The organism is Candidatus Eremiobacteraceae bacterium (assembly GCA_035314825.1).
Taxonomy (GTDB): Bacteria; Vulcanimicrobiota; Vulcanimicrobiia; order Eremiobacterales; family Eremiobacteraceae; genus JAFAHD01.
Genome location: DATFYX010000043.1, coordinates 1 through 42,113, shown reverse-complemented (window position 1 = coordinate 42,113; position 42,113 = coordinate 1). Strand labels below are relative to the sequence as shown.

The following is a 42,113-nucleotide window of genomic DNA, read 5'->3' as shown; positions in this document are numbered from 1 at the left end:
GCGACCATCGCCTGCGCACACGGACACGCGGTGATCCCCTCGGCCTCGACGCCGAGCAAGCTGCGCGAAAAATCTACGGCCGCAACGGCCTTGGCGAGCACCGTGTAATACTCGTTGGTCGGTATGCCGCTCGCCGGCGTGTGCCGCGGCAGCGCGAACTCCGCGCGCAGATCCACGTGTGCGATCTCCGCGCGCTGGCTTGCGACCACCCGTTGCGCGACGGCGAGCGCGAGCGACTCCACCCGCGCGCCGGGCTGGCCGGCGAGATCAGAGAGCGCGTCCTCGAGATCCTGGGAAAAGCGCGACATGTGCACGCCGCTGTGCGCAGCGTCGAGGTCCGCGAAGATGTCCAGCGTCGCGATCGCACTCTGACGCCCGGCGGGCAGCGCCAACGAGATCGTGGTTTTCACGCCGGTGATGCCTGCGCGGTTGAGCGACAGTGGCACCTGCGGACGCATCTCTTGCACGTCGCGCCGGATGCGCGCGACGAGGTCTCCATCCAAGCGGCGCACGCCCGACATGTCCGCAGCGGCGGCAAGTGCGCGCACGGTCCGCCCCGACACCGGCTCAGTCGCATCGGGCGCGACATCGCGCAACGGCGCGAGGACGAAGGCGCGCTCGGCCATGCGCGCATGGGGTATGGTCAACTCCTCATCGCGCATGACGAGATCGTCATAGAGCAGGATGTCGAGGTCGATGGCGCGCGGACCCATCGGGAACGACGCGGCGCGCCCGACGCGGCGCTCGATCGACGCGAGCGCAGCCCGCAGCTCGCGTGGGGCGAGCGCGGTGTGTCCCGTGCACGCGCAGTTCAGAAAATCCGGCTGCTGCGCAAATCCGACGGGCGCAGTTTCATACACAGGCGAGATCCGCTCGATGTGGATAACTTCTCTCAGCAATGCGAGGGCGCGCGAGAGATTAGCCTGCCGGTCTCCTAGATTCGAGCCCAGACCGATCGCGACGAAGTGCGAAGATTCCGACATGCGAGAGTCTTCTTGAGAACTTCACGGATTTCCGGCGGCATTCGCCTTGACACTCTAGTGACGTCGGCGTATCATGCGCTTAAGCCTCAAGGGGCCCGCTCTATAGCGTACCGATCGGCGAGCGGACGGCGTGAGCACCGACCGCATCCGGATTGTGTAACCCGGGCGTAGCGATTGGGCATGACCTGATCAAGCGAAAGCCGATGCGACTCCCGCCTTCACCGGCGGGCTCCAGTACAGCGAAGACCGAGAGCCCTTGGGGCTTTTTCTTTTCCCCTAAACGTCTAGGTCGCAAAAGAAGCGGAATCGGCGCAAAACGTCGAACACCTGTGCACCTAGTCAAGAAGCGGCCGCTTCCGCGGCCGGTGGAGAAATTATAGATATATGTCAATGTGGGAACCGTTCACCGAGCGCGCGCGCCGCAGCATCGTGCTGGCCCAAGAAGAAGCGCAGCGGCTCGGCAACAACTATATAGGAACGGAACACATCCTGCTCGGCATCATCAGCGAAGGCGAGAGCCTTGCCGCCAAAGTGTTGGAAACTCTAGGAGTCAACCTGGCGAAGGTTCGGGCCGAAGTCGAGGCGATCGTCGGGCGCGGTGGCCAAACCGTGCAGCAGGAGATGGTGTTCACCCCGCGGGCCAAGCGCGTCATCGAACTGGCCTTCGAAGAGGCGCGTCAGCTCAACCACAATTACATCGGCACCGAGCACTTGCTGCTCGGCCTGATCCGCGAAGGCGAGGGCGTCGCCGCGCGCGTGCTTACCAACCTGGGTGTCGACCCGGCCAAGGTGCGCGTGCAGACCACCTCGCTGCTGGGCGCCGAGACGCAGACCCAGACCGCCTCGAAAGGCAAGAGCAAGACGCCGACGCTCGACGCGTACGGCCGCGACCTCACGCAGCTCGCCCGCGAGGGCAAGCTCGACCCGGTCATCGGCCGCAATACCGAGATCGAACGCGTCGTGCAGATCCTCTCGCGCCGCACCAAGAACAATCCCGCGCTCATCGGGGAGCCCGGCGTCGGCAAGACCGCGATCGCCGAGGGCTTGGCCCAGCGCGTCATCAACGGCGACGTGCCCGAGTTGCTGCGCGACAAGCGCGTCATCACGCTCGATCTGGCGGGTCTGGTCGCCGGCACGAAATACCGCGGCGAGTTCGAAGAGCGCATGAAGCGCGTCATGGACGAGATCCGCGGTGCAAGCGGCGAGATCATCCTGTTCATCGACGAGCTCCACACGCTGGTCGGAGCCGGCGCTGCCGAAGGCGCGATCGACGCGTCCAACATCATCAAACCGGCGCTGGCGCGCGGCGAACTGCAATGCATCGGCGCCACGACGCTCAACGAGTTCCGCAAGCACATCGAAAAGGACTCGGCGCTCGAACGCCGCTTCCAGTCGATCATGGTCGGCGAGCCCTCGGTCGACGAGACCGTCGAGATCCTCAAGGGCCTGCGCGACCGCTACGAAGCGCACCATCGCGTCAAGATCAGCGACGAAGCGCTCGAAGCCGCTGCTCGCCTTTCGGCGCGCTACATCTCGGATCGCTTCCTGCCCGACAAGGCGGTCGACCTGATGGACGAAGCGGCGTCGCGCGTGCGGCTGCAGTCCACCTCGCTGCCGCCGGACATCCGCGAAGTCGAGACCGAGATCCGCAAGGTCAAAGCCGAAAAAGAGGCCGCCATCAAGGCGCAAGAATTCGAGCGTGCGGCGCAGATCCGCGACCGCGAGGAGAAGATGCGCGCCAAGAAGGCGACGATGGAAGCCGAGTGGCTCGAAAAGCGCAATGCCAAGGGCGAGAAGACCAACACGGTCGGTCCCGAGGAGATCGCGCACATCGTCTCGACCTGGACGCGCATCCCGGTCAGCAAGCTCAAAGAAGAAGAGACCGCCAAGCTCCTCAACATGGACGAAGTGGTGCACAAGCGCATCGTCGGTCAAGACGAGGCGATCAAGGTCATCTCGCGCGCCATCCGGCGCGCACGAGCGGGCCTCAAAAACCCGAAGCGGCCGATCGGCTCGTTCATCTTCTTGGGCCCGACGGGCGTCGGCAAGACCGAGCTGGCACGCACGCTGGCCGAGTTCATGTTCGACGACGCCGAGTCGATGATCCGCATCGACATGTCCGAGTACATGGAGAAGTACTCCGTGTCCAGACTGGTCGGCGCGCCGCCCGGCTACGTCGGCTACGAAGAGGGCGGGCAGCTCACCGAAGCGGTGCGCCGCCGTCCGTACTCGGTCGTGCTGCTCGATGAGATCGAGAAGGCGCATCCGGACGTATTCAACTTGCTGCTGCAAGTGCTCGAAGACGGCCGGCTCACCGACTCTCAAGGCCGCGCCGTGGACTTCAAGAACACGGTCATCATCATGACGAGTAACATCGGCGCGATGGGCATCCAGAAGAGCAGCGACATCGGCTTCCGGCCGCTCAAGGAAGAGGGCTCGTCTGCGGTGCGCTACGAGCGCATGAAGAACAAGATCCTGGAAGAGATCAAGCACATCTTCCGGCCCGAGTTCCTCAACCGCGTCGACGAGGTCGTCGTCTTCCACTCGCTCGACATGGACCAGATCAAACAGATCGTGACGCTCGAGCTGGCCAAGGTCGTCAAGGAGCTGGAGAACCAGCACATGACGCTCGAAGCGAGCGAAGCGGCGCGCGAGCTCATCGCCAAAGAGGGTTGGGACCCGGCCTTCGGCGCGCGCCCGCTGCGCCGCGCGATCGGCCGGCTGGTCGAGGACCCGCTGTCCGAAGAGCTGCTGCGCGGCACGTTCAAACTGGGCGATCACATCCTGTTGGACGCCGAGGACGGCAAGACGGTATTCCACAAGATCGGCGAACCGCTCAAGCCGCCGGTGCCCGAACCCTCAGAGGCGGGCCCCGCAAGCAACTAGACATCGCGCCCGAGCGAAGGCTGTAGTAGCGCGTTCTTCGAACGCGCTACTTACGATGTCGCTAGAAGTGATCAACACCCTGGCCGTAGTCGGCACGTTTGTCGTCATCGCGGCTACCGCGATCGCCGCGCTAATCCAACTGCGCCATCTGCAGGCGAGCAATCAACTACAGGCCATGCTCAAGCTCAATGAGATGTGGGATGACGACGCCATGCGCGCGGCTTCCCATTACGTGCGGGCCGAGCTCGCCGGCCGACTGAAAGATCCCGGCTATCCACGCTCGCTGGAGGTGGCGGCAAACGATTGGTCGCTCCATCCTGAAGTGCGTGTCATCACCTGGTGGGAGCAGGTCGGCACGATGGTCAAACACGGTTTTATCCAAGCGGATTCGTTTCTCGATCTCGCCTCGTTCGCCGTGAGCAATGATTGGGATCGTCTCGCCGTGACGATCGCCCTGATGCGCCGCAATCGTGGCCCCGCGGTCTGGGAGAACTTCGAATACCTCGTCGTGCGTGGCCGGGAATTCACACGTCGCCATCCGCGCGGCGCGTTTCCCGCGAACATGGAGCGGCTGCCCCTGCCGGATGTGAGCGGCGTGAGAGAATGAGCTGGGAAGAGCTCTCGGCGGTCTCGTCGTTCTTCACGCTCATCGTCATCGCGGCCTCGGCGGTCGCCGCGGTCATCCAACTGCGTCACATGCGGGCGGGCAACCAGATCAGCGCATCGCTAGGACTGCTCGACAAATGGGCGAGCCCGGATGCACGCGCATTGGCCAACTATGTCTTCCAGGGCGAGATGGAACGCAAGCTCCAGGACCGCGCCTACCGAGATAGTCTCCAGAAGATCCCGATCGACCGGCTCGAGCATCCCGAGGTCGCGTATCTCGACTTTTGGGAGTCGATGTGCACCTTGATCAAGCTTGGATACACCGCCGAAGAGGGTTTCATGGAGTCTGGCGGATTCCAGTGCATCGCGGCCTGGCACAAGCTCAACCCGGTTCTCGCTATCATCCGACGGACGCGCGGACCGCAGGTGTACGATAACTTCGAGTACGTCGCGTCGCGCGCGATGAAGTGGGAGGCGGCCCACGCCGGCGGCACGTATCCGAAAGATGCGCCGCATCTACCGGTGGTCGACATCTATTCCGAGGACACCGCGCCGAATGTCCCTTGAGGTCTGGAGCACCGTCTTCGCCGGCGCGACGTTCGTCGTTATCGCCGCGACCGCCATTGCGGCCCTTATCCAGCTGCGCCACATGCGCACGAGTAACCAGCTCAACGCCTTGCTCACCCTCATGCAGATGTGGGATACGCCCGACATGCAGACGCACATCCAGTATTCGCGCACCGCGCTCCAGGAGAAGTTGAAAGATCCGAAGTTCCTCGCCCAGTACGCGGAAGGGGGCATCTCGCGAGCCGAACACCCTGAACTGCTGGTCGCGGACTATTGGGAGCAGATAGGGACGTTCATGAAATATTCGTTGGTGGACAAGCGTTCGTGGCTCGACATTTCGGCCCCCCAGGTGCTGCGCTCGTGGGATGACCTTTGGCCTGCGATCGCCGCGCAGCGCGCCAAGTTTGGACCGGCCGCGTTTGAGAATTTCGAATACGTCGCCGTGCTGGCCAAACTGTGGCTCGCGCGCTATCCGGACGGCGTGTATCCGGCAAATCTGCCCCGCATGGCGCAGCTCATGGCGGCGCAACCTCAACCCCCAGGGCGCACATGAGCGATTCAGGCCGCACCCTAGGCATCTTGGTCGGCGGAGGTCCCGCGCCGGGCATCAACAGCGTGATCGCGGCGGCGACGATCGAGGCGATCAATGAAGGGTGCCGCGTGATCGGGATCTACGACGGCTTTTTGTGGCTTGCAGGCGCCGACACCGCACACGTGACCCCATTGCACATCGACGACGTCAGTCGTATCCATTGGACCGGGGGTTCGATTCTGCGTACCTCGCGCACCAACCCGGCGAGAAACGACACGACGCTCGCCAGCTGCGTGGCCGCGTTGCGGACTCTTGGCATCACGGACCTGGTGTGCATCGGCGGCGACGACACCACGTTCGGCGCGGCCAAGATCGCCGAGGCTGCCGGCGGCTCGATCCGCGTCGTGGCCGTGCCCAAGACGATCGACAACGACCTGCCGCTGCCCGAGAACATGCCGAGCTTCGGTTTCGAGACCGCGCGTGCGGTCGGCTCGGGCATCGTCGAAAGTCTCATGGAAGATGCCAAGACGACCACACGCTGGTACGCGGCGGTCTGCATGGGTCGCAAGTCGGGCGCGCTGGCGCTGGCGATTTGCAAGGCCGCCGGCGGCACGCTGGCCATCATCCCCGAAGAGTTCTCCGGTTCGAGCGTGTCGCTCGAGCTCGTCGCTGACATCATCATCGGCAGCATGATCAAGCGCCGCCTCATGGGTCACGATCATGGCGTCGCGATCGTCGCTGAGGGAGTGGTCGAGCATCTGGACGAGCAGTCACTGGCGGGTCTCAAGAACGTGCCGCGCGACCAATACGGACACATCCGCATCAGCGATCTGGACGTCGGCGACGCGGTGCGCGGGTTCGTGCGTCAGCGGCTCGAAGCGCTGCGCTTCGACGCGACCGTGATCAAAAAGGAGATCGGTTACGAGCTGCGTTGCGCGAAGCCGGTGGCCTTCGACGTCGAATACACGCGCACGCTCGGCTACGGCGCGGTGCGCTACCTCATGCGCGGCGGCTCGGGGGCGATGATCGCGCTGCGCGGAGGAAAAGTCGAGCCGGTGACGCTCGACGACATGCTCGATCCTGCGACCGGGCGCATCCGCATTCGCGTGGTGGACACCGCGACCGAAGCCTACGAGGTGGGCCGCAAATACATGATCCGCCTGGAGGCGGCCGATTTGGAAGAGCCGCGATTAGGAGAACTGGCCAAGACCGCGGGCATGTCCGCGGCCGATTTCAAAACCCGCTTCTCCCCCGCCGTTCTCGCACGCTGACTCATGGAGCGGTCGACTTTATTCGACCGTCAGCTCCTGGCGCGCCGGCGCTTTGTCAGCCGGACGATCGTCCCTTTGCCTTCGCAGTTGTGCTCCACGCTATCCATCAGCGTGCGCATCAAGAAGATGCCCATCCCGCGGTCCGGCATCCGCCGGCTCGAGGTCTCGGCGACCGTTCGCACGTCGAAGCCGGCGCCGTTATCCGTCACTTCGATGACGAGATCGATGCCGTCAAAGGTGCAGCCGAGGCTGAAATGCCCGCTGGCAACGTGGCCGTGCTCGGTGGCGTTGTTGCAGGCCTCGCCGACAGCAAGCGCGATATCGCAGACGTCGGTGAAATCGAAGCCGCAGTCGATGGCGAAGTCGGCGACCGCATGGCGCGCCTCGGCAACAGAGGTGTATGCGCTCGGGTAGAGCGCGTGGAAGTCCCGGTCCCTTGACTCACGCACGATCGTTACGCCTTTACCCGCGCAACCCGGACGTCAAACCCCTGTTCCCCCGGGCTTTGCCTGCGGCGGCAAGAGGTGCGGCACGCCGGCCGGGTAGACGCTTGCGTGCTCGACCGCGAACTGGCGCGACAGCGCGGCGAGGTACTCGAAATCTTCCCAGATCGCGTCGTCGCTATGGGCAAGCCGCTCTAGGCGTACATACCCCTCCAGCCGGCGCCAGAGGCCGTCGATCGGCCCGCAGTACTGCTCGAAGAACAAGCGCTGATCAACGACGCCGTTGCGCACTAGCGTGCCCATCACCTCGATCGCATTGGCGATCATCAAGATGGCGAGGCGCAGCTCTTCGTAGCGCTCCTGGCCGTGCGTCGGTCGCAGCGCCGCATCGTCCATGACGAACTTGCGGTAGCCTTCGTCTTGCGAAAGATCGCCCTCGCGATGGATCAGCGCGATCGCGCGCTGATGAGCCTCATCGTCCAGCATGGTGCGCAGCGTCAGGAAACCTGTGATCTGGTTGCTCGCACGCAGATGCCGTAGCTGCACGAGCGCGGCGACCGCCGAGGCCCCGATGACGACCGCCGTCACGATCGTCGCGAGGGCGGTGATCAGTTCAAGCGACATGTTCCCCCTTTGATCCGACGGACGACCAAGCCGCCAGATTGACGCCGAAATAGTAGCCCAGCTCGCGAAAATCCCTGGTCTGCAGTTGCACGAGATCCGCCGGCCGGCCCGGTGCGATGCACCCAGCTACCCCGGCCGCATCCAGCGAACGCGCCGCAAGCACGGTGATGCCGGCGATGACCTCGGGCGCGCTCATGCCCAGCCGGCGCCGCGCGACGTGTGCGACCTCCTGCAGCGAGTAGCACGGACACGTTCCTGGATTGAAGTCCGTGGCCAGCGCGACCGGAACACCCGCGCCGATGAGCGCACGCGCCGGTGCGAACCGCGCTAAGCCGAGATACGCAGCGGTCGCTGGGCACAGCACGGCGATCGTGCCCGCGTCACGCAGGCCGGCGATGTCGGCATCGTCGATGAAGTTGAGATGGTCTGCGCTGATGCAGTGCAGCCGGGCTGCAAGCGCCGCGCCGCCGCTTGCGCCGAGCTCATCGGCGTGGATGCGCAGCTGCATGCCGCGCGCCGCGCACGCCTCGAGAAAACGCGCGCTCTGGCGCGGCGTGAAGTAGCCGCGTTCGCAGAACGCGTCGGCGAAGCGCGCGACGCCGGTCTCGGCCGCCGCGGGTAAAATGGCGGCGATCAGCTCGTCCACGAACGCGTCGTACGACGCGAACTCCGGCGGGAGCGCATGCGCACCGCAGAACGTCGCGATGACGTGCGGCACGGCGCTCATCCGATCGAGGGCGGCCAGCGCTCGCAGCGCGGTGCTCTCGCCGGCCGCGGTCAGGTCGTACCCCGTCTTGACCTCGGCCGTCGTCGTGCCGTGCTCGAGCATCGCGGCCAACCGGCGCCGTCCGGCATCGATCAATCCCTCGAGGTCGAGCTTGCGCGTCTGCTCGACGGTGTACGCGATGCCCAGTGCCGGCGGCTCGCCGCGCGCGAGGGCTTCGAGATCGGCGACTCGATCGCCGGCGAAGAGCGCGTGCGTGTGCGCGTCGACGAACCCCGGCATGACGACGCAGCCCTGCGCATCGATCGTCTGATCATCGCTAAATGGAGCGGTGGAGTTTACTCGACCGTGCACGACGTCAACGATCACGCCATCGCGCACGACGACGGTCGCATCCCGTATGATGCCGAGGTCATCTTCGCCGACGCGGGCGTCGCCGTCGACGCGCGCCGCCAGCGGCGCCATCGTGAGCAGCGTCGCGTTGACGACCGCATACGATGATGCCGCCGTGGGTGCTACCACGTCACCGCGCGAGGGTCGATTGATTCGAGATGAAGATAGTAGGCGGCGGACTCCGCGATCGCCGAAAGCGGCGCCAAGCCTACCAGCTCGCAGTTCGCCACCGCGACGCCGGCCGCCGCCGCCTCGCGCCGGATCAGCTCGGTCACCCGGTAGAGCGGGATCGCGTTGACGTCGACGACGTTCATCGATACTTGGACCATCGAATCGGACAGCGCGAAGCCGAGCGCCTTGATGCCGAGCAGGCCGCCGCTGCGCCGGCGCACGGCAAGCGCGATGCGTTCGGCCAGCGCCAGATCGCCGGTGGCAAGATTCACGTTGAAGGCGATGAGAAAGTTGCGCGCGCCGATGGCCACGATGCCCGCGCTTGGATGCAGCGCCGGTTCGCCCGTGTCCGGATGGCGCGCCGGATCTTTGACCGCCTCGATCAGCCCTTCGAACTGGCCTTTGCGCACATTGCCCAAGTCTCGCCGTTCAGGCCGCGTCGCCGCGAATTCGTAGAAGTAGGAAGGCAGCCGGTATCGTTCCCACACCTGCGCGGCGCACTGATGCGCGAGCCCTACGGCATCGTCCATCGTCGCGCCGCTTACGGGGATGAACGGGATGACGTCGACCGCCCCCATGCGCGGGTGCTCGCCGCTATGCGCGCGCAGGTCGATGCGCTCGATCGCAGCGCCCGCGAGGCGCACGGCGGCGCCCAGCACGCCCTCCCCGCTGCCCACGAAGGTGTAGACGGAGCGGTTATGCGCGCTGTCGCTTTGCGTGTCGAGCAGCACGACATCCGGACCGGCCGCCGCGGCGCCGATCGCGGCGATGACGTCGGCGCGTCGCCCTTCGGAGACGTTGGGAACGCACTCAAAAACGCTTGACATATGACTGACGCTCCTCGTTGGCCTCGTGCAGGCGCCGTCCCTTGCGAGACGTAAGTTGCCGACACCACGATGGCCGTCATTGAATCGCGCGTCGATCCCGCGTCGCCAGAGTTCGCCGCAAATCGCGAGCGCTTCGTGTCGTTGCTCGAAGAGCTTGCGGCGCGCCACGCGCTCGTCGCGCAGGGCGGCGGCGCTGAAGCGATGGCCAAACACGTCGCGCGCGGCAAGCTGCCTGCACGCGAACGCGTCGAACTGCTCATCGATCCGCACTCGGCGTTTCTCGAATTCTCCGCGCTGGCCGCGTGGGATATGTACAAAGGCGACGCGCCGAGCGCCGGCATCGTCACCGGCATCGGACAGGTTGAGGGCGTCGAGTGCATCATCGTCGCCAACGACGCCACCGTCAAAGGCGGCACGTACTTCCCGCTGACCGTCAAGAAGCATCTGCGCGCGCAAGAGATCGCGCAGCAGAACCATCTGCCGTGCATCTATCTGGTCGACTCGGGCGGTGCGTTCTTGCCGCTTCAAGACCAGGTCTTCCCCGACCGCGAGCACTTCGGACGCATCTTCTACAATCAAGCGCAGATGTCGAGCAAGCGTATCCCGCAGATCGCATCGGTGATGGGCTCGTGCACTGCCGGCGGCGCGTACGTCCCCGCGATGTCGGACGAGACGATCATCGTCAAAGGTGAAGGCACGATCTTCCTCGGCGGCCCGCCGCTGGTGAAAGCCGCGACCGGCGAGATCGTCAGTGCAGAAGAGCTCGGCGGGGCGGACGTGCATGCGCGCATCTCAGGCGTCAGCGATCACTATGCGCTCAACGATCGCCACGCATTGGCGATGTGCCGCGAGATCGTCGCCAACCTCAATCGGGTCAAGCGCTCGCCGTGGCCGGTGCGCGAGCCGCGTCCGCCCAAGTTCGATCCGCGCGAGCTCTACGGCATCGTGCAGCGCGATTGGCGCAAACCGTACGAAGTGCGCGAGGTGATCGCGCGCATCGTCGACGCAAGCGAGTTCCACGAGTTCAAGGCGCTCTACGGCGAGACGCTCGTGTGCGGTTTCGCCCACATCGAAGGCAATCCGGTCGGCATCCTGGCCAACAACGGCATCCTGTTCTCAGAGAGCGCGCTCAAGGCGACGCACTTCATCGAGCTGGCCTGTCAGCGCGGCGTGCCGCTGGTGTTCTTGCAGAACATCACGGGTTTCATGGTCGGCAAGAAATATGAAGAGGGCGGCATCGCCAAAGACGGCGCCAAGCTGGTGATGGCGGTCGCCAACGCGAACGTCCCCAAGTTCACGGTCATCATCGGCGGGTCGTTCGGCGCCGGCAACTATGGGATGTGCGGGCGCGCGTTTTCGCCCCGCCAACTGTGGATGTGGCCCAACGCACGCATCTCGGTGATGGGCGGCCCGCAAGCGGCCAATGTCCTGTTGACGGTCCGCCTGGAGGCGCTGGAGAAGAAGGGCGCGACGATGACCGAGCAGGGGCGCGTGGACTTCATGCGCCCGACCTTGGAGAAGTACGAAGCCGAGGGCAACCCGTATTACAGCACCGCTCGGCTGTGGGACGACGGTATCATCGATCCGGCCGACACGCGGCGCGTGCTGGCCATCGGCATCTCGGCCGCCGCCAACGCGCCGCTGGAACCCACGACCTTCGGCGTCTTTCGGATGTAGCGGTCGAATTCTCGATCGGATGGAGCGGTCGAATTTATTCGACCGTCAGAGGAGATGACTCATGCCAGACTCGGTGACGCTCGTGCGCGATGGTTCGGTGGCGCGCGTGACCCTCAACCAGCCGGATCGGCGCAATGCCTTCGACCCGGAGATGATCGCGGCGGCCCGCGCGACGTTTGAAGGCTTCGCGCGGGACAACACCCTGCGTGTGGTCGTCCTCGCGGGCGCGGGGCCGGTGTTCTGCGGCGGCGCGGACGTCAGCTACATGGCCGCGAGCCTGCAGATGACGCGCGAACAGAATCTCGATGACTCGCTCAAGCTCGCCGGCATGATGCACGCGATCAACAGCTGTCCGGTCCCCGTGATCACCAGGGTTCAAGGAGCGGCTCTCGGCGGCGGCGCCGGTGCGTGCGCCGCGTCAGACCGCGTCGTCGCGGCCGACGATGCCGCATTCGGCTTCACAGAAGTGAAGCTGGGCATCGTGCCTGCCGTCATCTCGCCCTTCGTCATCGCCAAGATCGGCGAGACGAACGCGCGCGCGCTGTTCCCCACCGGCGAGCGCTTCGATGCCGCTCGAGCGCAACGCATCGGGCTCGTCCACGACGTCGTGCCCAGCGCGAATCTCGACGCGGCGGTGCAGGCGATCGTCGAAGAGGTGCTCAGCGCCGGTCCCACGGCCGTACGCGTTGCCAAGGAGATCGCGCTCACCGTCGGGCGCCTCGCGCCCACTGACGTGCCGGCCTGGACGGCGCGCCGTCTGGCGAACCAGCGCACCAGCGACGAAGGACAAGAAGGTCTGCGCGCGTTCCTCGAAAAGCGCGACCCCTCGTGGCGCCAAAAATAAGACGCATCGAACGTCTTCTCATCGCAAACCGCGGTGAGATCGCCGTGCGCATCGCGCGCACCTGCCGCGCGATGGGCATCACGTCGATCGCCGTCTATTCGGACGCCGATGCCGAGGCGCTGCACGTGCGCGAGTGCGACGAGGCCCTGCGCATCGGGCCTGCGCCCGCGCGCGAATCGTATCTCGACATCGGCGCGGTCGTCGCCGCCGCTCGCACGGCTCGAGCGGACGCCGTCCATCCTGGCTACGGATTTCTCTCTGAGAACGCCGACTTCGCCCAGGCGTGCTTGGATGCGCAGCTGATCTTCGTCGGCCCGCCGCCCGCGGCGATGGAGGCGGTCGGCGACAAGATCGCCGCCAAGCGCACGGCGGCGACGGTCGGCGTGCCGACCGTGCCCGGTTATCTGGGCGAGGAACAAAACGTCGACGTGTTCGTCCGCGAGGCCAAGCGCATCGGAACGCCGCTCATCGTCAAAGCTGCGGCCGGCGGCGGCGGCAAGGGGATGCGCCTGGTGCGCGACCTCGCGCAATTGCATGACGCCATCGAAGGCGCACAGCGCGAAGCTCGTTCGGCGTTCGGCGACGGCACGGTCTTCCTCGAAAAATACTTGGAGTCGCCGCGCCACGTCGAAGTGCAGATTCTCGGCGATCGGCACGGCGCATACGTCCATCTCAACGAGCGCGATTGCTCCATCCAGCGCCGCCATCAAAAGATCGTGGAAGAGACTCCATCGCCGGCGGTGACCCCGCAGCTGCGCAAGGAACTGGGGAAAGCGGCGTTGCGCGTCGCGGCCGCGGTCGGCTACGAGAACGCGGGCACGGTCGAATTCATGCTGGCCCCGGATGGCGCGTTCTACTTCCTCGAAGTCAACGCACGCCTGCAAGTCGAGCATCCGGTCACCGAGATGGTCACCGGCATTGACCTGGTGCGCGAGCAGATACAGATCGCGGCGGGCGCGAAGCTCGATATCGCACAGGATGACGTCGCGCCGCACGGGCACGCGATCGAAGCGCGCATCTACGCCGAGGACCCGGCCAACGGCTTCTTGCCCTCGAGCGGCCGCGTGCTGGACGTCCGCTGGCCATCCGGTCCGGGAATCCGCGTAGATGCAGGCATCGACGCCGGGTCGATAGTGACGACCGACTACGACCCGATGCTCGCCAAAGTCATCGCGCACGGCGAGTCGCGCGCAGAAGCGCTCGGCCGGCTGCAGGCGGCCCTGCGCGAGTGCCACGTGGCGGGAATATCCACCAACGTCGGATTCTTGCGCTGGCTCGTCCACGAACCGGACTTCGCAGCAGGCAAGACCGCAACGGACTTTCTGGATGCGCATCGCTGGCCCGGCGCGGACGTGGATCCGAGCAGGGAGCAGTTGTGGGCGCTCGCGGCGGCAGGCGCGTTGCAGACGCTCGGCGCGTGGCGGCCCGCCCAACAAGGACGAACCGTGCGCTTCATCGCGCCCGCCGCGCATGCGATCGAGGTGTCGCACGACTGGCGCTCCGGCGGATGGCGTTGCCGAGAAGCACAGCGCGAAGCGCTCGTGAGGGCCGCCGGCGAGCCCACGGAGTTCGACGTGCACGAGTCGGCGCAGCACCATCGCCTGCGTGCGTGGCGCACAGAAACGGGTGTCGAGCTGGCCGCCGGCGAGCCCGCGCAAAGGCGCGCCTACGTTCTCGACGCGCTCGAGGACGTGGCCCACGCGGGCGCACACGCGGCTGCGGGCGGGGGTTCCGGTTCGGCCACCGCGCCGATGAGCGGAACCGTCGTGAAGATCGACTGCGCGCCAGGTGCGGTCGTCAGCGCGCACCAAGTGCTTGCGGTGATCGAGGCGATGAAGATGGAACATGCGATCACCGCGCCGTTCGACGGTCGCGTGCGCTCGGTGCATGTCCGGACAGGCGACCGAGTGGATGCAGGCGCAGTGCTCGTCGAGGTCGAGCCGGCGGCATGACCTATCCCGAGCGGGTCACCATCGTCGAGGTCGGCCCGCGCGACGGCCTGCAGAACGAACGCGTCGAGGTCCCGACCGGCGTCAAAGTCAGCTTCATCGACGCGCTCTCCGACGCCGGCCTGCCGGTGATCGAAGCGACCTCGTTCGTCAGCGCGAAGGCGATTCCGCAGCTCGCCGACGCGGATGAAGTGCTGCGCCGCATCAAACGGCGCCCCGGCGTTCGGTATCCCGTGCTCGTCCCCAACGAACGCGGTCTGGAGCGGGCGCTCGCGGCCGGCGCGACCGAAGTCGCCGTTTTCACGGCCGCATCGGAAGAGTTCAACCGGCGCAACATCAATGCGACGATCGACGAGTCGATCGACCGCTTTGTCCTCGTGCTCGCGCGTGCCAAGCGCGACTCGATCCGCGTGCGGGCGTACATCTCGATGTGCTTCGGATCGCCGTTCGGCGACACGATCGACCCGAAACGCGTGGTCGAGATCGCGCAGCGCTTGGACGCGCTCGGCGTCGCCGAGGTCAGCATCGGCGACACGATCGGCGTCGCGACGCCGAACCAAGTCGAAGCGATCGTCGCGATGCTGACGAAGCACATCGACATCGCTCGCCTTGCGATGCATTTCCACGATACGCGTGGTACCGCGCTGGCCAATGTGCTCGCAGCGCTCGAAGCCGGCATCTCGATCTTCGATTCGTCCGCGGCCGGCCTGGGCGGCTGTCCGTATGCGCCCGGTGCGAGCGGCAATCTCGCCACCGAAGATCTCGTCTATATGCTCGACGGCATGGGAATCGTGACCGGCGTGTCGCTCGATGGCGTGGTCGCGGCATCAACCCTGATCGCCGCCGCGCTCGACCACCCGCCCACGAGCAGATACTATCAAGCCGCGACGGCGGGAAGTTGATGCTCCCTGCGAGCGCCGTGCGCTCAATGCCGCTAGCGGTGCGAGTGGCGATGGCGCTCTATTGGGCTTGCGTCGTCCTCGTGTACATCACCGCTGCATTCGCCGTCTTGGGCGTGCACCTGTGGTCAAACACGAAATACGCTGTTTATGCGGTCTGCGCGCCGTTCGCCGCCTATGTGCTCATGAGATTGTCCATGTTCGTGTTCATGGCGGTCGCGGTGCGTAACGGTGTGACATCGGCAGTCGCGCCGGAGGTCGTCGGCTTCGATCGGAAACCGGATGAGGCGCGGGTACGCCGTGCGCTCGCCGCCGTCACGGATTTGGATGACGAATCGGTTCAATGGATGGCTCGTGACGTCGACGATTGGCTTGCCGCTGATCCAGGCGTCCCCAAAGACCGAAAGCGTAATGCTTTGCTCGAGCGCTTGTATGCGTACGCCGGCTCTTCGAAGGGATATCAGAAACTGCGCACCGCGGCCAACGAGCTTAGGCTAGCGATCAATCCTTGGATCGACGAGAAGAAAGTCTAGACCGGGACGTCGACGGTCGGCGGCACATCCCACAGCAGCACTTCGCCCGAACCGCTCAACGAGAGCGACGGCACGCCGCCGATGCGCACCGCATCGCCGGAGCCGAGCTGCGCGCCGTTGGCCGCGACGTTTCCATCGGCCACGAATAAGAATCCGAGGCGCGAATTTCCGAACGAGTGGTCAAGCACGCCGTTGTCGAGCTGCGCGACCCGGAACGACGCGTTCTGCGTCAGCGTCACTGGCGCGGTCTCACCCGGAATACCGCTGGCCACGAGCAGCCACTTGTTGTGCCGGTCGGCCGGTTTGAAATCGCACTGGCCGTATGACGGCTTCACGCCCTTGCGCCCTGGCAGCACCCACATCTGGACGAGATGCAGCGGTTCGTCGGCGGACGGATTCGTCTCCGAATGCCGCACGCCCGTGCCGGCGCTCATGTACTGCACGCCGCCCGCCTTCACGGTGCCCTCGTTGCCGATGCTGTCCTTGTGCTCGAGCTGGCCGCTGAGCACAAAGGTCAGGATCTCCATATCTTTATGCGGGTGCGTCGGGAAGCCCGACGCCGGCGCGATATTGTCGTCGTTGAGCACGCGCAGAGCACCCCAATTGAGATTGCGCGGATCGTAGTACTCAGCGAAGCTGAACGAGAAGCACGACTTGAGCCAGCCGTGATCGGCGCAGAAGCGCTCGCCGGATCGCTGAATGGCAAAGGTGCCTGTCTGGCCTGCCATAGTCTTTATACTATCCATATATTATCCATCGTCCGTTTGCTAGGCCGGGCGCGGGGTATCGTCCTTCTTTTCTCAGGTGAAACCCAGCGGAAAGCCCCCTGCGGTGGGAGAACGCGCGCGCTCGGAGGGACATCAAATCGCGCACCCGTCCGGTCGCCTCGCGGTTGCAGCCAGTGCCATCATTATGCTCGGCTTATGCTCGCGCGCGGCAGGGGCAGACCAGAGCGTGCTGGGTGACCTGCACTGGCGCTCGATCGGCCCAGGCCAATCGGGTGGCCGCGTCGCGGCGGTGGCGGGCACGAACGCCGATCCCTACCTGTATTATATCGGCGCGGCCGATGGCGGGGTCTTCCGCACATTCAACGGCGGCGTGACCTGGGATGACGTGTGGGCGCGTCAGCCGGTCGCGGCGATCGGCGCGCTGGCGATCGCGCCGTCGGACAAACGCACCGTCTGGGTAGGTACCGGCGAGTCGAAACCGCGCAATGACGCCTCGTACGGCGACGGCGTGTGGCGCACGACCGATGCCGGCGTGAGCTGGTCGCATCGCGGTCTCGAGCGCTCGTACATCATCTCGCGACTGCTCATCGATCCGAAGAATCCGGCCGTCGTCATCGCGGGCGCGCTCGGGAATCCGTTTCGCGACAGCGAGGATCGGGGGGTCTATCGCACGACCGACGGCGGCGAGACATGGCGTCACACGTTGTACGTCGGTCCGCAAAGCGGAGTATCCGACATCGCCTGCGATGCGCATTGCCATCTGATGTTCGCCGGCATCTGGCAGTTCCGCCGCCAGCCGTGGACGTTCACCAGCGGCGGAACCGACGACGGCATCTACCGCTCGACCGATGGCGGCACCCACTGGAACAAGCTGACAGGGCACGGCCTGCCGTCGGGGTTGATGGGCCGCATCGGGCTGGCCGTCGCGCCAAGCGATCCGCGCCGGGTGTACGCGCTTGTCGAATCTCGCGAAGGCGTGTTGTGGCGCTCGGACGACGCCGGGTCGCACTGGCGGCTTATGAATCGCGACGACGCGCTCAATCAACGTCCATTCTACATGACCCGGCTTGAAGTCGATCCGCGCAACGCCGACCACGTGTACTTCATGTCGGAAGACCTCTTCGAGTCCAAAGACGGCGGCAAGACGTTCTCCCAGCTCAAGTCCGCGCTGCACCAAGACCACCATGCGCTGTGGCTCGCCGCGGATGGCAAGCGGATGATCGAAGCCGATGATGGCGGCGCGCCGATCAGCGTCGACGGTGGCCAGAACTGGGAGTGGCGTTACAACATCGCCATCGGTCAGATCTACCATCTCGGCTATGATATGCAAAACCCATACCACGTCTGCGGCGGCTTCCAGGATAACGACTCGTTCTGCGGTCCGACCGACAGTCTCGATCCGCTCGGCATCCTCACCGCGAACTGGCGCGACGTCGGCAACGACAGCGACGGCATCGTGGCGATCCCCGACGTGCTGGATCCCGACGTCGTTTGGAACGTCGGCGTCAAGGATCTCAACGGCCAGCTCAACACGTTCTTGCTCAACGCGCGCCAAAGCTACGATGTGTCGCCGTATGCGCGCGACACCAACGGGATGGCGCTGGCGGGCCTGCCGTATCGCTTCAATTGGGAGGCGCCGCTGGCGATCTCGAGCCTCGATCCCAAGAGCGTGTACTTCGGCGGCAACGTGCTCTTCCAGACGACCGATTACGGCCGCACCTGGAAGACCATCAGCCCCGATCTCACGCGCGACGAACCAGCGCATCAGCAAGCCGCTGGCGGTGCGGTGACGCTGGACGTCTCAGGTGCGGAATTCTACGACACGCTGCTGAGCATCGCGCCGTCGCCGCTCGATGCGGGCGTGATCTGGGTCGGCACCGACGATGGTCTCGTGCAAGTGACGCGCGATGGCGGAGCGCACTGGAGCTTGGTCGCGCCGCCTGCGCCGCCGTACGGACGGATCGAGAACATCGAAGCTTCACCGTCTGCGCCCGGCAGCGCGTTCGCGACCGTGGACCGCCACTTCATGGGCGACCGCACGCCCTACGTCTTCACGACGGACGACTATGGCGCGACGTGGCGTTCCATCGCTAACGGCTTGCCTGCGGATCAGGACGCGCACGTCGTGCGCCAAGACCCGCGCAACCCCGACGTCTTGTACCTCGGCCTCGAGCAAGGCATCTGGATCTCGTTCGATCGTGGTGTGCACTGGCAAAGCCTGCAAGGCGACCTGCCGGTGACCGCGGTGCGCGACCTCCGCGTTCAGCCGACCGCCGACGATCTGCTCGTCGCCACGCACGGCCGCGGCTTCTACGTGCTCGACGATCTGACGGCCCTTCAGGCGTTGACCCAAGCGCGCGCGGCAGGCACCTATCTATTCGCGCCGCGCACGACCTACGCGTGGCACCGCGCGTGGTATTCGATCTACGGCGTTCAGGAAGGCGAGGGCAGTGCGCCCGCGGGCCAGTTCGCCGGCGAGAACCCGCCCGACGGCGCGATCATCACCTACGAGTTGGCAGCGACGCCGAGCACGAAGCCGCAGATAACCTTCCTGACCTCAGACCGCCGTGTGTTGCGCCGGCTCGACGGGCCATCTCATCCTGGTCTGAATCGCCTTGCTTGGGATCTCAGCGAAGAACCGCCGGTGAAATGGGAGTCGGTCAAGGAATGGAACCAAGGCTCGGACGACGGGGCAAGTGTTCCGCCCGGCCAGTACACAATGCAGCTATGCGTGAACAACACGGCGTTCGAGCAGCCGCTCACGATACAGCCCGATCCGCGCGCACCGTGGACGCAAGCGGACTACGTGGCGCGTTATGATTTCCTCCACGCGCTTAACGACGATCTCTCGCGGATCGACACCGTGCTCAACACGCTGGATCATTTGGCGAAGAAGAGCCCGCTCGACGCGAGGGGCCAGTCGCTCTACGATCAGCTGACCTCAAATCCGCTCAACGCCGAAGATGATCAACATCGTCCGGACCGGCTGCGGGAACGCATTCAGATCCTAACGGATGATCTGGCGCTTTCGCAGGGGCCGCCGACGCAGGCGCAGCTCGCCGAAGCCGCGGCGGTCAAAGCGCAGTTCGACCGGCTTATCCCGGACGTCATGCAATACATAGGGACGCACCACATCGGAATCGTGTGGGTGACCAACGTCGACGCTTGTACGCGCTCTTAGATCTTCGACGAAACGCTGAAGATCAGCTGGTGGTACGGGTTGATACTGCTCGGCTGATACGGATAGTAAGACTCGCCGATGTACTGCGGCCGGAACGAGCCGATCGGGTTGTTCGCGTAGAACGTGCCGTCCTCGTACGAGACGACCTGATTGCCCGCCGGCAGCTCCCACGGATAGCCGTGATTGCCCACGACCGTGAAGACGTTGGTGTACAGGATGCTCGCCTTCACATTGGGCATGAGGTCGTGCGAGATCGCGAAGTTCATCGTCAGCCACCACGGGCCTTTGAGCGAGCCTGGCGCGTCGAACGTGTTGGTGTACGGGTCAGGGCCATAGGTCAGCGGCGCCATGCCCGTCGAGTTTGGGATGCAGCCTGGATACGGTGTGGCCGGGCAGTGCGTGTCGGGGAACAGCAGCGGATCGCCGTACGGGTTGCCCGACTGGTAGTTGAACGTCGGCGAGAGCAGCCAGCCATGGGTCTGATAACTCGCGTTGAGGTTGACGACCCAGGCCACGTCGTACGAGGGCCCGGTGATCGTCGGCCCTTGGAACAGCGACGGCGAGTAGAATCCATTGCGGTTGAGCAGCGGATAGTTCGTGTTGTACTGCGTGTTGTACGCGCTGATGCCGGCATTCATCGTGTCGATGAAGTTGGTGCCGCCGATGGGCGCGGTGAAGCGGATCTTGGAGTTGGTGTACGTGGCCGCAAGCGTGCCGCTCCAGCCGTCGGACGTACGATAGTCGCGCAGCAGGAACTCCGCACCGCTGATGCGGGCCGCGCCGAAATTATAGCCGGTCTCGAACGTCGGCATGGCCGGGTTGACGGGGATATTGAGGATCTGATTGCGCGTGTCGCGATAGAAGGGTGAGATCTTCATCGCCATCGCATTGTTGAAATCGTGCTCCCACGACGCGTCGTAGTTCGTGCTGTCCTGCGGCTGGATGTTGTGCAGCGCCGTGAAGCCGATGCCGTCGTAGAAGTTGTTGAGGATGGAGACCGTGTCGGCTGGACCCCACACGGGCGCGCCGCGGTATTCCTCATAGGCGGTCGCGGGCGCCTGGACATAGCGGCCGACCGAGAAGCGGTACACGTCGCGCGCCGTGGCGGAGTAGGTCACGCCGAAACGCGGGCTCCAGTAGGTGAACGTCTCAGAGCCGCTGACATTTGTCCAATTGCCGGCACCGGGCATGGCCGACGTCGGCAAGGAACCATCCGTCGCTCCCTGAGTCAGATAGAGATTGCAATTCGAGTTGGCGGCGTATGCATAACCGTGCAAGCACGTTCCGAATTGATCCTGCGCCTGCTCGGCGATGCCGTTCGGGCCGGTGATCTGCAGCGGCATGAGCGGCACGTAGAAGTCGTCGTAGCGTATGCCGATGTCGAACGTCAAGCGATCGTTGGGGTGCCACGTGTCCGCCACCGCGAAATCGCTCGTGACCGGACTGATGCTGTTCCAGTACGCATACGGCCCGTTGATCTGTGCGACCTGTTCTCCAGCATTGGCCGCGCAGCCGAAGTCGATGCCGTTCGGCCCAAGAGCATATGGGTTTGGCGTCAGGATGGGATTGTACGGTAGGAAGCAATTGACGAAGCCGTCGATCGAAAAATTGTTGGCGTAGTTGTAGCGCAGGCTGTTCTCTTGCAGATAGTCGACGTCGAGCCGCACGAGGTTGTGCGCGTCGACCTGGTTCTGATAGTTCAACGTCAAGCCGTATGCGTTGTCATGCAGATCGTAGAACGAATCGCCGAGATAGCCGTTGGTCGCCTGATCGAAGTTCCACAGCGAGTAGATGGCGTAGCCATAGAGGCGCAGGAACGACGAGCTGGTCAACGCGCGCGTGTAGCTGACCTTCTCGATGGATGATTGCGTGCGCTGGCTGTCGCGATAGGCGGGCGGGATCTCTCCGACGCTGCCGCCGGCGGACGGCCAGGTCAGCGTGTACATCGCGTTGGGATCGAAGACACCGCCGAGCGCACCCGTGTAGAGCGCGCCGGTGGGATAGAGCAGCAGTCCGGTCGATCCGGTCACGCCGCTGGCTGAGAGCAGCGGATCGAGGGTCGGGCCGGAATAGTTGAACGGCGTGCGCGTCATGCCGACGTTGTAGAGCAGCTGCAGGTTGTCGGTCAGACCTTGGTGGTCGAAACCCCAGTTGAGATTCACGACGGTATCGGCCATCGCTGCCTGCGGATTGAGCAGGCTCGACCATGCGCCTTGCGAGATCGGCATGTTGAGCGTGTGCGGCATGGTGCAATCGAGCGCGGCTCCGGTGAGCGCGTTTGACGCGCCGCAGCCCGGGTCGTTGGCGGGCACGTTGATGACCGTGTTGTCGAGATTGCTGCGGTTGCCGAAGCTGTATCCCGAGTTGATCCACAGCGTCGAGGCGTAGTAGTCGAAGTGCCGGTTCGGCGAGGCTCCGTAGACGTCGGCTTGTATCGTGCTGTTCAGATCAGGCGTGCCGATCACATACGTCAGGTCGCCGCCGCCCGGATACGAGCCGCGCCGGATGATCTCATTGATGTATCCGGCCATCGATCGCCCGGAATCGGCAGGCTCGCCGCCGGTGTAGACCTGCAGCTGCGAGAGGCCGTTGGTGAGAAACGCGGTCGCGTTGGCGGAGTCGAACGAGCGATTGAGCGGAATGCCCTCGAGCTCGAAGCCGACTTGGTCGTTCGAACCGCCGCGGATGCTCAAGCTGCCGTTGCCGGCATACCCGCCGCCGGTGCCGACCGTACGCGTGACGCCCGGCAAGGATCCGACGACGCCGTTCTGGCTGTACAGCGTCTCGGCGCCGCCGGCGCTGCCCTGATACGAGTTGATCGCTTGCGCGTTGACCGCGTATAGATCGCCGGTGACCGACTTGCTCACGATGCCGGCTGCAGCGGTGGTCGTGACGCGGCCGAGCGTGCGCACCGAGGGCTGCATCACCATGTCCACCCGGCTGGTCTGGTCGGCGAGCACCGTGACACCGCTCTGCGTCGCGGTGGCGTAGCCATCTTTGACCGCGGTGATGCGGTACGTGTCGGGCGCAAGGTTGAGGATGGAGTAGAAGCCGGCCGCGCTGGAAAGCGTCGTCACCGCTTGCGAAGGCGATGTCACCGTCACCTTGACGGCAGCAACTGGCGCGCTGTGCTCGTCAAGCGTTCTGCCCGAGATGTTGCCGGTCGTGCCGGCATTCGCCGCGAGCGGCGCGATGGCAAGCACGAATGCCAGGGCGAGCGTTAGGCTCCTGGAGCGGCGAAAAAGCATGAGAAGCCTCCGGTGACAGCCGCAGTGCAAGAGATAATGAATCCTTAAGAGTGCCTTACTGCCCGCGGGACGGTGTGACCTGCATCACACCCGCCTACGAAACGCTGCCGAAATCATCGCCGAAAATCTTTCGGGCAGCGCTCCCAGCATCGGCACTCGATGCGATGTTTATCCGAACGATGCGCGCGCGCCGATCATGCTGCCGATAAGCTGGATCGCTCGGTCGTACTCTGCGGGGCTCGCGAAATTCCGCTTTGAGACGAAAAATCTTGTGCGGCCGATGTGCAAGAGAAGCCCCTCCGGAACCGTGCGCGCGCCTTTCACCGCCGTCCAATCGACGTGCGCCTCGGTGTGCGGCGTCTTGGAGTCGACGCCCTGGGTCGAGAACGTGAGCGCCCGTTCGCCCGGCTCCGCGGCCAGCGTTTTCTCGATGCGCTTAGCCATCGCCGCGGGAAAGCGAAGCGGCCACATCACCAACAGCGCGCAGGCGAACACCGCAAAGAACGTCCCGACGACGTATTGCTGCCGGACGAAGATCAACCAGAAGCCGAACGCTGCGATGGGGAGACAGACGATGACCACGAGCGCGACGAAAGCGACACCCAACGGGCTGCGCAGGAACAGGCGGGTCTGGACGCGTGCGGCCTCTGACGGATCCGGATTGACGACCACGCGGATCGGTGCAGGTTCGTCGGGCGGGTTTACAGTCTCCAATCGATGCCGTGCCGGTCGGCCGCCGCGATGGCCTCGGGATATCCGGCGTCGGCGTGGCGCACGATGCCGATCCCGGGATCGCTGTTCAACACGCGCGAGAGGCGCGCATCCGAATCCGCCGAGCCGTCGGCGACGATCACCATGCCGGCGTGGATCGAATAGCCGATGCCGACGCCGCCGCCGTGATGCACGCTCACCCAATGCGCGCCGTTGACGGCATTGATGAGCGCGTTGAGGATCGGCCAATCCGCGATCGCATCGGATCCGTCGCGCATGCTCTCGGTCTCGCGGTACGGAGAGGCCACCGAGCCCGCGTCCAGATGATCGCGTCCGATCACGATAGGCGCTTTGAGCGCGCCCGAGCGCACCATCTCGTTGATGCGCAGGCCGAAAGTGCGCCGCTGCCCGTAGCCGAGCCAACAGATGCGCGCGGGCAATCCTTGGAACGTCACGCGCTCGCGCGCCAATGCGATCCAGCGCGCCAGGTGCGCGTCGTCGGGAAACGTCTGCAGCAGCGCGTCGTCCAGCGCCGCGATGTCGGCTGGGTCGCCCGACAACGCGGCCCAGCGGAAGGGCCCCTTGCCTTCGCAGAACAGCGGCCGGATGAAGGCCGGCGTGAAGCCCGGGAACGCAAAGGCGTCTTTGACGCCGGCGAGTTGCGCTTGCTTGCGGATGTTGTTGCCGTAATCGAAGACGACCGCGCCGCGTTTCTGGAAGCCCAGCATCGCCTCGACGTGCGCGGCGATCGACTCGCGCGCTCGCCGCTCGTACTGCTGCGGATCCTGCTGGCGCAATTCGTCCGCTCCCTCGAGCGTCATGCCGGCGGGCACGTATCCGGTCAGCACGTCGTGCGCGGCGGTCTGGTCGGTCACGACGTCGATCGGCGCGCCCATCTGCAGCAGCGCCGGAAAGACCTCGGCCGCGTTGCCGAGCAGTGCGATCGACAGCGGGCGTTCTTCCATCGCGGCGTCCTGCGCGAGCCGCAACGCTTCGTCGAGGTCGTTGGCGGCGCTCACATCGCAGTAGCGGTCGCCGATACGCCGCTCGATGCGCGCCGGATCGATCTCGACCACGATCGCGACGCCGCCGTTCATCGTGATCGCCAGCGGCTGCGCGCCGCCCATGCCGCCCAGGCCCGCGGTGAGCACGATGCGTCCTTTGAGCGATCCGCCGAAATGCTTGGCCGCGAGCGCGCCAAACGTCTCGTACGTCCCCTGCAAGATGCCTTGCGTGCCGATGTAGATCCACGAGCCGGCGGTCATCTGGCCGTACATGGTCAAGCCTTGCGCTTCGAGCTCGCGGAACGTCTCCCAGTTGGCCCACGCGGGGACGAGCATCGAGTTGGAGATCAGCACGCGCGGCGCGCTCTCATGCGAAGTGAACACCGCCACCGGCTTGCCGGATTGCACCAACAGCGTCTCGTCGTTACGCAACCTCTTGAGCGTGCGAACGATCGCGTCGTACGCCTCCCACGAGCGGGCGGCGCGGCCGCTGCCGCCGTAGACGACCAGGTCCTCCGGCCGTTCGGCCACGTTCGGATCGAGATTGTTCATGAGCATGCGCATCGCGGCTTCCTGGCCCCAGCCAAGACAGCTGAGCTGAGGACCGACCGGCGCGCGCACGATGCGGGCGGTGGATGCGCTCACAGAACGCCGATCTCGGCCTCGACCGCGCGGACGAGGTCCCCGCTGGTCAAGAGCTCGCGTGCCGCGGCGATGTCTTCGCTCAATATGCGGTCCTCGCGCAGGTGCGGAACGCGCTCGCGGATCAGCGCGTGGGCCACGGCCGTGCCTTGGCCGCAGCGCAGCGGCGCGCGGAAGTCGAGCGCCTGCGCCGCCTCGAGCAGCTCGATGGCGATGACGTTCTCCAGATTCGTGACCACCTGCTCGCACTGGCGCGCTGAGATGGTGCCCATGCTGACGTGGTCTTCTTGGCCGGCGGACGTCGGGATCGAATCGACCGACGCCGGATAGGACAGGGTCTTGTTCTCGGACACCAACGCCGCTGCGGTGTATTGCGCCAGCATGTAACCGCTGTGTAAACCGTGGCCCTCGGACAAGAACGGCGGCAGGCCTTCGAGCCCTTCGAGCAGTTTGTAGATGCGTCGCTCGGCGATCGAGCCCAGTTCGGTGAGCGCCATCGAAAGATAGTCCATCACCAGCGCCACCGGCTCGCCGTGGAAATTGCCGCCCGTCAAGAACGATCCATCTTCAGGGATGACGATCGGATTGTCCGTGACCGAGTTCATCTCGATGACCAGCGTGTTCTCGACCGCGTGCATCGCGTCGCGCACCGCTCCATGCACGACCGGGATGCAGCGGAAAGAATACGGATCCTGCACGCGATCGCAATCGACGTGCGAGGCGAGGATGCCTGAATTGCGCAGCATGTGGCGCATGTTGGCGGCCACGCGCGCCTGGCCGGGATGGGGCCGCAACGCGTTGAGGCGTTCGTCGAACGCCGCTGCGGTTCCGAAAAACGCCTCCAGGCTCATCGAGCCGGCGATGTCCGCCGCCTTGCACGCCAGGCCTGCGCGGTGCGCGGCCAGCGCGCCGATGCCGGTCATGATCTGCGTGCCGTTGATCAGCGCAAGCCCTTCCTTATACGACAGCGTGATCGGCTTGAGGCCCGCGGCCTTGAGCGCCTCGGCGCCCTTCAGGCGCTCGCCCTCGAACAGGGCTTCGCCTTCGCCGATGAGCACCAGCGCCATGTGCGCGAGCGGCGCGAGATCGCCCGACGCGCCGACCGAACCTTTGCACGGGATGATCGGCGAGACGTGGCGGTTGAGCATCTCGAGCAGCAGGTCGATGATCTCGACGCGCACGCCCGAGTAGCCGCGCGCCAGCGAGTGCGCGCGCAGCAGCACCGATGCGCGGGTCGCGTCCTCGGGCAGCGGCTCGCCGACGCCGGTGCAATGGCTGAGCACGAGATTGCGCTGCAGTTCGATCGCGTCTTTGGGGTCGATCATGACGCTCTTGAGCCGCCCGAAGCCCGTCGTGACGCCGTAGATCTGCTGGCCCGCTTTGACCGTGCGCTCGACGAGGTCGCGCCCTGCTTGCACGAGCGGACGCACGCTGTCGTCGAGCTTGACGTCGACGGCGCCTGCTGCGATGCTCTTGACAAGCGGAATCGTCAAGTTGGTCCCATCGATGTGGACGAGGGGAGAGGTCAGCACAATCCGTATCCCACCCTAACGCTGAATCGCCAATGGAGCGGTCGAATTTATTCGACCGATGGAACGGTCGACTACTTTCGGCCGCTTGACGTTCGCGCAAGAGAAGCGCGCATCCGCTCGCACTTCGCAAAGGATTGGAACGCCCCACGCCAGTGAAGAACATGGAGCCGCTCCAGATCGCCATCGACGGGCCCGTCGCGTCCGGCAAGAGCACGGTCGCCGCTCGCCTCGCACAGCGGCTGCAGTGCGCGTTCTTGGACACGGGCGCGTTGTACCGGGCGGTCGCGTGGCTGGCGCTCGAACGCGGCGCCGTGCCTGACGACGAGCCGGGCGTTCTCGCGCTGCTCGATCGCGAGACGCCGTCGATCGTCGCACCAGGACCCGCCGGGCGCGCGGTGATCGTCGCCGGCGGCCGCGAACTCGGCTCGGAGCTGTTCACGACCGAGGTCTCGCGCGCGGTGTCGCCGCTGGCGGCGATGGCCGGCGTGCGCGAGCGGCTCGTGCCCGCGCAACGCGCGTTCGCGTACAAGCGCAGCGTGGTGATGGCGGGGCGCGACATCGGCACCGTGATCCTGCCCGACGCGACGGCCAAGTTCTTTCTCACGGCGGGGCTCGAGGCGCGCGTCGACCGCCGTCTGCGCGAGCTGGAGGCGCGCGGTGTAAGTGTGGACCGCGAGCGGCTGCGCGCGCAGATCGAGCGCCGCGACGCGCGCGACAGCGAACGCGAGGCGTCGCCGCTGGCGAAAGCGCCCGACGCGATCGTGATCGATACGACGGCGATGACGCTCGACGAGGTCGTCGATGAGCTCGAACGCCGCGTGCGCGGCGCGCGCGCGCCAGGCATGAGACAGTGAGTCTATACGGCATGGTCAAAACGGCGCTGCGGCCATCGACGCGCTTTGCGTTCGACGTCAAAGTGAGCGGCGAGGAGAACGTGCCGATGGATGGCCCGTTGGTCGTCGCGGCCAACCACCGCTCATTTCTCGACCCGCCGCTGCTCGGCACGTGGTTCCCGCGCACCATCCATTTCATGGCCAAAGAAGAGCTCTTCAAGATCCCGCTGCTCGGGTACCTGATCGACAAGGTGCACGCGTTCCCGGTCTCGCGCGACAGCGCCGACATCGGGTCGTTCCGGCGCGCGTTGCGCATACTAAAGGAAGGCGGCGTCGTCGGCATCTTCCCGGAGGGCACGCGCAATGTCACTGGTGATGCCAAGGCCAAAGGAGGCGCCGTCTTGCTGGCCGCGACCGCGCACTGCCCAGTCGTGCCCGTCGGTCTGGTCCGGACCACGCTTGCGACGAAGCGCTTGCGCGGCAGTCATGTCGAAGTGCGCATAGGCAAGCCGATCGTGCTCCAGGGAAGCGCGCGAAAAGCCACGAAGGCGGAAATCGAAGCGTGGACCGGGCAATTGTCGGCCGCGATCGATGAGCTGAGCAAGCCGTAGGAGCGATGGAGATACTCAAGGCGCGCACCCAGGGGTTCTGCTTCGGAGTGGAGCTCACGTACAAGAAGGCGCTCGCCGAAACGGCGCAGCGCGGCGACGTGCATACCATGGGCAACATCGTCCACAATCCGCTCATCGTCAAAGAGCTCGAGCAACGCGGTCTCAAAAACGCCGAATCGGTCGACGACATCGGATCGGGAACGTTGTTCGTGCGCGCGCACGGGTTGCCGCCGCAGACCCTCGAGCACGCGGAAGCCAAAGGCTTGCGTGTCGTGGACGCCACCTGTCCGATGGTGACGCGCACCCAGAAGCTGGCCAAGAAGCTGCAAGAAGAAGGCCGCAGCGTCATCATCTTGGGCGATCCGAATCACCCCGAAGTGCGCGGCATCGCCGGCCACGTGCCCGGCGCGGTCGTGCTCAACGAGTGGCCGCAGGACGAATCGCAGATCCGCAAGATGCGCCGCATCGCGATCGTCTCGCAGAGCACGCTCAACGAGGACAAGTTCAAAGAGCTGGTCGCCAAGATCGCGGCCATCAATTACGAGACGCGCATCTACAACACGATCTGCCCGGACACGCAAGGCCGGCAGCTCTCCGCGCGCGAGCTGGCGCGCGACGTCGACGTGATGATCGTCGTCGGCGGTTCGAAGTCGGCCAACACGCGCCATCTGGCGGAGATCTCCGAGGCCGAAGGCGCCAAAGCGCATCTGGTGGAGAACGCCGGCGACGTGCAGCGCGAATGGTTCAACGGCGCCGAGCGCGTCGGCATCGCGACGGGCGCATCCACGCCCGGATTCTTGGCGGACGAAGTCGAGCAAAAGCTGCGCGAGTGGTTTCCGGCGGCTTAGCCGACGAGCGCGCGCTCGAGGATTTCGAGCGCCATCTCGAGCGTTTTTTGCACGCCCACGCGAACAGCGGTCCGCTCGCGCAGCAGATCGCGCATCACTTCGGCGCGGAGGTCCGCCGCGGGAAGCGCCTGCGGCCGCGTTTGGTGCTCGCCGCCGCCGCATCCCTCGGGGCGCAGCTCGAGGACGCATTGCCGGCCTGCGCGGCGATCGAACTGCTCCATAACTATTCGCTGATCCACGACGACATCGAAGACGGCGACCGGCTGCGGCGCGGGCGCGAGACGCTGTGGGCCAAGTTCGGCATCGCCCACGGCATCAACGCCGGCGATGCGGTCGGCGCCCTCGCGTACGCAGCCCTCCAGGAGACGACTCGCCTCGATGCAAGCGTCACGCAGGCCATGCTCGGGGACCTGGCGCGCGCGCACGTGCGCATGTGCGAAGGCCAAGCGCTCGATCTGGCGGCGGAGGGCGCCGCACAGGTGACCCCGACCGAATATCTGGAGATGATCGAGGGCAAAACCGCCGCGTTGTTCGCGTGCGCCGCTTCGCTGGGCGCGCGCTGCGCGTCGCTCGCGCGCGCGCACGAAGCGGAGGTCGAGCGCTGCGCCGAGTTCGGGCGGCTCTTCGGCCTGGGCTTCCAGATCCGCGATGACGTACTGGGGATTTGGGGGCCGCGCGAATCGACGGGCAAAAGCGGTAGCGGCGACATCGCGCGTCGCAAACACACCTACCCGATCGTGTGGGCCGCTTCCCACGACGCTGAGGGCGCGGGCAAGATCATCGCGCGCGTCTACGCGAAAGATGGCGATGCCGTCGCGCCGGCCGATATAGAAGATATACGCGGCGCCCTCGAGCGCGGTGGCGCTCGCGAGGCCGCCGAAAGCGCCGCAGCCGATTACTTCGCGCGCGCCACGGCGCACGCCGGCGGCAGTGAGCCGCTGCGGCGCTTCGTCGACGACTGGAGCGCGCCGGCCGCCTGATCAGACGCCCGAGCGGCAGGTTCCAAACGTCCCATCAGGAGAACGCAACGAGTCGTGTCACAGCGTAAGGCCGCAGCCGCGAAGCAGGCCAAGCCGCCCGCGTCGGGTCAAGACGGGCGTCCAAAGGTCGTGAGCACCGGGGGAAACGGCGACTCGGGAGCCGCCGGCACCCCGCTGAGCCGCCACGAGATCGTGAACATCGCCGCCCTCTGCGTGGCGGCGTTCGTTTTGCGGCTTCTCCCGATCGGGCTCATCGGCCATGCGACCGACATCGCGACGTTCGAGAACTGGCTGCTCGTGCTTGCGAAATACGGCCCGAGCGGGTTCTACACGCACGTCCAGTTCATCGACTATCCGCCGGGCTACATGCTGTTCTTGTGGGGCGCGGCGGGCCTGCACTGGCTGCTCGATTGGATGGGCCTCGCCAAGCACGGCCTCGACACGCTGCTGATCTCGGTCAAGATGCCGGCGATCCTCGCCGACATCGGGTTGGTCTATCTGACCTATCTCATCATGCGGCGCAACTGGGATCTGCGGACCGCGCTGGTCGGCGCCGCCATCATCGCAGCGCTGAATCCGGACATCGCGTTTCTTTCAGCGTACTGGGGCCAGGCCGACTCGGTGGCCGCGCTCTTCCTCGTGTGGGCGATCTATCTCGCGCTCACCGGCCGGTTCGAGTTCGCGTGGGCCGCGCTGGCCTTCGCGATCCTCATCAAACCGCATCCGATCGCGGTGGTGCCGCTGTTCGTGCTGTGGCAGATACGCCGGCAAGGGCTCACCTGGCGCCTCGCCGCCATCCCGGTCGTGACCGGACTGGTCGCCTACCTCGGCACCGCGCCGTTCACGAGCGACCGCTCTCCGCTCGCGCTCTTCCAATGGCTGTACGGCACGTACGCGCGCGGCCGCGACGGCTACCCGTACAACTCGGTCAACGCGTTCAATCTGTACTCGATGAAGAACGATTTCTGGCAGTCCGACATGCAGCCGGTCCAGTTGAACCTCTTCGGCCTGCATGCCAACCTCGGACCGCTGTGGATGTGGGGCGTCGGCATCTTCACGGGATTCCTCATCGCCTTCGCGTTGCGCCAATGGCGCACGACCGGTCCCGACGTCTCGCGCGCCGATGCCGAGAACAGCTTCATCTCTGCGTGCTTCCTCACGATGCTCGGCTACTTCATGCTGCTCACCCGCATGCACGAGCGCTACCTCTTCACCGCCATCGTGCTCATCGTGCTCGTGCGGCCGCTCGGCGCGGTGCAGCGCGTCGTCACCGTCGCGCTCGCGTGCACGTTCTTGGTCGACCTTTTCTATGGACTGTACTATCTGAAGACGCCGAGCGCGGATCTGAGCCCGGTGCTCGTGCACTCCCTCTCGATCGTCAACGTGCTGTGCTTCTTCGCGGTCGCCAGCATTTATCTGATCGAGGAGTTCGACGTCAAAGTCAAAGAGTGGTTCCGCGGCGGGATCGCCGGAGAGCGGGCGCCGCCGCGCCGCAGCCCGCAGCTGCTCGAAGGCCTCGTCGGGTTCACACGCACCGATTGGCTGATCGTCGCCGGGTTGACGGCGGCCGCGGCATTGCTCTTGCTCTATCGCATAGGGCTGCCGAACGAGCGCATCTTCGACGAGATCTACTACGCGCGCTCGGCGCAGGAATATCTGCACCACCAAGTGGTCTTCGAATCGACTCACCCGCCCCTGACCAAGCTGATCATGGCGGCCACGGCATGGTTCTTCCAGATCGCGCTGCCGGCGTTCGGCGCGTGGTTGGTGCGCAGCGGGGTGGGCTTCGGCAAGTTCTTCGTCGACGATCAGATCGGCGATCCGGTCAGCTCGCGCATCGCCTGCGCGCTGGCCGGCATCGCAACCGTGCCCGTGCTCTACGCGTTCGCGAAGCGCATGTTCGCCTCGACCGCCGCGGCGGTGGCTGCGGTGCTGCTGCTCATGGCCAGCGGATTCTGGTTCGTGCAGGCGCGCACCGCGCTGCCGGACATCTTCATCGGATTGTTCTCGCTGTGCTCGCTGTATTGCGCCTATCGGTTCTTCACCGCGGGCCAGATCGTGCGCCGTCGCGACGGCAGCTATCCGGACCGAGCATCCGACCTCGCGCTCGTCGGCGTCTTCATCGCGATCGTCGCGTTCGTCTGGTTTGAGGTCAAACATTACGACATCAGCATATCGCCGGCCGGGCCGCCTTGGTATGCATACCTTATCTTCGTCGCGCTGCTGGCTGCGTTCTGCGCGTTATGGGCGCGCAGGCTGTTGCACGAACGGCAACAGGGGCAGGTCGTCGTGTATCCCGACGGCACTGTGGCCCAAAGCAACACGCTGACGTTTCCGTCGGGCGAACAGCGGCCGCTCAAGAACGCCACATGGGATGACGGCGTGCAAAAAGTCGTGTGGGCGTCGGATGGTGCTACGGCGACTGAGGGGGATACGACGGTGCGCTGGCAGGCGGATGGATCGATCCGCGGCGTGCACGGCGGCGTCGAGTTCTTCGATCAGCAGCGCTGGGGGCCGTGGCTCGTGCTCACCGGTCTCTCGCTCGGTGCGGTATGCGCGAGCAAGTGGTATGGGCTGTTCGACATCGCGACGATCATGCTCGCCGCGGTGCTCATCTCCGGCCAGGCCTTCCTGCCCGCGTATTGGCGCTGGCGCGACGCCGGCGTGAAGCTGGAGTTGCCGCGGCGATTGCTCTGGGGCAACCCCTTGAGCTGGCGCTTCCCGCTGTTCCTCGCCGGCGTGGTGCTCATCGGCATCTTGATGTACGCTGCGTGTTACATCCCGTACTTCACGCTGGGTCAGACGTTCCAGGATATCCTCAGCTCGCAGTACGGCATGTACCGCTACCACCACGATCTGATCGCCACCCACGTCTACGCCTCGCCGTGGTGGTATTGGCCGCTCGATATCCGCCCGGTGTCGTACTACTATCACACCTTCACCAAGCCGAGCGATCCCGTGCAGATCGTGGCCGAGGTGCTGTCGCTCCCCAATCCCTTCGTGTGGGTGGCTGGGCTCATCACGATTCCGCTGGCCGGCTGGCTGGCGTGGCGCGAACGCCACAAGGGCATGTTGATCGTCGTCGCGGCCTGCTTCTTGCACTGGTTGCCGTGGGTCGGCTCGCCGCGCATCGACTTCCAATACAACATCTACAACAACACGGCGCTGCTGTGTCTGTGCACGGTGTACGTCATCGTCCGGCTGTGGCGCTGGGCGCATCGTACCGCCGGCGAAGAGCCCAACCGGCCCTTCGCCGTGCGCTTGGCCGCAGCCGCGTATCTGGCGCTCTGCTTGGTCGGCTTCGTGTACTTCTACCCGATCTTGGGCGCCGTGCCGATCACCTATCAGAACTGGTACAGCCACATGTGGCTCCCCTCAGGCTGTGCGACTGGGCAGAAAGAAAACTGCATCGGTTGGATCTGACGTGAGCGAACAGCCCGCAGGGTCGCTGTCGATCTTCTTCCCTGCGTTCAACGAAGAAGGGATCATCGAGCGCACCGTACGCGACGCGGTCGCGGCGGCGCAGCGCGACGTCTCGGACTTCGAAGTCATCGTCGTGGACGACGGCAGCAAAGATGCGACCGCTGACATCGTCAGCGCGCTCGCCGCAAAGGACCCGCGCGTGCGCCTGGTGCGCCATGAAGTCAATCGCGGCTACGGAGCAGCGCTGCGCACGGGTTTTGCGAGCGCGACCAAGGATTTCGTGTTCTTCTCGGACGCGGACGGGCAGTTCCATCTCGACGAGCTGCCGGCGACGCTCGAGCTTGCGCACGGCGCGCCGGTCGTCGCCGGCTACCGCATCAAGCGCAGCGACCCGTGGCACCGGCTGGTCATCGCGCGCACGTACCGGCTCGTCATCTGGACGATGTTCGGCCTGCGCATCCGCGACATCGACTGCGCGTGGAAGCTCTTCCGGCGCGAGACGTTGGGCGCGGTCGAGCTCGAGTCCAACGGCGCGTTCATCAGTTCCGAGCTGCTCATCAAGCTGGGGCGCGCAGGCGTGCCTATCAAAGAGATCGGCGTGCATCACTATCCCCGCACGACCGGCGTTTCGAAGGGCGCCACACCCAAGGTCATCCTCAAGACGATCCGCGACATCGTGCGCCTGCGCCTGGGGATGCCGCTGACGCCGGCCGCCCAGCGGCAGCACGCGTAAGAAGAGGAAGGGCGATGTCCGGACATTCCAAGTGGCACAACATCAAGCTCAAGAAGGGCAAGGTCGACGCGCAGCGCGGCCAGCTGTTCACCAAGCTGAGCAAAGAGATCATCGTCGCCGCCCGCTCTGGGACGCCGGACCCCGAGGCGAACTTCAAGCTCAAGATGGCGGTGGCGAAAGCCCGCGACAACAACATGCCGATGGACAACATCAAGCGCGCCATCGCGCGCGCCGCCGGAGCGGGCAAGGGCGAAGCGTACGAAGAGATCCGCTACGAAGGGTTCGGTCCGGCGGGCGTCGCGGTCATCGTCGACGTGGTGACCGACAACCGCAACCGCACGGCGTCCGAGATGCGCTACCTGTTCTCACGCAACGGCGGCAATCTCGGCGAGACGGGCAGCGTCGGCTGGCTCTTCGAAGAGCGCGGCGTCATCACGATGCCGGCTGCAGGCATCTCGGAAGACGAGCTGCTTGAATGCGCGATCGTCGACGGCGTCGTCGACGTCGTGGCCGAGGGCGATAGCGCCGATATCATCACGCAGCCGCGCGCTCTCGGCGCCGTGCGAGCGGAGGTCGAGCGCACGCTGCTGGCGCCGCGCGGACGCGCAGTCACGTCCGCGTCATTGGAACTGGTCGCCAAGACTCAGGTGGACGTCTCGCGCGAGAACGCGCCGGCGGTGCTCAAGCTGCTCGACGCGCTCGAAGATCATGATGACGTGACGAACGTGTACTCCAACGCCGACATCCCCGTCGACGTGCTCGAAGCGCTGGCGTGAGCGCGCCGCAGCCGCGCAGGCGCCGGCGCACGGTCGACTACGCGTCGCCGCCGCCGCGGCCGCCGCGTCCGCCGGGCGCGGGCTCGACCGCGCTGGGTATCGCGTTGGGGCTGCTGGCGCTGCTCGTCCTGCTCGTCGCCATCGGTGCGTACCGCCTGTTCGCGCCCGCCGGCAGCCCGATCGTGCTGCCCGATTTCGGGGGCATGCCGATGGACGCGGCGCAGGGCGCGGCGTCGCACGCCGGCGTGACCCTGCGCGTCGTCGCCCATCATAACGATGAGAAAGTCGCCAAAGGCGACGTGCTCGGCCAGTTCCCGGCGGCGGGGGAGCACGTGCGCCAGGGACGGATCATCGACGTGATCGTCTCCGACGGGCCGACGCTGTCCGACGTGCCGGACCTCGGCAACCTGTCGTTGCGCGATGCGCAGATCGCGCTCACCAACGCGCGGCTCGATCTCGGCACGATCACGCGGCAGAGGAGCGACATCGTCTCTGCAGGCCGCATCCTGTCGCAAAGCCCGGTCGCACTGACCCAAGCGCCGGCGGGCACAAAGGTCGACGTCACGGTCGCGCAAGGCAGGCCGGAAGCGTACGTGCCGAATTTCGTGGGCTTGAGCGTCGAGTTCTCATCCGTCGCGGCCAAACAGGCCGGCGTTTCGCTAGGGCCACCGCTATGGATGCCGATCGCCAAGAACGCCAAACCGCGCGGCGTCGTCGTCGCCCAAGACCCGCTGCCAGGCCAGCCTTTGGACGCGGGCTCGAAGGTCATCTTGCACGTGAGCGGCGGCCCGCCGCCGACGCCCACGCCGCTGCCCACCGAAGCGCCGACCGAGGCGCCTATAATCACCACACCGTTGCCGGTGTCGCCCTCGCCCAGCTCGTCGCCCAACCCGCAGGCCAGTCCGTCGGCGCAGCCCGTGGCGCGCTCGATGCGCATCCAAGTCGCGCTGCCGGCGTTGACGACCGCCAAACGAGTGCGCGTCGCTCTTGTCGACGCCACTGGATCGCACGACCTGTACGACCAAACCACCAGAGGCGGCTTCACGCTGCAGTTCGACGTCACGGTCACCGGCGCCGGCACGGTTCAGACGTACATCGACGGCGCTCTGTCCACCACGAACGGGCTTTGAGGGAACTGGCGGACCGCTTGCGAACGCCAGGCCTATGAAGATCGCGCCTTCGCTGTTGTCGGCGGATTTCGCCGACATCCGCGCGCAGATCGACCTTGTCGCGCGCGCGGGTGCGGATTATCTCCACCTCGACGTCATGGACGGACGCTTCGTGCCGAACCTGACGTGGGGCCCGAAGATCATCCACGATCTGCGTCCGCTCTCGAAGCTCCCGTTCGACACCCACCTCATGATCGTCGAGCCGGAGCGCTACGTCGCCGATTTCGTGAAGGCCGGCGCGGACATCGTCACCGTGCATTGGGAGGCGACGGTGCACGCCAACCGCCTGATCCATCAGATCAAGGAGTTAGGCGTGCGCGCGGGCCTGGCGGTCAATCCTGCGACGTCGCTCTCCGTGCTCGACGAGATCCTGCCCTATATCGATCTGCTCCTGATCATGAGCGTGAACCCCGGCTTCGGAGGCCAATCCTACATCCCGACCTCGACCGCGAAGATCGCCGCCGCCCGCAGGTTGATCGCCGAACGCGACCTTTCGATCGAGCTGGAAGTGGATGGCGGAGTATCGCTCGACAACGTCGTCGAGGTCTTTCGCGCAGGCGCGGAAACCGTGGTGATGGGCGCGGGTCTGTTCGGCACGCCCGATCCGGCCGCGACGCTGCGCCAGGTGCGCGATGTAGTTGCGCATTCTTCGAACGCGCGGATGGAGCGGTCGAATTCATTCGACCGTTAGACCGTTGACCGAGGACGAGCTTGTCGCCGCGATGGTGGACGCCCTCGGCGCGCCGCCGCGCAAGCTGCGGGTCGGGATCGGCGACGACGCCGCGGCGTGGAAGGTCGACTCGCACCATTTAAGCCTGTTGACCACCGACATGCTGCTCGACGGCGTGCATTTCCGCCTTGCCGAGACGACCGCGTCGGCGCTCGGCCATAAGGCGCTGGCGCAGAATCTCTCGGACATCGCAGCGATGGGTGGCTGGCCCACCGTCGCGGTCATCGCGCTCGGGCTCACTCCGGCTGTTGACGAGACGTGGGTGCGAGAGTTCTATCGCGGCGTTGCGGCGTTGGCTAAAAGCGCGCGCTGCGCGATCGCCGGAGGCGACATCGTGCGCGCGCCGGCGCTGATCATCAGCGTGACGGTCGCGGGCGAGGTCCGCCGGACGCGCATGCGCCTGCGAAGCGGCGCGCGCGCGGGCGACGTCGCCGCCGTGACCGGCCCGCTCGGCCTCGCGGCGGCGGGCTTGAAGACGCTAGGCGCCGGCGCGGCAGTCGTGATCGACGCGGGATCGCTCGAGGCCGTCCGCGCCGCCTACTTCACGCCGCAGCCGCGCCTGGGCGAAGGCCGCTACCTGGGATCGCAGCGCTCGGTGCGCGCGTTGATGGACATATCGGATGGGTTGTCCACCGACGCGACTCGGATGGCCAAAGCATCCAAGCTTGACGTCGTGCTGGATGCTGCGGCGCTCGTTCCCGACCGGGCATTGACCACGGCTGCGTCGGCGTTAGACTTGGATCCGATGGATCTCATGCTCAACGGCGGCGACGATTATGAGTTGCTCGCCGCGATCGAACCGCGTGCGTTCAAGCACGTCGCGGACGGGTTTCGCAAACGCTTCGGTCGCCCGCTCGCAGCGTTGGGCCGGTTCGCACCGGGCGACGGGCGAGTCTGGATCGATCGCCTAGGAAAACGCGAGGCGGTCGCGCCCGCCGGCTACGACCACCTAAATCGAGCGTAGTCCCCGCTCGGATGTAGTCCCGGCCTCTTGAGGCCGGGCCCGTAGCAGATGCGCTAAACGGCTCGGACGACCCGCCGCGATTTCAGACAGGTGGTGCACACGCGCGCGGTCTTCACCGTGCCGCGCTCGACGACTCGCACCGATTGCAGATTGGGCAGCCAGCGGCGGCGCGTCTTACGCATCGAGTGACTGACATTGTTGCCCGATGCGGGGCCTTTGCCGCAGACGTCGCAACGCTTTGCCATGAGGGGTTCCTCTCAGATGAACAAGAATGACCACGGTATAGTACCACACAACGGATAGCCGCTTCAAGAGGAAACGCCTGGGTGCAGATAACCAGTTGCGACGGAAAGCTATTTGCCGATTTCCTCGTAGCCGGCACGTATTTCTTGCGCAAGTACCGCTCCGTCGTCAACGATCTCAACGTCTTTCCCGTGCCCGACGGCGACACCGGCACGAACATGTTCTTCACCGTCCGCTCGGCCATGGTCGAGGCGCACAAGGAGCGCTCCAGGGCGCTCAAAGACGTCGCCGCCGCGGCCGCCCAGGGTTCGCTGATGGGCGCGCGCGGCAACTCGGGGGTGATCATCTCCCAGATGTTCCGCGGTTTCGCCTACGAGGTGCGCCACCGCGACTCCATCAACACGCTCGAATTTTCCAGCGCGCTCGCCGAAGGCGTGTCCGCCGCACGCAAGGCGCTCCTGAAGCCGGTTGAGGGCACCATCCTTTCGGTCGCTGGGGCCGCAGCGAACGCGTGCTTCAAGGCCGCTGCCGGCGAACCAGATTTTTATGCCGTCCTGCATGCGACGGTCGCTGCGGCAAACGAAGCGCTCGAGAAGACGCCCGAACAGCTCGCCATCCTCAAGGAAGCCAAAGTCGTCGACGCCGGCGGTCAAGGATTCGTCTACTTCATGGAAGGCATCTTGCGCATGCTGCCCGGCCGCGCGCCTTATACCACCGCATTCCCGCGCAATCCCGTCAGGCGCACGACGTTCACCGCCAAGCAGAAAGTCGAAACGCATCGCTTCTGCACCGAGTTCGTGCTCTCGAAAACGCAGACCGAAGCGGACTCGCTGCGCTCACTGCTCACGCCGCACGGCGATTCGCTCATCGTCGCCGGCGGCGACGGCACGATCCGCGTGCACATCCACACCGATTATCCGGAGAAGGTCGCCGACATGGCGCGCGAGCTGGGCGACGTCTCGCGCCTCAAGATCGACAACATGGAAGAGCAGCACAACGTGCTGGTCGTCGATCGCGAATCCAAGCCGCGCGGCATCGTCGCCGTGGCGCCGGGCGAGGGCTTCGCGAAGATCTTCAAAGAGCTTGGCGCCGACGTCGTGGTGATCGGCGGCGCGACCATGAATCCGTCGGTGAAAGATCTGCTGGTGGCGGCCAACAAAGTGCTCGCCCCGGTCGTCTATCTCATGCCCAATGACAAGAACATCATGCTTGCCGCCAAAGAAGTCGACGCGCTCAGCGACAAGCGCGTCGTCGTCATCCCCACCCGCACGGTCGCCGATGGGATCGCTGCGCTCTTCGGCCTGCTCAACCGGCCTGACGATCCTGCGGTCACGCCGGACGAGGCGCTGGCGGATTCGCTCGTCGCAGGTTCTGGTTCGATCTTTCGCGCCGGTCGCGAGGCGCAGATCGGCGGCGTGGCGGTCGAACGCAATCAGCTGGTCGGCGCGCTAGAGGCGCGCGACGGCCAGGCCGAGCGGCTCGTTGAAGGAGCGGATGCGGCAGCCATCGCAGTCGCGATGGTGCGCGGCTCGGTCAGCTCCGATCCATCGCTGATCACGCTCTACTACGGGCACGCGCGGCGGCGCAAAGAGGCAGAAGCCATCGCGCATACGCTCAAAGAGACGTTCCCCTCATCGGCCGTCGAGGCGTACTACGGCGGCCAGGCGACATCGGATTACGTGATTTCGATTGAACGATAGCGACGTCATCATCGCGATCGACGGCATGGGCGGCGATCTTGCGCCCGACGCGATCGTCGCCGGCGCCTGCCGCGCAGCGCGCGAATGGGGCTGCCGCATCCTGCTGGTGGGCGATCGCTCGGCGCTCGAACCGCTGCTCAAACGCGAAGGCGCGCCGGCCAACGTCTCGATCGTCGCGACCTCCGAGACCGTCGCTATGGACGAAGCGCCGGCGATCGCGGTGCGTCGCGGCGGCGCCACCTCGATGGGCAAGACGATCGATCTAGTGCGCGATGGAGAGGCGCACGCCGCGTTCTCGGCCGGCAACAGCGGTGCATTCCTCGCCCTAGCGACCATCCGGCTTTCGCGCTTGCCGGGCATCGCACGTCCGGGCTTTGCGACTGCGTGGCCCGCGCACAAGGGACCGATGCTGCTGGTGGACGCAGGCGCCAACGTCGACTGCAAAGCCGAGTGGCTCGTGCAGTTCGCGGTCATGGGCAGCGCGTACTCGCGTGCCGTGCTCGGCATCCCGGATCCAAAAGTGGGCTTGCTATCGGTCGGTGAGGAGGAGAGCAAGGGCAACGCGCTGACAGCCGAGGCGTTTCCGCTGCTCTCGGCGGCGCCGATCCATTTCATCGGCAACGTCGAAGGCCGCGACCTGCTGCTCGGCGACGCCGACGTCGTCGTGGCCGATGGCTTCGTCGGCAACGTCGCGCTCAAGACGGCCGAAGGCACGAGCGAGTATATCTTCAAGCTGTTGCGCGAGGCCATCGAGGAGGCGCCGATCCACGTCAAGGCGGGTGCTGCGTTGCTGCGGCCGGTGTTCCGCGGCGTGCGCTCGCGCTTGGACCATCGCTACCATGGCGGCGCGCCGCTGCTTGGCGTGCGCGGCAACTGCATCATCGGGCACGGGCGCGCCGACGCGCTCACCGTCTACCACGCGTGCAAGATGGCGTTGCGCGCCGCGCGCCAGGACCTTGTCGGCTCGATCGAGCGCATGCTCGCGCCGGCGGCGGCACAGGCATGAGCGCCAAGATCGCGATCGTCACCGACTCCATCAGCGACCTCGGAGCCCTAGCGGTCGACATCACGGTCGTACCCCTCACCATCACCTTCGGCGCCCAGCAGTTCCTCGATGGCGTCGACCTCACGCCCGAGCAGTTCTATGACAAGCTCCAACGCGATCCGAACCAGCCGACGACCTCACAGCCGACGCCCGCGTCGTTCGCCACCGAGTATACGCGCTTGCTCGACGCCGGCGCCGAGCACGTCGTCTCGCTGCACGTGTCGGCTGCGCTTTCCGGCACGTACAACTCCGCATCGCTGGCGGCGCAGCAGGTGGCACCCGATCGCATCACGGTCATCGACACGCGCAACGCATCCGCCGGCCAGGGGTTGCTGGTCCTGGGCGCGCGCGACCAAGCCGCGCGCGGCGATTCGGTGCAGGCGATCGTCGACCAATGCAACGCGGACATCCCCAACGATCAGCTGTACGCCGCGATCCCCAACTTGACGTATCTGGCGCGCGGTGGCCGGATCGGGCCGCTGCAGAGCGTGCTGGGCAACGTCTTGCAGATCGTCCCCATCATCACGCTCAAAGACGGCCTCGTCGCCGAACACAGCAAAGTGCGCACGTTCGCGCGCGCGGTCGACCAGATCATCGACATCGTCGCCTCGAAGGTGCCGCGCAAGAACCATGCGCGTGCCGCGGTGATGCACTCGGTCGCGCCGGAGCTGGCCGAGAAAGTGCGCAAACGCATCCAAGAGGCGATCGAGCCTGCTTCGCTCATCACGACGTGCGCCGGACCGACGGTTGGCACCCATGCCGGCCCAGGCGCGGTAGGAGTGTTCTTCATCCCATAATGCGCAAAGTGAACACCGATGATCTGACCGAGCTGACCTGGAAGTCTCCCAAGGGAAAATTCGAGGGTGCCGGCCGCGAGGTGTCGGAGGCGCTGGGCCGCAAGCCGCAATCGACCGACCTCAAGGAGCGCCATCCGTTCGACGTCGAGATCCTGCGCATTCCCGCGGGCAAGACGCCGTATCCCTACCACGCGCACAGCGCGCAGTGGGAGTTCTATCACGTGATCTCGGGCAACGGCAAAGTACGTCATAAGGATGGGACCGAGCCTATCGCGGCGGGGGATGC

36 protein-coding genes are annotated in these 42,113 nt (G+C 65.6%); 25 read left to right on the top strand and 11 right to left on the bottom strand.

Annotated elements, in window-relative coordinates; all coding sequences use genetic code 11:
* Positions 1–983: 2-amino-4-hydroxy-6-hydroxymethyldihydropteridine diphosphokinase (folK, locus tag VKF82_05745; protein ID HME81561.1), on the bottom strand; the 983-nt coding region annotated here is incomplete at its 3' end.
* Between the two features lie 384 nt (positions 984–1,367).
* On the opposite strand from folK, the gene VKF82_05740 reads away from it, so the two are divergent.
* From VKF82_05740 to pfp, 5 genes are read left to right on the top strand one after another with little or no spacing between them, the layout of a single operon-like run.
* Entirely contained in the window at positions 1,368–3,869 is a 2,502-nt protein-coding gene (locus tag VKF82_05740) for an ATP-dependent Clp protease ATP-binding subunit (protein HME81560.1), read from the top strand.
* Positions 3,870–3,924: 55 nt separating this feature from the next.
* Positions 3,925–4,476 (top strand): hypothetical protein, encoded by a 552-nt coding sequence (locus tag VKF82_05735; protein ID HME81559.1) that lies wholly within the window; start codon positions 3,925–3,927, stop codon positions 4,474–4,476.
* On the top strand, positions 4,473–5,042 hold the full coding sequence (locus VKF82_05730) for a hypothetical protein (protein HME81558.1): 570 nt from the start codon (positions 4,473–4,475) through the stop codon (positions 5,040–5,042). Before VKF82_05735 ends, VKF82_05730 begins: the two co-directional genes overlap by 4 nt.
* Positions 5,032–5,595, top strand: coding sequence for a hypothetical protein (locus VKF82_05725; GenBank protein ID HME81557.1), 564 nt, complete (start codon positions 5,032–5,034; stop codon positions 5,593–5,595). The genes VKF82_05730 and VKF82_05725 overlap by 11 nt, the downstream gene beginning before the upstream one ends.
* Positions 5,592–6,845 (top strand): diphosphate--fructose-6-phosphate 1-phosphotransferase, encoded by a 1,254-nt coding sequence (gene pfp / locus VKF82_05720; protein HME81556.1) that lies wholly within the window; start codon positions 5,592–5,594, stop codon positions 6,843–6,845. The genes VKF82_05725 and pfp overlap by 4 nt, the downstream gene beginning before the upstream one ends.
* A 29-nt stretch (positions 6,846–6,874) precedes the next feature.
* On the opposite strand, the gene VKF82_05715 is transcribed toward pfp, so the two are convergent.
* From VKF82_05715 to ftcD, 4 genes are read right to left on the bottom strand one after another with little or no spacing between them, the layout of a single operon-like run.
* Positions 6,875–7,294 carry an ATP-binding protein gene (locus VKF82_05715; protein HME81555.1) on the bottom strand — a complete coding sequence of 140 codons (420 nt, stop codon included), beginning with the start codon at positions 7,292–7,294 and terminating at the stop codon, positions 6,875–6,877.
* Between the two features lie 33 nt (positions 7,295–7,327).
* Entirely contained in the window at positions 7,328–7,912 is a 585-nt protein-coding gene (locus tag VKF82_05710) for a DUF4760 domain-containing protein (protein HME81554.1), read from the bottom strand.
* Positions 7,902–9,158: an imidazolonepropionase gene (gene hutI, locus VKF82_05705; protein ID HME81553.1), complete on the bottom strand. Its 1,257-nt coding sequence runs from the start codon at positions 9,156–9,158 to the stop codon at positions 7,902–7,904. The genes VKF82_05710 and hutI overlap by 11 nt, the downstream gene beginning before the upstream one ends.
* Entirely contained in the window at positions 9,152–10,027 is an 876-nt protein-coding gene (ftcD, locus tag VKF82_05700) for a glutamate formimidoyltransferase (protein HME81552.1), read from the bottom strand. Before ftcD ends, hutI begins: the two co-directional genes overlap by 7 nt.
* Positions 10,028–10,096: 69 nt before the next feature.
* Between ftcD and VKF82_05695 the strand changes: the two genes are divergently transcribed.
* The 5 genes from VKF82_05695 to VKF82_05675 all read left to right on the top strand — a co-directional run bounded on the left by VKF82_05695 (position 10,097) and on the right by VKF82_05675 (position 15,929).
* Entirely contained in the window at positions 10,097–11,704 is a 1,608-nt protein-coding gene (locus tag VKF82_05695) for a carboxyl transferase domain-containing protein (GenBank protein ID HME81551.1), read from the top strand.
* A 61-nt stretch (positions 11,705–11,765) separates the two neighbouring features.
* On the top strand, positions 11,766–12,548 hold the full coding sequence (locus tag VKF82_05690) for an enoyl-CoA hydratase-related protein (protein ID HME81550.1): 783 nt from the start codon (positions 11,766–11,768) through the stop codon (positions 12,546–12,548).
* Positions 12,533–14,500 (top strand): acetyl-CoA carboxylase biotin carboxylase subunit, encoded by a 1,968-nt coding sequence (locus VKF82_05685; protein ID HME81549.1) that lies wholly within the window; start codon positions 12,533–12,535, stop codon positions 14,498–14,500. The genes VKF82_05690 and VKF82_05685 overlap by 16 nt, the downstream gene beginning before the upstream one ends.
* The gene (locus VKF82_05680; protein ID HME81548.1) at positions 14,497–15,399 is read left to right on the top strand and encodes a hydroxymethylglutaryl-CoA lyase; all 903 of its coding nucleotides are present in this window, start codon (positions 14,497–14,499) and stop codon (positions 15,397–15,399) included. The genes VKF82_05685 and VKF82_05680 overlap by 4 nt, the downstream gene beginning before the upstream one ends.
* Positions 15,399–15,929: a hypothetical protein gene (locus tag VKF82_05675; GenBank protein HME81547.1), complete on the top strand. Its 531-nt coding sequence runs from the start codon at positions 15,399–15,401 to the stop codon at positions 15,927–15,929. Before VKF82_05680 ends, VKF82_05675 begins: the two co-directional genes overlap by 1 nt.
* Here VKF82_05675 and VKF82_05670 read toward each other — a convergent pair.
* Entirely contained in the window at positions 15,926–16,675 is a 750-nt protein-coding gene (locus VKF82_05670; protein ID HME81546.1) for a pirin family protein, read from the bottom strand. The genes VKF82_05675 and VKF82_05670 overlap by 4 nt on opposite strands.
* A 208-nt stretch (positions 16,676–16,883) precedes the next feature.
* Between VKF82_05670 and VKF82_05665 the strand changes: the two genes are divergently transcribed.
* The gene (locus VKF82_05665; protein HME81545.1) at positions 16,884–19,838 is read left to right on the top strand and encodes a hypothetical protein; all 2,955 of its coding nucleotides are present in this window, start codon (positions 16,884–16,886) and stop codon (positions 19,836–19,838) included.
* On the opposite strand, the gene VKF82_05660 is transcribed toward VKF82_05665, so the two are convergent.
* From VKF82_05660 to hutH, 4 genes are all read right to left on the bottom strand, one after another.
* Positions 19,835–23,086, bottom strand: a complete 3,252-nt coding sequence (locus tag VKF82_05660) for a TonB-dependent receptor (GenBank protein ID HME81544.1) — start codon at positions 23,084–23,086, stop codon at positions 19,835–19,837. The genes VKF82_05665 and VKF82_05660 overlap by 4 nt on opposite strands.
* Positions 23,087–23,254: 168 nt before the next feature.
* Complete coding sequence (locus VKF82_05655) at positions 23,255–23,758, bottom strand: YcxB family protein (GenBank protein HME81543.1); 504 nt, start codon at positions 23,756–23,758, stop codon at positions 23,255–23,257.
* Between the two features lie 29 nt (positions 23,759–23,787).
* Positions 23,788–25,446, bottom strand: coding sequence for a urocanate hydratase (gene hutU / locus VKF82_05650; GenBank protein HME81542.1), 1,659 nt, complete (start codon positions 25,444–25,446; stop codon positions 23,788–23,790).
* Positions 25,443–26,975, bottom strand: a complete 1,533-nt coding sequence (gene hutH, locus VKF82_05645; GenBank protein HME81541.1) for a histidine ammonia-lyase — start codon at positions 26,973–26,975, stop codon at positions 25,443–25,445. The genes hutU and hutH overlap by 4 nt, the downstream gene beginning before the upstream one ends.
* Positions 26,976–27,136: 161 nt before the next feature.
* Between hutH and cmk the strand changes: the two genes are divergently transcribed.
* Genes cmk through thiL form a run of 10 tightly spaced genes read left to right on the top strand, consistent with a single transcriptional unit; the run spans position 27,137 to position 38,042 of the window.
* Positions 27,137–27,829 (top strand): (d)CMP kinase, encoded by a 693-nt coding sequence (gene cmk, locus VKF82_05640; GenBank protein HME81540.1) that lies wholly within the window; start codon positions 27,137–27,139, stop codon positions 27,827–27,829.
* 11 nt (positions 27,830–27,840) lie between these two features.
* A complete protein-coding gene (locus VKF82_05635; GenBank protein ID HME81539.1) occupies positions 27,841–28,419 on the top strand; it encodes a lysophospholipid acyltransferase family protein in 579 nt (192 codons plus the stop codon).
* Between the two features lie 5 nt (positions 28,420–28,424).
* The gene (gene ispH, locus VKF82_05630; GenBank protein ID HME81538.1) at positions 28,425–29,267 is read left to right on the top strand and encodes a 4-hydroxy-3-methylbut-2-enyl diphosphate reductase; all 843 of its coding nucleotides are present in this window, start codon (positions 28,425–28,427) and stop codon (positions 29,265–29,267) included.
* On the top strand, positions 29,249–30,247 hold the full coding sequence (locus tag VKF82_05625) for a polyprenyl synthetase family protein (protein ID HME81537.1): 999 nt from the start codon (positions 29,249–29,251) through the stop codon (positions 30,245–30,247). Before ispH ends, VKF82_05625 begins: the two co-directional genes overlap by 19 nt.
* Before the next feature lie 54 nt (positions 30,248–30,301).
* Positions 30,302–33,670 carry a phospholipid carrier-dependent glycosyltransferase gene (locus VKF82_05620; protein ID HME81536.1) on the top strand — a complete coding sequence of 1,123 codons (3,369 nt, stop codon included), beginning with the start codon at positions 30,302–30,304 and terminating at the stop codon, positions 33,668–33,670.
* 1 nt (position 33,671) lies between these two features.
* The gene (locus tag VKF82_05615; protein ID HME81535.1) at positions 33,672–34,403 is read left to right on the top strand and encodes a glycosyltransferase family 2 protein; all 732 of its coding nucleotides are present in this window, start codon (positions 33,672–33,674) and stop codon (positions 34,401–34,403) included.
* A 14-nt stretch (positions 34,404–34,417) separates the two neighbouring features.
* The gene (locus VKF82_05610; protein HME81534.1) at positions 34,418–35,179 is read left to right on the top strand and encodes a YebC/PmpR family DNA-binding transcriptional regulator; all 762 of its coding nucleotides are present in this window, start codon (positions 34,418–34,420) and stop codon (positions 35,177–35,179) included.
* Positions 35,176–36,309: a PASTA domain-containing protein gene (locus VKF82_05605; protein ID HME81533.1), complete on the top strand. Its 1,134-nt coding sequence runs from the start codon at positions 35,176–35,178 to the stop codon at positions 36,307–36,309. Before VKF82_05610 ends, VKF82_05605 begins: the two co-directional genes overlap by 4 nt.
* 34 nt (positions 36,310–36,343) lie before the next feature.
* Positions 36,344–37,039, top strand: coding sequence for a ribulose-phosphate 3-epimerase (gene rpe / locus VKF82_05600; GenBank protein ID HME81532.1), 696 nt, complete (start codon positions 36,344–36,346; stop codon positions 37,037–37,039).
* 4 nt (positions 37,040–37,043) lie between these two features.
* Complete coding sequence (gene thiL / locus VKF82_05595; protein HME81531.1) at positions 37,044–38,042, top strand: thiamine-phosphate kinase; 999 nt, start codon at positions 37,044–37,046, stop codon at positions 38,040–38,042.
* A gap of 53 nt (positions 38,043–38,095) precedes the next feature.
* Here the strand turns inward: thiL and rpmB are convergent, their stop codons facing one another.
* Complete coding sequence (gene rpmB, locus VKF82_05590; GenBank protein ID HME81530.1) at positions 38,096–38,287, bottom strand: 50S ribosomal protein L28; 192 nt, start codon at positions 38,285–38,287, stop codon at positions 38,096–38,098.
* A gap of 81 nt (positions 38,288–38,368) precedes the next feature.
* On the opposite strand from rpmB, the gene VKF82_05585 reads away from it, so the two are divergent.
* The 4 genes from VKF82_05585 to VKF82_05570 all read left to right on the top strand — a co-directional run.
* Positions 38,369–39,985 (top strand): DAK2 domain-containing protein, encoded by a 1,617-nt coding sequence (locus VKF82_05585; GenBank protein ID HME81529.1) that lies wholly within the window; start codon positions 38,369–38,371, stop codon positions 39,983–39,985.
* The gene (gene plsX, locus VKF82_05580; protein ID HME81528.1) at positions 39,975–40,991 is read left to right on the top strand and encodes a phosphate acyltransferase PlsX; all 1,017 of its coding nucleotides are present in this window, start codon (positions 39,975–39,977) and stop codon (positions 40,989–40,991) included. Before VKF82_05585 ends, plsX begins: the two co-directional genes overlap by 11 nt.
* Positions 40,988–41,827 (top strand): DegV family protein, encoded by an 840-nt coding sequence (locus VKF82_05575; GenBank protein ID HME81527.1) that lies wholly within the window; start codon positions 40,988–40,990, stop codon positions 41,825–41,827. Before plsX ends, VKF82_05575 begins: the two co-directional genes overlap by 4 nt.
* A gap of 8 nt (positions 41,828–41,835) precedes the next feature.
* Positions 41,836–42,113: hypothetical protein (locus VKF82_05570; GenBank protein ID HME81526.1), on the top strand; the 278-nt coding region annotated here is incomplete at its 3' end.

Excerpts from the sequence above, each read along its gene's own strand:
- VKF82_05740 (HME81560.1), top strand. The coding sequence starts at position 1,368 with ATGTCAATGTGGGAACCGTTCACCGAGCGCGCGCGCCGCAGCATCGTG.
- VKF82_05735 (HME81559.1), top strand. The coding sequence starts at position 3,925 with ATGTCGCTAGAAGTGATCAACACCCTGGCCGTAGTCGGCACGTTTGTC.
- VKF82_05730 (HME81558.1), top strand. The coding sequence starts at position 4,473 with ATGAGCTGGGAAGAGCTCTCGGCGGTCTCGTCGTTCTTCACGCTCATC.
- VKF82_05725 (HME81557.1), top strand. The coding sequence starts at position 5,032 with ATGTCCCTTGAGGTCTGGAGCACCGTCTTCGCCGGCGCGACGTTCGTC.
- pfp (HME81556.1), top strand. The coding sequence starts at position 5,592 with ATGAGCGATTCAGGCCGCACCCTAGGCATCTTGGTCGGCGGAGGTCCC.
- VKF82_05710 (HME81554.1), bottom strand. The coding sequence starts at position 7,912 with ATGTCGCTTGAACTGATCACCGCCCTCGCGACGATCGTGACGGCGGTC.
- ftcD (HME81552.1), bottom strand. The coding sequence starts at position 10,027 with ATGTCAAGCGTTTTTGAGTGCGTTCCCAACGTCTCCGAAGGGCGACGC.
- VKF82_05695 (HME81551.1), top strand. The coding sequence starts at position 10,097 with ATGGCCGTCATTGAATCGCGCGTCGATCCCGCGTCGCCAGAGTTCGCC.
- VKF82_05690 (HME81550.1), top strand. The coding sequence starts at position 11,766 with ATGCCAGACTCGGTGACGCTCGTGCGCGATGGTTCGGTGGCGCGCGTG.
- VKF82_05680 (HME81548.1), top strand. The coding sequence starts at position 14,497 with ATGACCTATCCCGAGCGGGTCACCATCGTCGAGGTCGGCCCGCGCGAC.
- VKF82_05675 (HME81547.1), top strand. The coding sequence starts at position 15,399 with ATGCTCCCTGCGAGCGCCGTGCGCTCAATGCCGCTAGCGGTGCGAGTG.
- VKF82_05670 (HME81546.1), bottom strand. The coding sequence starts at position 16,675 with ATGGATAGTATAAAGACTATGGCAGGCCAGACAGGCACCTTTGCCATT.
- VKF82_05660 (HME81544.1), bottom strand. The coding sequence starts at position 23,086 with ATGCTTTTTCGCCGCTCCAGGAGCCTAACGCTCGCCCTGGCATTCGTG.
- cmk (HME81540.1), top strand. The coding sequence starts at position 27,137 with ATGGAGCCGCTCCAGATCGCCATCGACGGGCCCGTCGCGTCCGGCAAG.
- VKF82_05635 (HME81539.1), top strand. The coding sequence starts at position 27,841 with ATGGTCAAAACGGCGCTGCGGCCATCGACGCGCTTTGCGTTCGACGTC.
- ispH (HME81538.1), top strand. The coding sequence starts at position 28,425 with ATGGAGATACTCAAGGCGCGCACCCAGGGGTTCTGCTTCGGAGTGGAG.
- VKF82_05610 (HME81534.1), top strand. The coding sequence starts at position 34,418 with ATGTCCGGACATTCCAAGTGGCACAACATCAAGCTCAAGAAGGGCAAG.
- rpe (HME81532.1), top strand. The coding sequence starts at position 36,344 with ATGAAGATCGCGCCTTCGCTGTTGTCGGCGGATTTCGCCGACATCCGC.
- rpmB (HME81530.1), bottom strand. The coding sequence starts at position 38,287 with ATGGCAAAGCGTTGCGACGTCTGCGGCAAAGGCCCCGCATCGGGCAAC.
- VKF82_05575 (HME81527.1), top strand. The coding sequence starts at position 40,988 with ATGAGCGCCAAGATCGCGATCGTCACCGACTCCATCAGCGACCTCGGA.